At 34.0% G+C, this 57,671-nt stretch carries 49 protein-coding genes (1 of these 49 running past the window's edge); 13 read left to right on the top strand and 36 right to left on the bottom strand.

The window, feature by feature from the left end; all coding sequences use genetic code 11:
- Nucleotides 1–292 precede the first annotated feature (292 nt).
- The 6 genes from B3C18_RS16310 to B3C18_RS16285 all read left to right on the top strand — a co-directional run bounded on the left by B3C18_RS16310 (nt 293) and on the right by B3C18_RS16285 (nt 10,132).
- Nucleotides 293–814, top strand: coding sequence for a DUF5004 domain-containing protein (locus B3C18_RS16310; RefSeq protein ID WP_073488350.1), 522 nt, complete (start codon nt 293–295; stop codon nt 812–814).
- A 7-nt stretch (nt 815–821) separates the two neighbouring features.
- Complete coding sequence (locus B3C18_RS16305; RefSeq protein ID WP_291148827.1) at nt 822–1,904, top strand: hypothetical protein; 1,083 nt, start codon at nt 822–824, stop codon at nt 1,902–1,904.
- A gap of 119 nt (nt 1,905–2,023) precedes the next feature.
- Nucleotides 2,024–5,023 (top strand): SusC/RagA family TonB-linked outer membrane protein, encoded by a 3,000-nt coding sequence (locus B3C18_RS16300; RefSeq protein ID WP_291148823.1) that lies wholly within the window; start codon nt 2,024–2,026, stop codon nt 5,021–5,023.
- Between the two features lie 24 nt (nt 5,024–5,047).
- The gene (locus tag B3C18_RS16295) at nt 5,048–6,562 is read left to right on the top strand and encodes a RagB/SusD family nutrient uptake outer membrane protein (RefSeq protein WP_291148820.1); all 1,515 of its coding nucleotides are present in this window, start codon (nt 5,048–5,050) and stop codon (nt 6,560–6,562) included.
- A 275-nt stretch (nt 6,563–6,837) separates the two neighbouring features.
- On the top strand, nt 6,838–8,082 hold the full coding sequence (locus tag B3C18_RS16290; RefSeq protein ID WP_291148817.1) for a glycoside hydrolase family 71/99-like protein: 1,245 nt from the start codon (nt 6,838–6,840) through the stop codon (nt 8,080–8,082).
- Nucleotides 8,083–8,107: 25 nt separating this feature from the next.
- The gene (locus B3C18_RS16285) at nt 8,108–10,132 is read left to right on the top strand and encodes a glycoside hydrolase family 97 protein (protein ID WP_291148814.1); all 2,025 of its coding nucleotides are present in this window, start codon (nt 8,108–8,110) and stop codon (nt 10,130–10,132) included.
- A 413-nt stretch (nt 10,133–10,545) separates the two neighbouring features.
- Here the strand turns inward: B3C18_RS16285 and B3C18_RS16280 are convergent, their stop codons facing one another.
- A complete protein-coding gene (locus B3C18_RS16280) occupies nt 10,546–11,460 on the bottom strand; it encodes a hypothetical protein (RefSeq protein WP_291148811.1) in 915 nt (304 codons plus the stop codon).
- 234 nt (nt 11,461–11,694) lie between these two features.
- Here B3C18_RS16280 and B3C18_RS16275 point away from each other — a divergent pair, with 234 nt between their 5' ends.
- Nucleotides 11,695–12,903: a hypothetical protein gene (locus B3C18_RS16275; protein WP_291148809.1), complete on the top strand. Its 1,209-nt coding sequence runs from the start codon at nt 11,695–11,697 to the stop codon at nt 12,901–12,903.
- Nucleotides 12,904–13,113: 210 nt separating this feature from the next.
- Here B3C18_RS16275 and B3C18_RS16270 read toward each other — a convergent pair whose 3' ends face one another.
- A complete protein-coding gene (locus B3C18_RS16270) occupies nt 13,114–13,548 on the bottom strand; it encodes a DUF6526 family protein (protein ID WP_291148806.1) in 435 nt (144 codons plus the stop codon).
- Between the two features lie 294 nt (nt 13,549–13,842).
- Nucleotides 13,843–14,325: a DNA-deoxyinosine glycosylase gene (locus B3C18_RS16265; RefSeq protein ID WP_291148803.1), complete on the bottom strand. Its 483-nt coding sequence runs from the start codon at nt 14,323–14,325 to the stop codon at nt 13,843–13,845.
- 183 nt (nt 14,326–14,508) lie between these two features.
- Here B3C18_RS16265 and B3C18_RS16260 point away from each other — a divergent pair, with 183 nt between their 5' ends.
- Nucleotides 14,509–15,519, top strand: a complete 1,011-nt coding sequence (locus B3C18_RS16260) for a helix-turn-helix domain-containing protein (protein ID WP_291148801.1) — start codon at nt 14,509–14,511, stop codon at nt 15,517–15,519.
- A 445-nt stretch (nt 15,520–15,964) separates the two neighbouring features.
- Entirely contained in the window at nt 15,965–16,915 is a 951-nt protein-coding gene (locus tag B3C18_RS16255) for a bifunctional helix-turn-helix transcriptional regulator/GNAT family N-acetyltransferase (protein ID WP_291148797.1), read from the top strand.
- A gap of 82 nt (nt 16,916–16,997) precedes the next feature.
- Here the strand turns inward: B3C18_RS16255 and B3C18_RS16250 are convergent, their stop codons facing one another.
- The 9 genes from B3C18_RS16250 to B3C18_RS16210 all read right to left on the bottom strand — a co-directional run bounded on the left by B3C18_RS16250 (nt 16,998) and on the right by B3C18_RS16210 (nt 28,293).
- On the bottom strand, nt 16,998–18,197 hold the full coding sequence (locus B3C18_RS16250; protein ID WP_291148795.1) for an NAD(P)/FAD-dependent oxidoreductase: 1,200 nt from the start codon (nt 18,195–18,197) through the stop codon (nt 16,998–17,000).
- Nucleotides 18,194–18,685 (bottom strand): low affinity iron permease family protein, encoded by a 492-nt coding sequence (locus B3C18_RS16245; RefSeq protein WP_291148792.1) that lies wholly within the window; start codon nt 18,683–18,685, stop codon nt 18,194–18,196. The genes B3C18_RS16250 and B3C18_RS16245 overlap by 4 nt, the downstream gene beginning before the upstream one ends.
- Nucleotides 18,686–18,696: 11 nt before the next feature.
- Nucleotides 18,697–21,516 (bottom strand): AsmA family protein, encoded by a 2,820-nt coding sequence (locus tag B3C18_RS16240; protein WP_291148789.1) that lies wholly within the window; start codon nt 21,514–21,516, stop codon nt 18,697–18,699.
- 15 nt (nt 21,517–21,531) lie between these two features.
- Nucleotides 21,532–22,395 (bottom strand): MlaD family protein, encoded by an 864-nt coding sequence (locus B3C18_RS16235; protein ID WP_291148786.1) that lies wholly within the window; start codon nt 22,393–22,395, stop codon nt 21,532–21,534.
- Nucleotides 22,396–22,421: 26 nt separating this feature from the next.
- Nucleotides 22,422–23,201: an ABC transporter ATP-binding protein gene (locus tag B3C18_RS16230; protein WP_291148784.1), complete on the bottom strand. Its 780-nt coding sequence runs from the start codon at nt 23,199–23,201 to the stop codon at nt 22,422–22,424.
- Nucleotides 23,198–23,962 carry an MlaE family ABC transporter permease gene (locus B3C18_RS16225; RefSeq protein WP_291148781.1) on the bottom strand — a complete coding sequence of 255 codons (765 nt, stop codon included), beginning with the start codon at nt 23,960–23,962 and terminating at the stop codon, nt 23,198–23,200. Before B3C18_RS16225 ends, B3C18_RS16230 begins: the two co-directional genes overlap by 4 nt.
- Before the next feature lie 194 nt (nt 23,963–24,156).
- A complete protein-coding gene (fabF, locus tag B3C18_RS16220; RefSeq protein ID WP_291148778.1) occupies nt 24,157–25,401 on the bottom strand; it encodes a beta-ketoacyl-ACP synthase II in 1,245 nt (414 codons plus the stop codon).
- Entirely contained in the window at nt 25,401–25,808 is a 408-nt protein-coding gene (locus tag B3C18_RS16215; RefSeq protein WP_291148775.1) for a TetR/AcrR family transcriptional regulator, read from the bottom strand. The genes fabF and B3C18_RS16215 overlap by 1 nt, the downstream gene beginning before the upstream one ends.
- A 214-nt stretch (nt 25,809–26,022) precedes the next feature.
- On the bottom strand, nt 26,023–28,293 hold the full coding sequence (locus B3C18_RS16210) for a glycosyltransferase (protein WP_291148772.1): 2,271 nt from the start codon (nt 28,291–28,293) through the stop codon (nt 26,023–26,025).
- 437 nt (nt 28,294–28,730) lie between these two features.
- Here B3C18_RS16210 and B3C18_RS16205 point away from each other — a divergent pair, with 437 nt between their 5' ends.
- Nucleotides 28,731–28,892: a DUF1328 domain-containing protein gene (locus B3C18_RS16205; RefSeq protein WP_073417710.1), complete on the top strand. Its 162-nt coding sequence runs from the start codon at nt 28,731–28,733 to the stop codon at nt 28,890–28,892.
- 270 nt (nt 28,893–29,162) lie between these two features.
- On the opposite strand, the gene B3C18_RS16200 is transcribed toward B3C18_RS16205, so the two are convergent.
- The 10 genes from B3C18_RS16200 to B3C18_RS16155 all read right to left on the bottom strand — a co-directional run bounded on the left by B3C18_RS16200 (nt 29,163) and on the right by B3C18_RS16155 (nt 39,711).
- Complete coding sequence (locus B3C18_RS16200) at nt 29,163–29,624, bottom strand: DUF1440 domain-containing protein (protein WP_291148767.1); 462 nt, start codon at nt 29,622–29,624, stop codon at nt 29,163–29,165.
- Between the two features lie 4 nt (nt 29,625–29,628).
- Nucleotides 29,629–30,138 (bottom strand): DinB family protein, encoded by a 510-nt coding sequence (locus B3C18_RS16195; protein ID WP_291148764.1) that lies wholly within the window; start codon nt 30,136–30,138, stop codon nt 29,629–29,631.
- 18 nt (nt 30,139–30,156) lie between these two features.
- Nucleotides 30,157–30,531: a VOC family protein gene (locus B3C18_RS16190; RefSeq protein ID WP_291148756.1), complete on the bottom strand. Its 375-nt coding sequence runs from the start codon at nt 30,529–30,531 to the stop codon at nt 30,157–30,159.
- 76 nt (nt 30,532–30,607) lie between these two features.
- Complete coding sequence (locus B3C18_RS16185; protein WP_291148752.1) at nt 30,608–30,817, bottom strand: hypothetical protein; 210 nt, start codon at nt 30,815–30,817, stop codon at nt 30,608–30,610.
- Between the two features lie 12 nt (nt 30,818–30,829).
- On the bottom strand, nt 30,830–31,210 hold the full coding sequence (locus B3C18_RS16180) for a DoxX family protein (RefSeq protein ID WP_291148749.1): 381 nt from the start codon (nt 31,208–31,210) through the stop codon (nt 30,830–30,832).
- A gap of 479 nt (nt 31,211–31,689) precedes the next feature.
- Nucleotides 31,690–33,108 carry a TolC family protein gene (locus B3C18_RS16175; RefSeq protein WP_291148745.1) on the bottom strand — a complete coding sequence of 473 codons (1,419 nt, stop codon included), beginning with the start codon at nt 33,106–33,108 and terminating at the stop codon, nt 31,690–31,692.
- Between the two features lie 122 nt (nt 33,109–33,230).
- Entirely contained in the window at nt 33,231–36,398 is a 3,168-nt protein-coding gene (locus B3C18_RS16170; protein WP_291148741.1) for an efflux RND transporter permease subunit, read from the bottom strand.
- 12 nt (nt 36,399–36,410) lie between these two features.
- Entirely contained in the window at nt 36,411–37,631 is a 1,221-nt protein-coding gene (locus tag B3C18_RS16165; protein WP_291148736.1) for an efflux RND transporter periplasmic adaptor subunit, read from the bottom strand.
- Between the two features lie 247 nt (nt 37,632–37,878).
- A complete protein-coding gene (locus tag B3C18_RS16160) occupies nt 37,879–38,472 on the bottom strand; it encodes a TetR/AcrR family transcriptional regulator (protein WP_053474489.1) in 594 nt (197 codons plus the stop codon).
- Nucleotides 38,473–38,796: 324 nt separating this feature from the next.
- Nucleotides 38,797–39,711 carry an SMP-30/gluconolactonase/LRE family protein gene (locus B3C18_RS16155; RefSeq protein ID WP_291148728.1) on the bottom strand — a complete coding sequence of 305 codons (915 nt, stop codon included), beginning with the start codon at nt 39,709–39,711 and terminating at the stop codon, nt 38,797–38,799.
- Nucleotides 39,712–40,055: 344 nt separating this feature from the next.
- On the opposite strand from B3C18_RS16155, the gene B3C18_RS16150 reads away from it, so the two are divergent.
- Together B3C18_RS16150 and B3C18_RS16145 are read left to right on the top strand one after the other, a co-directional pair.
- The gene (locus B3C18_RS16150; RefSeq protein ID WP_291148725.1) at nt 40,056–41,375 is read left to right on the top strand and encodes a gluconate:H+ symporter; all 1,320 of its coding nucleotides are present in this window, start codon (nt 40,056–40,058) and stop codon (nt 41,373–41,375) included.
- The gene (locus tag B3C18_RS16145; RefSeq protein ID WP_291148721.1) at nt 41,363–42,799 is read left to right on the top strand and encodes a gluconokinase; all 1,437 of its coding nucleotides are present in this window, start codon (nt 41,363–41,365) and stop codon (nt 42,797–42,799) included. Before B3C18_RS16150 ends, B3C18_RS16145 begins: the two co-directional genes overlap by 13 nt.
- 375 nt (nt 42,800–43,174) lie before the next feature.
- Here B3C18_RS16145 and B3C18_RS16140 read toward each other — a convergent pair whose 3' ends face one another.
- The 8 genes from B3C18_RS16140 to B3C18_RS16105 all read right to left on the bottom strand — a co-directional run bounded on the left by B3C18_RS16140 (nt 43,175) and on the right by B3C18_RS16105 (nt 47,813).
- Entirely contained in the window at nt 43,175–43,516 is a 342-nt protein-coding gene (locus B3C18_RS16140; RefSeq protein ID WP_291148718.1) for a hypothetical protein, read from the bottom strand.
- 98 nt (nt 43,517–43,614) lie between these two features.
- Complete coding sequence (locus B3C18_RS16135; protein ID WP_291148713.1) at nt 43,615–44,463, bottom strand: hypothetical protein; 849 nt, start codon at nt 44,461–44,463, stop codon at nt 43,615–43,617.
- A 113-nt stretch (nt 44,464–44,576) separates the two neighbouring features.
- Nucleotides 44,577–44,993 (bottom strand): hypothetical protein, encoded by a 417-nt coding sequence (locus B3C18_RS16130; RefSeq protein WP_291148710.1) that lies wholly within the window; start codon nt 44,991–44,993, stop codon nt 44,577–44,579.
- A 5-nt stretch (nt 44,994–44,998) separates the two neighbouring features.
- Nucleotides 44,999–45,592, bottom strand: a complete 594-nt coding sequence (locus B3C18_RS16125) for a hypothetical protein (protein WP_291148707.1) — start codon at nt 45,590–45,592, stop codon at nt 44,999–45,001.
- Between the two features lie 25 nt (nt 45,593–45,617).
- On the bottom strand, nt 45,618–46,034 hold the full coding sequence (locus B3C18_RS16120; protein WP_291148705.1) for a hypothetical protein: 417 nt from the start codon (nt 46,032–46,034) through the stop codon (nt 45,618–45,620).
- Nucleotides 46,035–46,051: 17 nt separating this feature from the next.
- Entirely contained in the window at nt 46,052–46,648 is a 597-nt protein-coding gene (locus B3C18_RS16115; protein WP_291148702.1) for a hypothetical protein, read from the bottom strand.
- A gap of 32 nt (nt 46,649–46,680) precedes the next feature.
- The gene (locus tag B3C18_RS16110; RefSeq protein ID WP_291148699.1) at nt 46,681–47,310 is read right to left on the bottom strand and encodes a hypothetical protein; all 630 of its coding nucleotides are present in this window, start codon (nt 47,308–47,310) and stop codon (nt 46,681–46,683) included.
- Between the two features lie 5 nt (nt 47,311–47,315).
- Nucleotides 47,316–47,813, bottom strand: coding sequence for a hypothetical protein (locus B3C18_RS16105; protein ID WP_291148697.1), 498 nt, complete (start codon nt 47,811–47,813; stop codon nt 47,316–47,318).
- Between the two features lie 295 nt (nt 47,814–48,108).
- Between B3C18_RS16105 and B3C18_RS16100 the strand changes: the two genes are divergently transcribed.
- The gene (locus tag B3C18_RS16100; RefSeq protein WP_291148694.1) at nt 48,109–48,342 is read left to right on the top strand and encodes a hypothetical protein; all 234 of its coding nucleotides are present in this window, start codon (nt 48,109–48,111) and stop codon (nt 48,340–48,342) included.
- A 91-nt stretch (nt 48,343–48,433) separates the two neighbouring features.
- On the opposite strand, the gene B3C18_RS16095 is transcribed toward B3C18_RS16100, so the two are convergent.
- The 6 genes from B3C18_RS16095 to B3C18_RS16070 form a co-directional block, all read right to left on the bottom strand.
- On the bottom strand, nt 48,434–49,084 hold the full coding sequence (locus tag B3C18_RS16095; RefSeq protein WP_291148692.1) for an HNH endonuclease: 651 nt from the start codon (nt 49,082–49,084) through the stop codon (nt 48,434–48,436).
- A 2-nt stretch (nt 49,085–49,086) separates the two neighbouring features.
- A complete protein-coding gene (locus B3C18_RS16090; protein ID WP_291148690.1) occupies nt 49,087–50,439 on the bottom strand; it encodes an ATP-binding protein in 1,353 nt (450 codons plus the stop codon).
- 254 nt (nt 50,440–50,693) lie between these two features.
- The gene (locus B3C18_RS16085) at nt 50,694–51,956 is read right to left on the bottom strand and encodes a DUF6161 domain-containing protein (RefSeq protein ID WP_291148686.1); all 1,263 of its coding nucleotides are present in this window, start codon (nt 51,954–51,956) and stop codon (nt 50,694–50,696) included.
- Between the two features lie 282 nt (nt 51,957–52,238).
- Entirely contained in the window at nt 52,239–53,324 is a 1,086-nt protein-coding gene (locus B3C18_RS16080) for an efflux RND transporter periplasmic adaptor subunit (protein ID WP_291148683.1), read from the bottom strand.
- Nucleotides 53,324–56,599 carry an efflux RND transporter permease subunit gene (locus B3C18_RS16075; protein WP_291148680.1) on the bottom strand — a complete coding sequence of 1,092 codons (3,276 nt, stop codon included), beginning with the start codon at nt 56,597–56,599 and terminating at the stop codon, nt 53,324–53,326. The genes B3C18_RS16080 and B3C18_RS16075 overlap by 1 nt, the downstream gene beginning before the upstream one ends.
- 12 nt (nt 56,600–56,611) lie before the next feature.
- Nucleotides 56,612–57,671: the 3' portion of a TolC family protein gene (locus B3C18_RS16070; RefSeq protein WP_291148675.1), read on the bottom strand. The gene runs 326 nt beyond the window's last position; only the last 1,060 of its 1,386 coding nucleotides appear in the window; its start codon lies off the right edge, out of view; it ends in the stop codon at nt 56,612–56,614.

Raw genomic sequence — 57,671 nt, 5'->3', positions numbered from 1 at the left:
ATTTGCAATTATACAATAAAAAGCGGTTATATATATGTATAGTGAAAAAATATTCACATAAAATTTCCATATTGTCATATTTACCATTATTCTACAGGCACTTTGTATCTAAACAAGACCTTGATTTTTTTGTTTTTAGTGAAATTTTAAAACATTGATAATCAGATAATTATTTACGAAAACGTTTGAATTATATCTTGATTTTTTACAGATATTTTTTTTTAGATTTATTTAACATCTAGCTTCGTACTGTCCTTTTTAAGGGATGAAAAACTAACAAAAACCAAAATTTATGAGAAGTAAAAGTTATTACTGGTTAGCTCTGTTTATTTGTTTTTTTGCCATTAGCTGCGATAATACAGAAGACGGAAGCTACGTTGATCCAATTACGATTTATGAAAAAGTAAACGGAAATTGGGGATTAACAAATCTAAAAATGGTTGACGAATTTGCTAAGGCAAATAAGATCGAACCAAGCGAGGAAAACTTGAGTACTTTTTTTAACTACGAAGATTTTAAAATCAATTTTAGCGTAGACGAAAAAAACAAACCTACAAGTTATGAAGTGACGGGCAATGTTCCTCCTTTATTTGCTCCAAAAGGCTATTGGGAATTAAGCTCAGATTTTCAACAGACTAATGCAAGCGCAGTAAGAATCTACTTGTACAGCGACGCTGCAAAAACTCAAAAAACAGACGAACTTAGAGTAACATCTGTTCCTGGAAACAATGACGAAATGGAATTTCAGTTAGTGCATTCTTCAGGAGGAACTCCGTTTGTGACTTATGTATTTAAATTAAATGCTATTAATTAAAAGTAATATGAAAAAATTTCTATATACAATTTTACTTGCCCTTTTGATGGCTCCAACATTTACAAAGGCACAAGAAAACGCGGGAGCTGTGGGACCTATGTCATCATTTCCGGTTGTTTACAAATATGACGAGCAAGTTACCTGGTACTTTGATCTTTCTGGAACTACGTTTGCAGAAAATCAGGATTTATACATCTGGATTTGGTCACCATCTGAACCAGATGCGGGAAATTGGGAGAATTCTTCTGATTTCGCAAAACTACACTATGAAGGAAATAAAGTATGGAGTTTTACTTTAACTCCAACAGTATATTTTTCTAAAACCCCGACTGAAATTGCAGCAAGCGCAGGATTCTGGTTTCGTTTAAAAGACAAAACAGGATCTAAACAAAGCGACGTGGCAAATATGCCATACACTGATTTTTCTTCTTTTTACACTGCGAATGAGCTGATCAGAGCTTATCCAACAAAACCAACAATTGATAAAGGTGTAAGTATTTTATTTAATGCCAATTTAGCTCCGGGATTTGCGGGCGCAACTAGCGTTCACATTCACAGCGGATTGAACAACTGGGATATTAAACAAGAATACCAATCATGGTTACCGGACATTGTTGAAAAAACCAAACTAAAAGATTTAGGAAACGGATTCTACAAAATGGATTTAGTTCCAAAAACATACTACAATGCACCTGACGGTTACGTAATGGAAAATTTAGTTTTCCTTATGGTAAAAGACGACTGGGCAGGAACAATTCCGGATCAGGTTTTATATGCAGGAGCTTATGAGCCGCCGCCGGCACCAATATTCGGATTTTTCCCTTTACAAATCAGCCAGAAAGATTTCTTGGGAATCTACAGAAAAAACAACGAGCCGGGAGTAAACAAATTACTTTACACAATTACAGCTGGTGCAAAAACAATTTCTGGTGAGTTTAGCGGAGGAACTGCAGAGATAAAAGGATTTGTCAATTTGGTTACAGAACTTAAGGACTCTCCTGTTTTAAGTGAAATTCATGTTTTAGTTAAAGACAACAAAGACAAAACAATTTCTGACACGACGATTCCGCTTAAAACCTTAGACAAATAATTCACTATCAAATTAAAACATCATTCTAATGAAATGAGCATAACCGTAAATTAGTTGTTGAACAAATAATGGATATGCGAATTACATATGACTGATAGAAAATCAATAAATAACTACATATGAATAGTAAAAATAAAAGAATAGTCCTGCATCAAATGTGGACTACTAAATCGCTGGTATTCATGATTTTCATGCTTTTTCTTTCGGCAGGAATGTTTGCTCAGGGAAAAAAGCTGGTAACGGGTACCGTTTATGACAATACAGGCACTGTGTTGCCGGGAGCTTCGATTATCGAAACCGGAACAAGAAATGCAACAACGACAGATTTTGACGGAAAATTTAGCTTGGAGGTAGCCGTAGGAGGTTCAATCGAAGTTTCTTTCATCGGTTCAACCACTCAAAAAGTACAGATAACTGCTGCTTCTTCAAAATTAGAAGTTCGTTTACAAAACGACGGTTATCAATTGGCAGAAGTTCAGGTTGTTTCTGTTGGATACGGAACACAAAAGAAATCTGATTTAACCGGAGCTATTTCGACCGTTACGGCAGATAATTTAGTTAAAGGAACCATTTCTTCAACAGAACAAGTTTTGCAGGGAAAAGTTGCCGGATTAAATATCATTCGTCCTTCGGGAGATCCAGCTGCAGGTGCAACACTTCGTTTACGTGGAGGAACTTCATTAACAGCAAGCAACAGTCCGCTTATTGTAGTTGACGGAATTGCTGGTGTTGATATCAACGTGGTTCAGCCGGCAGATATTAAATCTATTGACGTTCTTAAAGATGCTTCGGCGACAGCCATTTATGGTTCAAGAGGAGCAAACGGAGTTATCATTATTACAACAAAATCCGGGACAAAAGGAGTTTCTGTAGTATACAGCGGTTTATCAAGTGTAGGTTATGTTGCTGATAATTTAGATCTTTTATCTGCAAACCAATGGAGAGGTTATGTTCGTCAAACCGGAAATATGGATGCTGTTGATTACGGTGGAAATACAAACTGGCAAAAAGCAATCGAACAAACAGCTATTTCACAATCTCATACTTTGAGTATTAATTCTGGAAAAGTGGACAGCGGTTTTAGAGCTTCAATCGCTTACTTAAACAACGAAGGCGTTATTAAAAAATCTGGTTTAGAAAGAATCAGCGGAAACGTTAGTGCATACCAATATCTTGGAGACAATAAAGATGTAAAATTTGATATGGGTTTATTTGCTAATATCGACAAATGGCATCCAATTGATTACAGAATTTTTGAGCGTGCTTACAACTTAAACCCAACAATTCCGGTTTATGATGCAAACGGAAACTTTACATCAGTAGGAGGAAATATCTACGAAAACCCGGTTGAGATTTTAACAAACAGAACAGTTGATAACGAAAGACATAGACTTTTAGGTTATTTTAAAACAGAAGTTAAATTCTTAAACGATTTTCAGGCAGTTGCTAATATTTCGTTAGAACATAATGCAGTAGCGGGTGGAACTTACAAACCAACTTACGCTATTATGGAAGGTAGAACTGAAGCTGGTTACGCGCAAAGAACTTACGCAGAATATACAAACGCACAAGGCGAACTTTATGTAAATTATTCTAAAGTATTTGGAAAACATAGCGTTAGCGCACTGGCAGGTTATTCTTATTTAGAAAATATTTATCAAGGTTTTGGAGCACAAAGAAGCGGATTTGTGAGTGATGCTTTTGGCTACAATAACTTAGGTGCAGGTTACAACTATCGTTTAGGAGATGTTTATTCTTATAAAGGAAAATCAAACCTTGTTTCTTTCTACGCTCGTGCCAATTACAATTATGACGGAAAATATCTGCTTACTGCAACAGTGAGACGTGATGGCTCAAGCCGTTTTGGAGAAAATAATAAATGGGGAACTTTCCCATCGGCATCTGCAGCATGGAAAATTTCTAACGAAGATTTTATGAGCGGTACAAAAGACTGGTTAGGATCTTTAAAATTAAGAGTTGGTTATGGAGTTACAGGTAATCAGGACGGAATTGGTGAATACAAATCACTTTCAATTTTAGGAGTTGGAAACGATAGTTACTACGATCCGGTTACAGGAACATGGAGTTTAGCTTATTCTCCAAAACAAAACCCAAATCCTGATTTGAAATGGGAATCTACAAGACAAATAAACGTGGGTATCGATTTTGGTCTTTTTGACAGAATCACTGGTTCATTTGAATGGTACCAAAAAAACACAGACGATTTATTGTATACTTATGAAGTTCCTCAGCCTCCATATTTAGTGGGAACAATGTTAGCAAACGTGGGTGAAATGTCTAACAAAGGAGTTGAACTTACATTGAATGCTGATATCGTAAGAGGAGATAAATTTACATGGAATGCTAATTTAACACTAGGGCACAACATCCAAAAAATCGAAAAATTATCAAACCCAACGTATAAAACTGATGTTATTTACAGCGGTTCATTACACGGTTTAGCAGGTATGTCTGGTCAATATTCTCAGGTTATTGCAGAAGGATATCCGGTTGGAACATTCTGGGGATTCAGAAATGCTGGTCTTGACGAAAACGGAAAAATTCAGTACTACAATGCTGCAGGAAATGTTGTGGCAGAAAGTGCTTTAGTTGATGCTGATAAAACAGATTTAGGAAATATTCAGCCAGATTTAACTATGGGTATTGGAATGAATTTTACTTATGGAAATTTTGATCTTGGTATTACAGGTTACGGAATGTTTGGACAAAAAGCGCTGAATGCTACAAACATGATGCTGAACGATCCAACAAGATTACCATCTTACAATGTGCCGGATGATTTCTTAGGAAGCGGCATTACTTCTTCTCCTAAATATTCAGATTACTGGATCGAAGATGCATCTTTCTTTAGATTGCAGACACTTTCTGTTGGATACACAATGCCATTAGGCTTTAAAAATTCAAAATTAAGAATGTACATCATGGGAGAAAACCTTGCTGTATTTACAAAATACAAAGGAGTAGATCCGGAGATTGGTTTAAATGCGCAGGATGGTGCTGACCAAACAGGATTAGCAGCGCCTGGTATCGATAAGTACAACAATTATCCAAGACCAACTACAATCTCTGTAGGATTAAATTTCACGCTGAATAACTAAGCGATTAACTCAAAAATATAAAAAATGAAAATCAAAATAACAGCAGCAATATTAGTAAGCATGCTTTTTACGATATCATCATGTACCGATCTGGATGAACAATTATATGATAGAGTAGAAGATGGAAATTTTGGAAATACTCCAAAAGAAATTGATGCATTAGTGGGCGGGGCGTATTCTTCGTTAAGAGGTTTTGCAGATGGAATTTCAAACAATTACCCAACCTGCGAATACGTATTCTTTTTGAACGAAACGGTTTCTGATGAAGCTACAATTCCTACCAGAGGAACAAACTGGTACGATGGCGGACAATATCAGGATGCGCAAAAACATACCTGGAAAGCAGACAACCGTATGATTCTTTCAGCTTGGCGTTACAACTATACCGGAATTGCAAAAATCAACTCCATCATTTATCAAATCGATAAATCGTCGTTGACAGATAATGCAAAAGCACCAATTTATGCTGAATTAAAAGCGTTGAGAGCGTATTACTATTACAATCTTTTAGATTTATTCGGAAATGTGCCAATCGTTGTAGATTTTGCAGATACAGCACTTCCAACAAATTCTACAAGAAAACAAGTTTACGATTTTGTTGAAAAAGAATTAACAGACGCAATTCCGCATTTAACTGGAAATGTAGTGTATTCAAAAATGACAAAAAATGTTGCCTATTCTCTTTTAGCAAGATTATATCTTAACTCAAAAGCTTTTATAGGAACAGAACGCTGGCAGGATTGTATCAACATGTGTCAAAAAGTTTCAGGTTATACATTAGCCCCGGATTTCTTTGCCAATTTTGCTACAGACAATCAAAAATCGCCAGAAATTATTTTTGCAATCCCTTACGATTCAAAAGCAGGAACAGTTGGAAATTATATGAGTTCAATGTCTTGTCATTACCTTCATAAATTGACAATTTCTCCAGTTGGAGATTATCCTTGGAGTGCCAACGGAATGTGCGCGCAGCCGGGAGTTTATTCTGAATTTGCTGATACAGACAAAAGAAAAAAATGTATGGTTGCCGGAGATCAGATCAACTTAGCAACCGGAACTGTAATTACAATGGATAACGGAGAACCGTTAACCTATACAGAAACAGTTACAAGTGTTGCTGATGCTAAAGAAAATGAAGGTGTTCGTTTAGGAAAATACGAAATGAAAGCCGGAGAAACTTGGGAACGTGATCATGATTTAGTAGTAATTCGTTATTCTGAAATTTTAATGATGCAAGCAGAATGTTACGTTCGTTTAGGGTCTGCAGATTTAGCAAAACCTTTTGTACAACAAGTTACAGCGCGTGCAGGAGAAGAAATGCCAGCAACAATCGATCTTAACTTTATAGATAAAGAATTGCTTAAAGAATTTACTTTTGAAGGAAGAAGAAGAACAGATAACATTCGTTTTGGAACTTTCTTCCTGCCATGGTGGGAAAAAGGAACAACAGAAGCTTACAAAGCAATTTTCCCTATTCCAAGTACCGTATTAACTACAAATAAAAACCTGAAACAAAATCCTGGGTATCCTTTGAATTAGGTTCAAAAATGTCAGTCTTCCATGTTGGTTAGTCGTGGAAGGCTGACATATTTATAAAATAATTTTTGCCACAGATTAAAAGGATTAAAAAGATTTAAAAAATGTTTCACGCAGATTTTGCAGATTAAAGCAGATCTAATTTTAATGTATAATAAATCTGCACAATCTGCTTAAATCTATTTAAATCTGCGTGAAATAATTTAATCACAGATAATGGGAATAAAAATCCTTTTTAATCCTTTTAATCTGTGACAAAAAATAAAAATTAAATCAATATGAAAAGATATATCACATTATTGTTTTTTGGGATACTGAACATTGTAGTCGTTTCCGGATGCAGCAGCGATGACAAAAGTCCCGAAGAACCAGTAAAACCAGAAGTACTTAAACCCGTTGCAGTTGAAAAAACAAACAGCACCAAAATTTATGTGCATTATATGCCCTGGTTTGAAACCAATGAAAGCAGTGCCGATAAAAAATGGGGATACCACTGGACAATGGCAAACAAAAATCCGAATACTATAGGCGCAAACAACCGCAGGGAAATTGCTTCTTACTATTATCCTCTTATTGGTCCATATCATTCGGGAGATAAAAATGTGATTGAAAATCATTTATTATTGATGAAATATTCAGGAATTGATGGTGTTTTGATCGACTGGTACGGAACCTACGATGTCAACGATTACAGAATGGTAAAAGAAAATACAGAACAGCTTATTGCCATGCTCGATAAAGTGGGTCTGGAATATGCCATTGTTTATGAAGACAGAGTTACAACAAATGTTGTTAATGCCGGAAAAGCAATTTCTGTAACCAGCGCAGCAAAAACAGATTTAGCTTATATGGAGAAAAATTATTTTGATGATGTAAATTATATCAAAGTAAACGGAAAACCATTGTTATTAAATTTTGGGCCAATTGTATTGCAAACGCCTGCCGAATGGACAAACGTTTTCAATAGCATAACGACAAAAACAACTTTTTTAACGCTTTGGGATCAATCTGTAGAAGCTGGAGCAAATGCATCTGGAGAATATGCGTGGGTTTATAAAAACAGTACCTATCTAACAAATTTTTATACCAATACAAAACCAAAACTTTCTGTAGCAATTGGAAGTGCTTATCCTGGTTTTAAAGATTTTTATGCCGAAGGCGGAGGCGGAGCAGCAATTGGATGGACAATTGAACACAACAATGGCGCAACGCTTGATGAAACACTTTCTATGGCTAAAAATGCCAATTTAAATTACCTGCAGTTAATTACCTGGAACGACTTTGGAGAAGGAACCATGTTTGAACCAACAGTTGAATTTGGTTATTCGTACATCGAAAAAGTAAAAGCATTTGCCGGAGTTAAAAATACCGAATCTGTATTTCCGGATATAAGCAAAATGTACAACCTGCGAGTAGAAAAGAAAGGCAATGCCGATGCTCAGAATAAACTGGATCAGGCTTTTAATTATTTTGTTTCTATGCAGCCCGCAAAAGCAAAACAGTTAATAAACGAAATAAAATAAGAGTTGTAATTAATACAATTAAATAATGAAAAACATAAGATATAGATACTGTATAATTGCTTTAGCGTCAATATTAATTTACGCCTGCAGTGCTGGTACTAAAAAAACATATAAAATTAATTCGCCGGGAAAAGTAACCGAATTAGTTTTTGAATTAACAGTTTCAGGTCAGCCTCAATACAGTTTTACTTCAAACGGAAAATCGGTTATAGAACCTTCGTTAATGGGATTTGAATTTCAGGGAATTCAAAAAATGACTGAAGGTTTTGAAGTGGTTTCGACTGAAGAAAAATCTGCCGATGCAACTTGGGAACAGCCGTGGGGAGAATTCAAAAAAGTTCGCGATCACCACAACGAATTGATTGTTCACTTAAAAGAATCAAAAGGAGAAGAGCGTTTAGTTGATATTATTTTCAGGGTTTTTGATGACGGTGTAGGATTTAGATATGAATTTCCAAAACAGCCTCATTTAGGAAAAGTGAAAATTTCAAACGAAATCACGCAGTTTACTTTTAAATCAAATAATGATGTTTGGTGGATTCCGGTGCACCGCGAAAACAGTTATTACGAAAGTGAATACCGTAAAACGCCAATCAGTAAAACAGATACCATAAATACTCCGGCAACTTTTGAAACAAAAGAGAATTTATATGTGGCGATTCACGAAGCCAACTTAACTGATTTTGCTTCGATGACGCTTTTAAAAACAAGTGATAAACAATACAAAAGTGATTTAGTGCCGTGGGCTGATGGTGTAAAAGTATATGCCGAAACACCTTTTAAGACACCTTGGAGAACAGTTGTTGTGGGTAAAACTCCTGGAGATGTTGCAACTTCAACGATTATGCTGAATTTGAACGAACCTTCAAAAATTGAGGATCTTTCGTGGATTACGCCTTCTAAATACATTGGAATTTGGTGGGGAATGCACTTAGAGAAATTCACTTGGGGACAAGGTCCAAAACACGGTGCTACAACAAAAAATACAAAAGAATACATTGATTTTGCTGCGAAAAACAATTTTGACGGCGTTCTGGTAGAAGGCTGGAACGAGGGCTGGGACGGCGACTGGACTGCCGATGGAAAGGCATTTAGTTTTGTAAAAGCATATCCTGATTTTAATTTGGAAGAAATTACAAAATATGCTGCCATAAAAAATGTTCGATTAATAGGGCATCATGAAACGGCTGGTGCTTCTAAACATTATGAAGGCCAGCTTGAAGATGCCTTTAAATTGTATCAAAAAATGGGTGTAAACTCAGTTAAAACAGGTTATGTAAACAAATATTTGGATAAAAAAGAATGGCACGACAGCCAGTACGCGTCTCGTCATTACAGAAAAGTAATCGAAACGGCAGCCAAATATCACATCATGATCGACAATCACGAACCGATAAAAGGAACAGGAATTCAGCGTACATATCCAAACTTTATGTCACAAGAAGGCGGAAGAGGTCAGGAATACAATGCGTGGTCTGTAGATGGCGGAAATACGCCTCAGCATTTAACAACGTTGCCGTTTACAAGAATGCTTTCGGGTCCGTTTGATTACACACCGGGAAATTTCAATTTTGATTATAAAACGCCTTCTGGAGCAAGAGTACAAACAACTTTGGCAAATCAGCTGGCATTGTATGTAATTATTTTCAGTCCGCTGCAAATGGCTTCAGATTTACCGGAGAATTATGTTGACAAACCAGAATTTCAGTTTATAAAAGATGTTCCGTGTACGTGGTCAGATACTAAGGTTTTAGATTCTAAAATTGGAGAATACACGACAATCGTTCGTAAAGATTGGGACGAGAAAAACTGGTATTTAGGTTCTATTACAAACAAAGATGCCAGAGATCTTAAAGTAACCTTATCTTTCTTAGACAAAGGAAAAGAATACGAAGCCGAAATTTATGCTGATGGAGCAGGAGCAAACTATAAAACAAATCCTTATCCGGTTACAATTTCAAAACAAAAGGTAAATAACCAATCCGTTTTAAATATCAAATTGGCAGCTGGTGGAGGAACAGCTATAAAATTTACTCCAATCGAGAAATAAGAAGTTTAGATTATTTTGAGTTAAGTTTGAGTGGATGAACCCGATATCTTGAAAAAGGTGTCGGGTTTGTTTTTTTTTCTTAAACCATATAAGTTCATTTAAATACGATTCGTTGATTTTTTACCGCAAAGACGCTAAGATTTTAGCGCAAAGTTCGCAAAGCTTTGTGTTGAGTGAATTATGTGTTTTAACGCAAAGGACGCTAAGTTTTTTTTGAAATATATTGCATTTAGAATGCACAATGTTCGCAAAGCTGTATCAACATAAAGCTTTGCGAACTTTGGTTTTATAAAACCTAGCTTATCAAAAAAAACTTAGCGTCCTTTGCGTAAAAACCTTTGCGAACTTTGCGGTTAAATTTTTAGATTCCTATAGGAACCTGAAACTTTAAACCTGAAACCTGAAACAAAAACTCAATGTTTATAAAACTTCACATGATTTCCAAAGCTGTAAGTTGCGGCTAAAGTTGGCCCATTATAACCCCATTTAAAGAAACCGTCAATTCTTGGTTTAGTAACGTCGAGCCTAAAATTTAAACCAGTATAACCTGCTGTAAGACTGAAATTTTTATAAACGTTATATAAAACCGATAAATTGTAGCTGATAATTCGGCCGTCGATATCGTTTATTTTAAGAGCAAAATAATTCACATTCGCATATAAACCAACCTTTTTTCCAAGCACAAATTCACCCCAAATTCCAACATCGGGTAAAGGAGCAGTAAAGTTAACACCGTCGTGATATTCTAGCTCCTGTGTATTAGCTTCGAGTCTTAAACCAACATCAGCAAGCATTACGTGTGCACCAATCAATAAACCCAATTCATATTTTGGTTTAGAAATAATGGCATATCCATAAGCAAATCGAACCATTTGATTGTCCATAAAAGCAGAAACTCGTGCATTGACTGGATAAGTATGATCCTGAAACTCTATTTCTTTTTGAAGCGTTTTTGAAGCATTTCTTTTCAAATAAAAATATTCCAGATTAAAACGAGATCTTCGGGAAGCGCGCCATTCAAAAGCCCCGAAAAAGGAAACTGTATTCGTTTCAAAACCTAAATCTTTTTCAAAATCAATATCAGTTCCAATTCTTCCGCCCGTTCCGTTAACTTCAACTTCGGTATTGTTTACGGGAAAGAATACACCAGCCGTTGCTTTAAATCGCCTTCCGTGCCACGGAAGATCATCTGCTGCGGAATTCTGAAATTCATCTGAACTATTTTTTACAGGAGTTAAAGTATTTTCATTTGTTATTTCGGCGGTTGTCTGTGCGTTTGCCGAAAAAAAGAAGAGAGGAATTATCAAAAAATAAACTAATTTTTTCATGGTATTGAGGTTTTAGGTTTATTAATGAGATTACAATCATTAAAGTTAACAAAAAAAATCATGCAAATTATTTTTATTCGGTTTTATTGTTTTGATTTTCAGATGTATATGAAAATAGCTATCAGATAATACTTATTTATAAATAGGGTTGAAACACCTTAAATAAGCCAAAAATTAAGATTGAGTTTTGTCATTGCCATTGCGATTGCTTATATTTGAGTATAAACCCTTGATATGAACAAAACCTTAAAGCAATACTTCGTTAAGTCTTTTATCATTTTAGCAGTCATTCATTTAGCCTATTTTTTATACGGTTATTTTACTTTTGAAGGAATTAAGAAAATTGATCTTTACTCAGAGTTTTACCGGTTTAAGTTTGTTGACGATGTATCGATTTCACACTTTTTTATAAGCGGTTTATTTTTACTTTTCTTTCTGATTTTTTTATTGAAGAATCATGCGAGACAACGCTATTCATTTGAAAAAGTCTTGCAGATTGGTTTTTTCTTATTGCTGATTTCCTTTGCGAGTTTAACCTTTTTTATCAGTTTTAGTTTTGGACAAAATGCAAAGCTGAAAGGAGAATTATCGGAGAAAAGTTATAACAAAGACAAAGAATTACTGAATGTTTTGAATCCGTTTTTATATAATTCAAGTTCCTATTATTCAGAGAAACTGTTTAATTACGAGAATATCTTATATCCAAAACCTTATCCCGTAATTAAAGAAGAAAAACAAGAACTGATTTATCACGATCAATTTGGTACAGTAACGACATATTACAGCATTGATACACTAAAAGTTTTAACTGAAACCTATAATAAAGTTTCTAAAAAAGCAGATTCAATTTTCGATTTTGTCGGATTAGATGTAAATATTGTAAAAGACAGGATTATCAAACAAACAGTTGTTGGAGACAGCACACAAATCGTATTTAAAGGAACTGAAGTAAGCCCGGAATATGATAAAGACATTTGTATTTTTCTTGAAAACAAATCGCTTTATAAGCCTGTCAAGGAAAAGTCGATTGACAATAAGCCTGTTAAAAGATATTTAATTGATAATAAACAACAATATGCAGCGGCTGTAAAAAGGTATAATTTATTATATAAATATAAGCAAGATTCATTGCAATATCAGTTTCAGAAGCTGGATACTTTATTTAAAAAATACAATATCGAGACACATATTGTTCCTCAAAAATTAACGTCTCAAGTTTTTTATTACACTAAAAATCAGGAAAGACGTTTAGAAGGAATAGAAAATTACTTTGATAGAAAAGCCTTGAATGAAAAATTTTTAACGCTCGATCGCTATTTCTACGAACCTAATTATCTACACCCGAATATTATGCCCATATTTTTTATTGTAGTGGCAATAGTTTGGTTAGGTCTGTTTTTGTTTTATATTCCTTTTAATTATATGAAAGGTAAGAAGTTATGAATTATGAGTTTTGAGTTATAAGGTTTTTAAAATAATTTAATTCATTGACGTTCCTGCAAGGTTTTCAAAACCTTGTAGGTATAAATATTCCAAGTAAATTGATATGATATAGAAACCTACAAGGTTTTGAAAACCTTGCAGGAAACGAAAAATCGTAATCAAGAGAATCTAAAATCTGCAGTCTAAAATCTAAAATCTAAAATCAGCAATCTAAACTCTGTTATAATCTGCGCGCCAGTGAATGATGGCTTTTTTTATGGCGTTGCCGCTGAGGTTATTTTTTAATGCATCTTCTAGTAACGGAAGGATTTCATCATCTGGAGCAAATCGTAACGCGAAGATTTGATCATCGGTTAATTTGTGTTCAAACTCTTCCAGTCTTTTTTCGGTAAGAGTAAAGTAACGATAGCGGAGTTCTAAACGTACAATCCGGTTTTGTAAAATAAGCGCATAATGCTGACGAAGCATATAAGCGAGAAAAAACAAAAACACAAAAACAACGCTTATAAAAGACCAAATAAGACAATCGTTTGTAGTAAAAGCAAAGTAAATGCTAAACACAAGAAATACCGTTAAAACAGGATAATACACAAAGTGGTGCGGAGTGTAAAACCGAATATGATTGTAGTAAGTTTGAATTTTCATAATTGGAATTTTATGTTAAATGTAGAAAAAAAGAAAGCTACCCTAATAATTTAGAATAGCTTTTTTCTCAAAAATAAACTAACATAACCAATGTTCTCTTTATAATCTAAACTTGTAAAAAGTTTGTCTTAGTAGTATCTATAATTTTAAAAAGCCTCTTCTTCATCATTCTTTCTAAACTGTGGCTTTGATTTCTTAATTGTAAAATTATAGTATACTGAGAAATTTCGTGTTATATTTTAAATTTCAAAAGTTATATTATTTCAATATTTAGATTTTTTTTAGCCACGAATTTTATAAAGAACCGATAATTTTCCATTCGTCTAATTTGGATTGAAACGATTTGCCGGCGTTTGCGGGACTTGTGGATGGAAGTGTAATAAGCGTATAGGTTTCTTTTAAATGAACATACTTTTTAAAGAATGCTGCCGCTTTTTGTCCGTTAAATAATATCGTATTTATTTTGGGATGCTGCTTCAGGAATGTTTCAAAATCATTTGCGATTTCATTTTTTATAGCGCTGTCTAAACTTCCTACGCGATCGCAATATTGTAAAACATCCCAAAGTGCAATTTTGTTTTTCAGCAAAAATGCTTTTTTAGTTTCGTAATCATTCGAAAAATCCTCATTAAAAATGGTAAACAAAAACTTCCAGAAATTATTCTGATTGTGTCCGTAATATTGATTGAGTTCTAATGATTTTGTTCCGGGCATTGTGCCTAAAATCAGAATTTTAGAATCATTTGAACTTATAGGAGAGAAGGAATAGCTTTTCATTGATTGAATTAAGAAATATTTTATTTGAGTTAAACTTATATAGATAAGTAATTATAAAACAATTGTAGAAAATTATATAACATTTTTGGTTTGTGATTGAGCGAACTTTGAATATCTGCTTTTTAAACGAAATGCTATTGGTTTAAGAATCATTTAAAATTACAGAATTTAAATCGAAACAAAATGAAAATAGTTACTATACATACAGAGAAAATTCAAAACATATTTGAAGAATTGAATAAAAACTTCGGCGGAAAAGTAACTTTTGACGTTGATGAATATACACTTGAAGTAAACAATAATTTTGCAAAAGGCTCTATTAGCGGTGCTTCTTTTAATGATAATATTTCATACGTTCAGTTTGATATGACTTTTTCAGTTGATTTAAAAATGAATGTCAATAACGGAATTTCATCACCTTTATATTTTGCGTATTGCTCTAAAGGAAATCTTTCGCATAGCTTTGGAATTCATGGCGAAGAACATAAACTAAAAACTTTCCAGACTGCGATTGTAACTTCAAAATTAAACCAGGATAATGTTTTGCTTTTTGAAAAAGATAAAAAAACAAAATTCACTTTAATAATTGTGGGAACACAATCAACTCAAACAAATTCTTTAAACCAAATGGTTAGAGAAACATTTTTTGAAGAAAACCTAAACGAAGAATTCTTTTATGCCGGTTCATACAATTTAAAAATTGGTGAAAAAATAGAACAGTTAAACGCCGTAACGCAAACCGGAGTAGTTAGAAATTTATTGAAAGAAGGTATTTTAAGAATCATTCTGGCAATGGAAATCCAACAGCATACAGACGATTTAAATTCATTTTCGAAAGAAGCAAACTGCTTAACTTTAAGAGAAATGGAAGAAATAAAAGAACTTTCAGAAACCATCAAAGCAAATCCCGAAGAACCTTTTACCATTAAATCATTAAGTAAAAAGTCAGGCTTATCGCCAAATAAACTTCAGGAAGGTTTTAAAATGATCCACAACAGAACCGTAAACGATTATATCACCCACATGCGCGTTCTAAAAGCCGAAATCCTGATTAGAACATCAGACTTAAATATTTCTGAAATCGTGTACTGCATTGGTTTTACAAGCAGAAGTTATTTCTCTAAAATCTTCAAACAAAAATTTAACTGCAGTCCAAAAGAATATAAGTTTAATTTGAATCCGTTGGCAGTTTAGCCAAAGAGACAAAGGTTCAAAGAGACAAAGTAACAAAGGTTTTAAAACTTTGTCACTTTGCAACTTTGTCACTCTGAACCTCTAAAAAAATTAATGTCGTTAGCTTTAAGCAACATATATATACAAAAACGCTAAGATTCTGAGTCGCTGAGGTTTTAAGTTTAACTTAAAGGCTCCAAACTTAGAATCTTAGTTTTTTTTGAGATGCTGAGATGCTGAGATTCTAAGTTTCTAAGATGCTAATATTTTTAGTTGTTAAGTCTTTCAATTGTTACTCAGCCTTCAGTTATTAAATTCAAATATATAAATACTATTAAGTCCCCAAATGCTAAGAAAAAAAACTTAGAATCTTAGCATCTCAGAACCTTAGCAACTAAAAAAAATATTTTGCCAAAAAAGATTTTTTTTATACATTTGCATAACTAGTTATATAATTAATTATGATATGGAATTTTTTAACAAAGTAGGTAAAGCGGCTTTAGGAAGTCGTTTACGTTTAATGACAGCGGTTATAACAGATGACGCATCTAAAATTTATGAATTATACGGTGCAGATTTTGTTCCGAAGTGGTTTCCTGTGTTTTATACGCTAGCAGAAGAAAGAGAATTGACGATTACCGAAATCGCAAATGAGATTGGACATTCGCAGCCTTCAGTAAGCAAAATTATTAGGGAAATGACTGTTGCCGGATTGGTTCAGGAAAATTTAAAAACGGATGATAAACGTAAAAACAATGTTGTTTTGTCTGCGAAAGGACTTTTGCTTGCGAAAAATATCCAACAGCAATTAAAAGATATTGATGTTGCAATAGACGGTTTAATCGCCGAATCTAAACATAATCTTTGGGCGGCGCTTGAAGAATGGGAATTTCTATTGGAACAAAAATCAATGTTTAAAAGAGTAAGCGATCAGAAAAAAATCCGCGAAAGCAAAGATGTCAAAATCGTTGAATACAAACATGAATATCAAGAAGCTTTTAGAGCCTTAAACGTAGAATGGATTTCAACGTATTTTGAAATGGAAGCAGCAGATTATAAAGCACTCGACAATCCCGAAGAATATATCTTAAACAAAGGTGGAAAAATTCTAGTGGCTTTGTATGAAAACGAACCCGTAGGTGTCTGTGCCCTTATCAAAATGAACAATCCCGAATATGATTTTGAAATGGCAAAAATGGCCGTTTCACCAAAAGCACAAGGTAAAAATATCGGTTGGTTATTAGGACAGGCAATCGTTGAAAAATCTAAAGAACTTGGAGCAAAAAAGATTTATCTGGAAAGCAACACGATCTTAAAACCCGCTATAAACTTGTATTATAAATTAGGTTTCGAGAAGGTTTTTGGTTTAGAAACACCTTATAAAAGATGTAATATTCAAATGGAGTTAAAAGTTTAAGAAAGTTGCTAAGGTTCTAAGTTGCTAAGATTCTAAGAAAAAAACTCAGCAACTTAGAATCTTAGCATCTTAGAACCTTTTCTCACCTTCCAAACCTATAAAAATCTAAATCCGGATTTTTTTTATTTTTTATAGAATCGACAATAGAGTTCATTCCGATTACGCTGAAAGTAATTCCGTTGCCTCCGAAGCCAAGGACGTAATGAATATTTTTTTTCGGGTCTGGTTTTCCAAAATAAGGAAGACCGTCTTTGGTTTCGCCAAAAGTTCCCGCCCAGGAATAATCTAATTTGAATTCTACATTAGGGAATCGTCTTTTAAACTGACGCATTAAAGAAGCTTCTTTTTTAGGAAGCAGTTTGTCACGTTTTCTGGCATCTCTAAATTCTTCGTCGCCGCCGCCCATAATAATTCGGTTATCTGGAGTCGCGCGGTAATAATAATATGGAGAAGAAGTATCCCAAGCAACAGCGTTTTTTAATATTGTCGGTAATTCAGGAACAATTTCAGAAGCTAGTGCATACGTACTTTTTAAATCAACGATTTTTTCTTCAATAGTTTCAGTGCTTTCATAACCGCTGCAGTACACAACGTGATCTGCCGTTATGGTAAATTTATTTTCGGTGTGAGCAATGCATTTCCCTTTTATAGTTTGTACAGAAGTAATATTCGTTCTGTCATAAATCTGCATTCCATTTTGATGGCAGTAATACAATAAATCGTTCGCCAGTTTAAATGGATCCATAACGGCAGCAGTTTTAGATTCGATGGCTGCAATGGCGTTTAAACCCATTTTTTCGAGTTCGTATTTATTGAGCCAGGTTACATCAAAATCGCGCTGTTTTCTAGCTTTAAATTCGTTCTTTAAAAACGGAATATCTTTTTTATATGAGGTAAAATAAATACTTTTTTTGAATTCAAATCCGCAGTCACTTTCTACGGTATCAATTATATTTCGCAAATCAAAAATAGCTTTCTTACCGTTTCTGTAACTGTCGACAGCACATTTTTCGCCCCGAAGTTTAATCAGTTCGTGCAGCGGAACATCGATTTCATATTGAAGCAAAGCGGTACTTGCGGCGGTGCTTCCGTTTGCCACGTCGCGACGGTCAACTAATACTATTTTTTTTCCTGCGGTAATTAATTTATAAGCCATTAAAGCCCCTGTTATTCCTCCTCCAACAATCAAAATCTCAGTTTTAATATCAGAATCAATGGAAGGATAACTGGTATTCATGGCACTTATAAGAGGCCAAAAAGTTTCTGTAGAGCGTAATTTCATTTTTTAGTTTTATTTCGTGCGACACGATGTTCAGTTCTGTTTTTATCTTTGTACTCATGCTGCGAATGTGCTTCGGTCAGCGAATGAGAAGTTCGGATGCTTTCGTCTTTCTTTGCAAGTTCAGCTAAGTGGCGGTAAAACTTCTGGACAATAATCATTTCTTCTTCTGTCATATTTTCAATATCAACCAGACTATTGCTGGAATGTTCATTTGAAGCGACCAGTTCGTTTAGTTTTAACTGAATTGCCAGTGAATCTTTGTTTTGAGCTTTTTGAATTAAGAAAACCATCAAAAAGGTAATAATCGTCGTTCCGGTATTAATTACTAATTGCCAGGTTTCAGAATAATCGAAAATAGGTCCTGAAACTGCCCATGCCAGTACAATAACAAAAGCACCAATAAAAGCAGTTGTGCTTCCGGCAGCTTTTGAGGTTTTTGAAGCAAATCTTTCAAATGCACTTCCGCCATTTTGTTTTTTCTTTTTCATTGCCTTATAAATTAGGTTTTCTTCTTGCTGACTTTTTCTTTTTTAACGACTTTATTATTTTTTTCATCGTAAACAGCTCCAATAATTTTTTGACCTGTTTTACTGAAAATTTTAATTTTAGGATCTTCATGCGTTCCCGTTATTACGATTGGAAAACCAATAATACCGCCCGGCGGAAGTCCTAAACGCATTCGTAAATCCAGAAGTCCGTCAAAACTGGTAGTTCCTTTAATAGTGGGTTTAAAACTAGCTACACTAAAAGTAAAAGGCTCAATAGAAATCAGATTATTATCAATGTTTGATTTGATTTCGATTCCTTCCATTTTTGGATCATCCAGACCTTTTTGTCCGGTTTGAGAACTCACACCTTCAAATAATTTTAAACCTTTAATTTTTACATCACGAAGATTAATAGTTCCGCCGCCTTCAAGCGATTCATAAATAGGCCCCATATTTCCGTTTAAATCACCTTTTATTTTATAGTCAACAGAAATAATTCCCTGCGCTTTTTCTGCCGCCGTAACCATATCATGGAACATTGGAATTTCTTTGTAAGCACGCTGAACGCTAAAATCTTTGGCATTGAAATGTGCATCAAAATGAGCCGTTGTTGGCGTTTCATCTTTGTATCCGGCATTGATACCTACAATACAATCGATAATATTAAAAGTGGTATTTTCTAAATATAAAGCCCCTTTTGTAATGCCTACTTTTCCGGTAAGTTTATTTAAATTCAATCCGTTATATTCAACTTTATCAGCATTTGCGGTAAGCGAAACATTTAAGTTTTTAGGAACTAAAACCACACCGCTCATTTTTGGGTGATCTTCTTTGGCATATTCGACTTCCAGTTTTCGGTCTTTATTTTCACCTTTTTCAAGCGCCATAAATTCATCAACATTAATCAGTTTTGATTTCAGGTTGAAGTCTCCGCTTAAAGTTCCGTGCGATTCCAGAAAATAATTAATTGTATTTAGAAGATATCCGTTAATATCAAAATCAGATTTTCCGTAAGAAGCATAGAATTTTTCAAACCACATTTTTTCATTCTGAAAACGGAAATTTCCCTGCTTGATAAAAAACGGTTTTGGAAATAATTCTGATGTTGCTTTGATGTTTTTCAGCACAATTGTTCCGCGATTATCCAGTTTACTATATTGTTCCGTTGTGGCGTAACTTTGTTTTCCTTTAAGGGATAAATCAGCTTTTGCGTAACCGGTTACATCAAGGCCTTTTTGAGAAAATACCTGATAGATTCGGCCAACGTTTAATTCGCCTTTAATTTTTGCATTGTAAGCCAAATCGCTGAAATCAGATAAAGTGGCGTTTACATACATTGGGTTTCCTTCAAAAACAAATGATGCAGGTGCAACGGCCACGATCAAATCTTCATAAGTTCCGGCTTTGTTCAAGACGTTTGCAACAAAAGTAATATCGGTAATTGGGTTAGGATAGGAGTCTGTTTTCAGCCAGCCGTTTCTAAGCGAAATACCGCCAATTGTTTTAGGAAATAATTTTTTTGAAGTACTAAATAAGCCTCTCGCCTGAATATTAGTTTTTAAAAGCCCTTTTAATTCTACTGTATTTAAACCTATTGCGGCATCGACAACGGCAAGATCAAGCGCACCTTTTACGCTTGCGTTTATATTCATTTCGCTTAAACCTTTGCTATGCAAATAGGCATTGAAATAATCTTTTTCGCCCACTTTAAATCGTAAAGTTCTAAGATTTACCAGTAATTGTTCTGTATCAAGAGAAGGCAGAATGGCGTTTAAATCCATTTGAAAATCAGTTAACGGAACGGGCGCGTTTTGATAATTAATCGCTCCGTCTTTCACTTTTAGATTGAAAGCTAAATTTGGTTTCTGTTTTTTTGAAACATTATAATCTCCTTTAAAAGAAAGGACTAAATCACTTTTTCCAGAAATTTCGGTTTCATCCAGCCAGGTTAAATATTCTGGAGGCATTACAGAAAGTAAATCTTTTACAGTTGTGTTTTCTGAAGCCGCTTTGATATTGATTTTATATCCATCTTTTAAAATAGTAAATAAACCGGTAAAGGTTAAAGGCAGTTTATTGATCTGCAATTCATTTTTTTGAAGAATAAACGAAAGGGCATGTGTATTAATTCTGGTAATTAAATCAGCACGAACGGCTTTTTTTCTAAGATAAGCAGTTCGGTTATAATAGAAATCCAGGGTGTCAATTTTAGCATCGGTATTTAAGTCGAAAATATCTTCGCTTAAATTTCCTTTTCCAATATAATTAAAGCCTTTTGCATCGACCAAAATTTTAGCCGAGCGATCGTTGTATTTTACGTGACAGTTTTCTAAATCAATTCGTTCCAGTTTTATTGCTGTTCCTTCTTCGGGAGCATTTGGATCTTTTTTTTCGTCTTTTCGATCTTCGGGTGCGATATAAATGTTGTAATTGGCTTGTCCTTTTTCGTTGACCATAACATTTATTAAAGCATTCGAAACATATAATTTGTTGATTTTAACTTCGCTGTCAAAAATCAATCTTTTCAAATTTATCCCAAACGCAACCTGATCTGCTTTTAGTAAAGTATCATTGCTAAAAGGTTTTGAACCTGTCATCGATATATCATCAAGCGAAACGGTCAGTGATGGAAAATGTGTAAAAAACGAAAGCTTAGATTTCGAAAATTCAAGTTTTGTGTCTAAACGTTCGTTGGCAATTTTTTTAACTTCTGAGGCTACTTTTCCGGGAAATAGTAATGGAACCAAAAAAAGTAACAGCAGGATTCCTGCTATTACTATTCCCGTCCATTTGAGTATTTTAAGGCTTATATTTTTAAATGAAGTTTTCATGGCGTAGAGTTTTTATTATTTCTTTTCAGCGTCTTTCTTCTCAGCGTCTTTTTTTGCTTCTTCAGCTTTTTGCTTGTCTTGCTTTTCTTTCTCTTCTTTAGCTTTTTCCTGTTTTTCTTTCTCTTCCTTGGCTTTTGCTTCTTTCTCTTTTGCTTCTTTTTCCTGCTGTTCTTCTTTTTTCTCTTTTATTTCTTCTTTTTGTTTTTCTTTTGCTTTCTCTTTTTTCTTGAAGTAACCTCTAAAAAGGAAATTGCTTTTTGCGGCTTCCATATTTTCGCTAAAACCTTTTGTTCCGGTTTCTAAATTTGAAAGCGTATTTGAAACACTGTTTGCCATTTTATCATCGCGGACTAATCGTGCCAAAGCGCCGTTTCCATTATTCATACTGTGGCTGAAAATGGCAAGTTCATCAGATATCACGCCTACATTATCCACGCTCTTTTTAACGCTTTTCATAAGATCGGCCATTTCTATTCCGTTTACAGATGCTATTGCTCCGCCATTTTCAACTATTTTCTGGGATTTTACTCCCGGAGAAATGGTTAATACTTTATCGCCCATTAATCCGTCTGAACCAATGCTGGCGCGCGCATCTGTTTTTATAAATTCGCGGACTTCATCTTTGATAACCATTGAAACGACTACCGAAGAATCATTAATTAATCGGATTTCTTCGACTGTACCAATGTTAATTCCTGAAAAACGGACATTGTTTCCGACTTCTAAGCCAGAGACCGTTTTAAATTTTGAGGTTAGGTTGAATGTTGAGCCAAACAGATTTTTTTGTTTTCCGATAAAATAAATGGCTATTATAAAAAGCAGCAGCCCAACTGTTACAAACATTCCTAATTTCCAAGTATATCCAGATTGCTTCTCCATGATTTCTAGTTATTTATTTTTGCTGTTTATTCAAAAAATGAGCGTACCCATTCGTCTTCGTCTTTTTCTAATTCTTCGTATGTTCCTTCGGCATGAATTACGCCGTCTTTTAGAACCATAATTCTGTCTGCAGTTAATTTGGCGCAGGCCATATCGTGCGTAATAATGATCGATGCCGTTTTTTGTTTGTTTTTGATATCCAGAATTAATTCGCTTATTTCTCTTGAAGTAATGGTATCTAAACCTGTTGTAGGTTCATCGTACAAAATGATTTCCGGTTTTAAAATCAGCGTTCTGGCTAAACCAATTCTCTTTCTCATTCCGCCTGATAATTCTGCAGGCATTTTTTCGATTGCATCGGCAAGGCCCACACTTTCAAGCGCTTCAATAACTTCATTTTCTACTTCTTCTTCGGATAATTCTCTTTTGTGAGCACGCAGCGTAAAAGCAAGATTTTCTCTAACCGACATGGAATCGTATAAGGCACCACTTTGAAATAGAAATCCAATTTTGACTCTCATTTTGTTTAATTCATCTTTTGAAAGAGCAAGTAAATCTTCGTCAAAAACTTTTATTTCGCCTTTGTCAGGTTCAATTAAGCCCACAATACATTTTATAGTTACTGACTTTCCTGAACCGGAACGACCCAGAATCACTAAATCTTCACCTTTATTTACGGTTAGGTTTACGCCTTTTAAAACCGTATTGTCTTTACCAAAAGTTTTGTGCAGATCTTTAATTTCAATAATTGGAGTCTGTTTTTTAGCTTTTGATTTTGGTTCGATATTTTTTTCTTCTTTAATCATTTCAGATAAATTAAATCAGTTAATTGTACGGCAACCATATCAATAATAAATATGCTTAAAGAAGCTGTCACTACGGCTGAGTTTGCGGCGCGACCTACGCTTTCGGTTCCGTTTGCGGCATTAAATCCTTTATAACAGCCAATCATCCCAATGAAAAAGCCAAAGAAGAATGTTTTTACCGTTGCCGGAATTAAATCTGAGAATTCTAAAGACTGAATAATCTGCGTTAGAAAGCGATAGAAATTAACATCACCATGAATATTAATACCAACGTAACCGCCAACAATTCCAACTGCATCGGCAAAAAATACCAATATTGGAACCATTAACGTACAGGCTAAAATTCTGGTTACGACCAAATAATTATATGGATTAATGGCCGAAACTTCCATAGCATCGATTTGCTCTGTTACTTTCATAGAACCTAATTCGGCACCAATTCCTGACGAAATTTTTCCGGCGCAGATTAAGGCCGTAATAACGGGCGCAATTTCTCTGATTAAGGAGAGTGCCACCATTCCCGGAAGCCAGCTTTCGGCACCAAATTTTACCAAAGTTGGTCTGGATTGAAGCGTGAGCACTAATCCCATAATAAAACCTGTGATTGCCACCAAGGGCAATGACTTGTAACCGATGATGTAACATTGTTTCAAAAATTCTTTTGCCTCATAAGGAGGGATAAAAACCTCCTTAAAAAACCTCTTGGCAAACAATGTTGCGTCTCCAATTTGTGCGAATGTATTTTTTAGGCTGAGAATCAAAATGTTTAGTTTTTAAGTTAGGTGTAATTTGAAAATCAATTATTTAACAGTTTTTGATACTTTTTAAATTATATATGAAAGTTACTTCTATACTTGTTAAAATACTTTACACAACTTTTTTTGAGGCTTATATAATTTTCATAAAATCACAATATTTTTAATATAATTCGGTTTTTGGGCTTCTAAATAGGCTTTTATTTTTCGAATTTTTTAAAGATAGAACTGGCAACGTGTCCGCCAAAACCAAAAGTATTACTCATCGCATAATTCACTTCTCTGGATTGTGCTTTACCAAGTGTCAAATTAAATTTATCTGCGAATTCTGGTTCTACATCTTGTGTGTTTATCGTTGGCGGAACGATATTTTCCTGAACAGCTTTGATGCACGCAATCGCTTCAATTGCTCCGGCACCGCCAAGTAAATGTCCGGTCATTGATTTTGTGGCACTAATATTCGCATTAGGATTTATTCCAAAAACTTTTTCTACAGCTTTAAGTTCGCTTAAATCCCCGGTTGGAGTAGAAGTTGCGTGTGCATTAATGTAATCAATTTGGTCTGGGGAAATTCCTGCTTCTTCAAGCGCAAGCTCCATTCCTAAAACGGCACCTTCACCTTCGGGATGTGTTCCGGTTAAATGGTAAGCATCTGCGGCTAAACCTCCGCCTACAATTTCGGCCAGAATTACAGCGTTTCTTTTTATGGCATGTTCGTAGCTTTCTAATATGACAACGCCGGCTCCTTCGCCCAAAACAAAACCGTCTCTTGTCGCATCAAAAGGGCGTGAAGCTTTACTGTAATCATCATTTAAGGTAGACAATGCTTTTGAAGCATTAAAACCGCCAATGGAAGATTCTGTAACTGAAGCTTCAGAACCACCAGTGATCATCATATCTGCTTTTCCCCAACGTATATAATTGAAAGCATCTATAATTGCGGTATTACTGGCAGAGCAGGCTGCAGCCGTTGTATAGTTTATTCCGCGAAGTCCGTATTTAATAGAAATAACTCCTGAAGCTATATTCACAATTCTTTTCGGAATGAAAAACGGACTGAATCTTGGTGTGCCGTTTCCTAATTTATATTCTCCAATTTGTTCTTCAAAAGTTGAAATTCCGCCGTCGCCGCAACCCCAAATAACTCCAATTCGGTTTTTGTTTAAAGAATCAAAATCGATATTGGCATTTTTTACGGCTTCGTCTGCGGCATATAATGCATATTGCGTGAAAAGATCGTATTTTCTAATTTCGTTTTTTTCAAAAATAGACGAAGCATCAAAGTTTTTAACTTCGCATGCAAATTTAGTTTTGAATTGTGTGGTGTCAAATCTTGTTATTGGAGCCGCACCACTGACTCCGTTAATTAATGAATTCCAAAATTCCTGAACATTATTTCCAATGGGAGTTACTGCTCCTAATCCTGTTACTACAACTCTTTTCATTATTTTTTAGGTCTTAATTCTGTTAATATTGTTTCTCTTACCAAGTCAAAATCATTATCGTTTGTAAGTCTCGAAAGCTGTACAATGGCAACCATATTGGTTATAATCATTATGGCTTTTGTTCTTGGCGCCATTTCAAAATCAAATATTTTGAGTTCTTTTCCTTCGATTAAAACTTCCGTCAGCCAGGTAATTACGATTTGGGCAAATCCCTGCAATTCTGTTTTTATGGATTCGTCTAGTGTATTTAAATCGGTTGCTAATGAACCTACAATGCAGGCTTTATTTTCTTTTTTAATTTGTGTTTGCACATCTAAAAAAGCTTCCAGTTTTATTAAAGGAGATTCATTGGCTACTCTTTTTTTTAAAGCCTCAGTTCTGGCAATGTGTTCTTTAATAGTTGCCACGCCAAGATCTGATTTAGTAGGGAAGTGGTAATGAATAGAAGCGGTTTTAATGCCAACAAAAAATCCCTCTCATTAAGAGAGGGATTTTCCGGGTTTAATAGAATTTTGGTCAGTCTATTACGGTATAAAATTACAAATTTTAAATTCCAAATTACAAAATTGAATGTTTAAATTTCTAAAATTGGAATTTGGAATTTAAATATTGGAATTTTTTCTAAGAGTTGATCGCTACTCCGGTTCTTGATTTAATTAAGGGAATAACTTTAGATTCGTCTTGAGCAAATTTTTCCATTATTAATCTTGCGGTTAAGTAACACACTGTTGACTCTGCTCCTTGATTTAAGTTGACATTGTTTTTTTCAAGACCGTCGTAACCGCCGCCGCTTACGGGATTATACATAATTTGATTTAAATGATTTTTTCCTAAAAACCAGTTAAATGCAATTTTCATTTTCTTTCTATATTCCGGAGTTTCAAAAGTGTTATAAAAAGCATTTAAAGTCTGGATTGTATACGTAACATCAATTGGCTGTTCTCCGTATTGCTGCGGTTCTGCACCTTTGTGATACCAGCTTTGATTGGAGATTGCTTTAAAGTTTCCGTCTGTAAATGTTTTTGACAGTAGGAAATCTAATGAATCTAAGGCTACTTTTTTATAGACAGGTTTGTTTGTTATTAAATAAGCGTACAACATAGATTCTGGCAGAATTCCGTTTCCGTACGTTAAATAATTTTCAAACCATTGCCAGTCTTCAGAAGCTGTATCTTCATAATTAGCCAGTAATTTGGCATTTAGTTTGTTGATAATGGCCGCCACATATAAATTTGGAACTGCATTATGATACAAATACAAACCTTTTGTTGCAAAACCAATTGAACGCGGCGATTGAATATTTTCTGCCCATTTTAAGGAATTAAGGAAACATTTTGCTGCTTTCTTAGAAATATTCTCAGGCAGAATATCTGAATTTGAAACTACAGTTCCTAAAGCCCAGATTGCTCTTGCATTTGAATCTTCTAAATTAACTTCGGCATTTTGTTCAATATGTTCGCGGTTTTCCTGATCGACATAATTGATAAAATTTCCTTTTGGTTTCTGGCATCTTTCGATAAAATCCAAATAAATTAAAATGTACGGAAGATCGTCTTTGTCTCTGGTTAATTTGTAATGCGCACAAAATGCGATTAAAGCACGGGCATTATCATCTAGAGTATAACCTGATTCCAAATCCGGAACTGAGATTTTGCTAAACTGAATAATTCCCAAATCTGTCGTTAATCTTTTAATATGTCTTAACTGAATATCCGGATAACTGTATTTGACATCTGATGGATTTTCGATTAATTTTTTATAAGTATCCATGTGTGTTAAGGCACCATTTTCCCAAGATGATGCTCTCATTTTGGTAAAGGCATTGATTCCCATTTCACGTCTTAAATTTTCATTAGAAATTAGTTTTAATGTTTCTTCTGCAAATTGATCAACGTTTCCAATATCAACCAAAACACCGCAGTCTGAAGTTAAAACTTCTCTTGTATGCGGAATTTTTGAAGCAACCATAGGACAGGCGCAGCTCATCGCATAAGCAAAAGTGCCGCTTACAGCCTGGTTTGGATCTTTTGAAGTAAACAAATAAATATCGGTTGCTTTTAAATATTCTAAAAGTTCATCGGTATCTAAATATTTATTGATGAAGCGAACATTGTTGTGTAAATTTAATTCGTCAACAAGTGCTTCGAGTTTATCACGATAGGTATCAACTCCGTCTTTAATTAAATTTGGATGTGTTTTGCCAATAATTAAATATAATACGTTGGGTTCTTTTTCGACGATTTTTGCCAAAGCCTGTAAACCGGTTTCGATATTTTTTCCTTCGCCTAGAAGTCCAAAAGTTGAAAGTACAATTCTGTCCTGAATATCAAATTTTACTTTTGCCTGTGCCGGTTCTTCATAAATTACAATATGAGTTCCGTGTTGTACAGTTGTAATGATATCTTCATCAATATCGTAGTCTTTTATCAAAATTTCTTTTGACTGGTTGGTCATTACAAAAACTGAATTGCTGTAGCTTAAAAGTAATTTTACAAAGGTTTTCAATTCGTTATTCGGGTTTGGAATAACGCTGTGAAAAGTATAGGTTAAAGGTTTTTTTACTGCATTTAAAAAATCCAGTAAATGATCGCCATAGTTACCGCCAAATAAACCAAATTCATGCTGAATGTGAACTAGTTTCACATTCTTATCTTTATTAATTTCTTCGGCAACTTTTGTGTATTCGGCTCTTTCTTTTGTATTTAATGTAAAGGCTTGTGTTGGATTTGTCTGCGGTTTATCGACCAGTTCACAAATTTCACAAGTTATGGATTTACCAAAAACATCGGTAATTCCTTTAATGGTATCCTGAGTATAAGTTGCTATTCCACATTGTGTTGGAGGAAATGTTGAAAGAAAAACAATTTTCGATTTATTTGATATCTTCTTCATGGGGATTCTGTTTTAGTTCTGTTAATAAGTCGTCAAGGTTCAGAGAGTCCGCCGCAATTTTGTCATCGGCGACACCGTAATAAATTAGTCATTAAAAAGGACTGTTCCTGTTAAGGAAAACTACCTAATTTACATAACTGTATTTTTTGAAAAGAACCAGCTGTACAGCCAGTTTTTAATTTTGAATAAAATTACCTTGGGAACGCAGCGGTAATTAACTCAATCGATCAAAAAATTAACTCTAAAGCTTCTGGATGGGAATTGTATAACGTTGAGACTAAAATTCTAAAAGTGGCTGATAAATTTATGATTTGTAACGGATTGCGATAAAAAATATACCATTTGAGTTAATGGTTTTTGTAAGTAAAAAGGAACTTTGAGAGACAAACAAATCAGACTTGTAAAAAGTCACATTTTTTAACTTAAATTTTAATATTATGTTACGTTGGACAGTCACATTTATAATTCTAGCTATAGTAGCCGGAATTTTTGGTTTTGGAGGAATTGCTGCCGGAGCCGCTAGTATCGCAAAAATTTTATTCTTTATATTCTTAGTTTTATTTATTATCTCATTAATAAGCGGAAGAACAAGAGTTTAAAATCTTAGTTTATTGTTTAATAAAGCGGAATTAACTGTTGATGTTGATTTCGCTTTTTTGTTTTAATCTATACTTATAATTTTAACGCAAAGCACGCTAAGATAGTTTTAACGCAAAGGACGCTAAGATTTTTAATAAGTTAGTTTTTTACTAAAACTCAAAGTTCGCAAAGCTATGTCAACACAAAGCTTTGCGAACTTCAGCATTGAAAATGCAACCTTTCAAAATATCTTAGTGTACTTTGCGTTAAAATTTCAATGATAAGCTAATTCATAACTCATAACCTTTCTTAGTTACAAAAGCAATTGGTAAACCAATGCAGAAGATTAAAATCAAAACAGAAATGATTAACGGAAGGTCAAATTCTTTTGATGGAAGATTTGGAAATACTATTGGAAGTACAATAAGGTTCATTACAATCCAGACAAAGATTCCGTAGACAATTCCGGAAACATAAATGTTTTTTTTCAAAATAGGAACGTGAGGATATATCTTATAATAAAAATAAGCAAAAGCCAGTGCGATAAAATAGTGTAGCAATAAACCATAAAAAACCATTTGTGCGCCGCCTGTATATGCATGCTGTTTAAAAATACCGCTTGCAATAGACTGCAGAATTTTTTCGGCAGTTGTTTGATGTAATATAACAGAGTAAACGAAAATTGCAGCCAGAATATCTAAAGTTCCGGCCAATAAACCTGAGTATAAAATAGTTTTAGATTTTGATATCATTCATTTAGAGTTTAGTTATGTATTGAAAAATACTATTTAATTGATGTGTATGTCTTTGGGTATGAACTAATGCAAAATCAATCCATTCGTACATGGTGAATTTGTCAAAACCGGGAACCTGAAAATCCAGGCAGGTCAGGGTTAAATCGTATTTTTCGGCACAATCTAATAACTCAGATTCGAGCCTGAGTAATTCTATATTTAATGCGTTTTTATTGTATTCTTTTTTCTCCGGTTTAAGAAATACCGGAGCATCCATTTTTATGTTGAAGTTTAAAAAGAGACCTTCAATATCTTTAATTTTTTCGTCGGGTTTTCGGGTTGTTTTTTCCGTATTTCCGGCAAATAATTCGGGAAATCCGGAGCAGGCTAAAATGATATGCTGTACAACTTGTCCGGGAGTCCAGCTTCCTTGAAACGGAACCTGATTTAATTCGTTTTCAGAAAATTTTGATAGAATATCATTTAATTTTTTGAATGTTTCAACAATATCTTTTTGAATGTCTGTCTTCATATTATTGATTTTTAAGGTTTAATTTACGGAGGTAATCCACCAGACATTTCCAAAAGGATCTGTTACGCCGCAGGTTCTGCCGTAATCCTGATCGCTTAATCCCATTAAAGAAACAGCACCGTTTTCTAATGCTTTTAGATATGTTTTATCGGCATTAAGAACGTAAACAAATAAGTTGGCCGTTTGTTTTGACCAGTCTTGAGTTTCATCGGTAACCATAATTGTGCTTCCGTTTAAGGTAATTTCGGCATGCATTATGGTTCCGTCTTCGCGGAGTGCCTTCGAATGTGTTTCTGAAGCTCCGAAAACATTTTTTGTAAAATCTATAAATTGCGATGCGCCTTTGAGGATAAGGTAAGGCATTACGGTTTGATGTTCTGCAGGTAAATTCATTTTTTGTGGTTTAGATGTTAGTATCTCAAAAATACGATTTTTATTGCAATATTTTGTAAATCAATAAATTGTGAATTTACGGAAGTGCTTCGCAATGAAAACCATGCGAATTTAGAAGTTCGATTATTTTATGATTTGACATAGAAGCGGCGTGAACCCGAAGAATTTTATCGCAGTCTTCAAGATCAAAATTGACGATGCTGTTTGGGAAATGTTCAAGAAGTTTCCCCACAATCATTACTGACTGCTCGACTTCCTGAACATTTGTTTTAAAAACTTCTATCATCGCAAGAAAATTTTACAAAGCGATATTTTTGTATCGCTCGATTTTATGATAATAGATATAAGAGATTGCCAAAATCACCAAAACGATTAACGGAAAGAAACTTTGAAAGTTAATGCCGTCAACCGCAAAATGACTTATAGAAGCAAATATAAAGTCGAAACCAAATCCGGCGTAAGCCCATTCTTTTACATTTTTAGGAACCGACGGAATCACTAATACCAAAACTCCAAGAATTTTGAAAATTACCAGTGCATTTCCAAAATACTCCGGATAACCTAAATGTCTGATTCCTTCTTTAGCCAATTCGGTCTGTGAAGTCAAAGCCGGCATAACGCCTTCGAATAAAAAAATAATAATTGTTGTAACCCAAAAAATAATTTTTGCTTTTTTCATGTGGTTTATTTTTAAATAGTTATTAGTTAATGTATTACAAATATACTATTCTTGTTTTTTCATGAAATAGTTATTTACGACTATTTTAGGGGCATTTGGGACAAGTTTTTTGATTTTAGATTATTTGCCACAAAGGCGCGAAGGCACTAAGTTTTTTTTAAGTTTTCTTTTAAGTTTTCTTTTTTGACTTGTATAAGATACAAAGTATGTCTTTGCGAGGAACGAAGCAATCTCACTTGCATGAGCGACAAAGTTTGATTTAGCTAGTGAGATTGCTTCGTTCCTCGCAAAGACTTTGAGTATATGCTTTGAGAGGGCTTCGACTTCGCTCAGCCTGACAAAATCTGTAAGAGACTTAAAAAAAACTTAGTGCCTTAGCGCCTTTGTGGCAAAAAAAAACTAAAAAACGCCATGAAACCTAAGTCTCACAGCGTTTTCCTCTCAAAAAATAAATAATTAACGGGTAATGTAACAGGGTATTATTTCCAGCCTCCGCCTAGAGCGCGGTACAAATCAGTATTGGCTGTAAGTTGTTGTCTTTTAACATCAGCAAGTTCCAGTTCGCTTTGCAATAAATTTGCTTGGGCTGTTAAAACTTCAAGATATTCTGCCATACCATTTTTGAATAAAAGGTTAGCATTTTTAATCGCTTGCTGTAAAGTTTTTACTTTTTCTTTCAAGAAAGTTTCCTGTTGTTGTAATTTCTCTACTTTAACTAAAGCATCAGAAACTTCGCTTACAGCAACCAAAACAGATTGTCTAAAACTTAAAACCGCTTTTTCTCTTTCTGCGACAGCAATATTATATTGAGTTCTCACTCTTTTGTTGTTCAAAAGCGGTTGTGTTAAACCTCCTGCAACAGTTCCGAATAATGAAGCCGGAATGTTGAACCAATTGCTGGTTTCAAAAGAATTTACTCCGCCTTGAGCAGTGATTCTTAAAGTTGGATATAGATCCGCTTTTGTGATTCCAACATTTGCGTTTGCTGCTTTAAGAGCTAATTCAGCACTTTTTACATCAGGTCTTCTGCTTACTAATGAAGATGGAATTCCGATAGCAGTATTGTTTTTAACTTCAATTGCACTTAACTTAATTGTTCTTTCTTTAGAATTCGGAAATGAACCCGTTAAAACACTTAAAGCATTTTCCTGAATGGCAATGTTTTGTTCCAATAAAGGAATCAATTGCGCTGAGTTTAATTTCTGTGCTTCCGATTGTTGAATCGCTAATGTAGTTACCTGACCAGCATCGTATTTTAATTTGATAATATTAGTTGTACTATCGTTTAATTTTAGATTTTGTCTGGCAATTTCTAATTGTGCATCCAGCATTAAAAGGTTGTAATATCCTCTTGAAACATTGGCAACAATATTAGTCTGCAATGCTTTTTTAACTTCTGCAGATTGTAAATATCCTGCATAAGCACCTTTTTTCTGATTTCTGATTTTCCCCCAGATATCAGCTTCCCATGAAAGTGAAGCTCCGGCAGAATAATCGTCAATATGTTTGGCACCAATTGCCTGATTTAGGTTCAATCCTGTAAAACTATTGTCAGATGGATTGCTTGTACTTGCATTTACAAATAAATTAACCTGAGGTACATTTCCCCATTTTGATTGTGTAAATCTGTATTGTGCAATTTCAATGTTTTTTTCGGCAATCTGCAAATCGTTGTTTCTCGCAACGGCGCTGTCGATCAATTTGATAATATCTTTTTCTGTAAAGAAGTTTTTCCACTCCACATCAGCAATACTTGTTGTATCACTCGAAGTTGATGCATTCCTGAAATTCTCAGGAAATGCATCTTTTGGAGTTTCAATATCCTTCGAAACTTTACAGGATATTAATGTCGTGATCAGAATGGCGAAGGTCACGATTTTGGTTATATGATTTTTCATTCTTTCTTTTATTAAATTTCTGTACAAGTCTCTTTAGTTTCAAGATCTTTTGAGATTCTGTACGATATATAAGCGATGCCAATTATTATGGCTACTAAAGCTGTGGTTATATAGTTTTCCATTTATTCTTTTTCTTCGTTATGAATTACGGCAACTGGTTTTCCAGAAACCTTTTCTTGTAAATGCTGGAAGATGATGAATAATACCGGAATGATAAACAAACCTAGAATTACTCCTGAAATCATACCTCCGGCAGCACCAATACTAATAGAGTGGTTACCTTGAGCTGATGGTCCTGTTGCGCTCATCATTGGTATTAAACCTACGATAAAGGCAAGAGACGTCATGATAATTGGTCGTAAACGTAATTTTGCAGCATCGATTGAAGCTCTTATTAACGCTTGTCCCGATTTTCTTTTCTGCACGGCAAATTCGACAATCAGAATGGCATTTTTGGCGAGAAGTCCAATCAGCATGACAAGGGCAACTTGTACATAAATGTTGTTCTCAATTCCAGTTAAACCAATAGCTACGAATACTCCAAAAATACCTGCAGGGATTGATAAGATTACTGCCAAAGGCAAAATGTAACTTTCGTACTGTGCAGCAAGTAGGAAATAAACGAATATCAAACACAGTAAGAATATTGTTGCGGATTGTCCTCCGGATGATATCTCCTCACGAGTTTGGCCCGAGAATTCAAACCCGTAACCTGCAGGTAATTGTTGTGCTGCTACTTCTTCAATTGCTTTAATGGCATCTCCTGAACTAAATCCTGGTTTTGGAATGGCATTAATAGAAATTGAGTTAAATAAATTGTATCGTGATGCGGTTTCTGAACCATAAATACGAGTTAGTTTTACTAAAGTATTTATTGGAACCATTTCGCCTGTTCTGTTTTTAACAAATACACGGTCAATTGCTGATGGATCAGCTCTGTCGGCAATATCAGCCTGAACTACAACACGGTAATATTTACCAAATCTGTTGAAATCTGATGCCTGTGCGCTACCAAAATAAGCCTGCATCGTTTGCAGAATGTCTTTTACATTTACGCCTAATTGATTTGCTTTCTCATCATTAACTTCCAATTGTAATTGAGGATAATCTGCTTTGAAAGAGGTAAAGGCAACTGCAATCTCAGGACGTTTCATTAATTCACCGATAAAGTTTTGAGAAATTCCACTGAATTTATCCAGTTTTCCTCCTGTTTTATCTTGTAAAACTAAATCTAAAGCCTCAACGTTACTAAATCCAGGAACAGTTGGGAAACTGAATACGAAGAAACTTCCGCCAGAAATAGCGCCCAGTTTACCACGAACCTGATTCATGATTTCGTCAATGTTTTTTACTTCGCCGCGTTCTTCGTTTGGTTTAAGTAATACGAATACAACAGCAGAAGATGGACTTGTAGAGTTAGTCAATAAGTTGAAACCTGAAATCGCGGTTACGAATCGAGAAGCGTCTAATGCTTTTAAGGTATTTTCAGCTTCGGTCATTACTTTTTGAGTTCCGTCTAATGATGTTCCAGATGGCGTATTTACTGCAATCGCAATAAATCCTTGATCTTCTGTTGGAATAAATCCTGCAGGAGTTGTTTTTACCATTACAATCGTAGCCACAACAATTAAAGCTAATCCGCCTAAACTCAACCATTTTCTTCTGATTAAGAATTTAAGTCCGCCTACGTAACGATTCGTTAAAGATTCAAAACTGCTGTTGAAAGCGGTAAAGAATTTTTCTTTAAATCCTTTTTTTACATAAGCTGCATCGTGATCGTGTGCTCCGTGATTATCTTTTAAGAATAATGCCGCAAGCGCCGGACTCAATGTTAAGGCATTTACTGCCGAAATTACAATTGCAATTGCCATTGTAAAGGCAAACTGACGATAGAAAACTCCTGTTGAGCCTTCCATAAAACCAACCGGCAGGAATACAGCAGCCATTACCAGCGTAATCGAGATAATAGCACCCGTTATTTCGTGCATTGCTTCATGGGTTGCTACTTTTGGAGACAAGCGTTTATGCTCCATTTTCGCATGCACCGCTTCGACTACCACAATGGCATCATCGACCACAATACCAATCGCCAGAATTAATGCGAAAAGTGTTAAAAGGTTGATCGAAAATCCGAATAACTGCATGAAGAAGAACGTTCCTAAAATTGCTACAGGTACAGCAATAGCCGGGATTAATGTTGATCTAAAATCTTGCAAGAAGATAAATACCACAATAAATACAAGTATAAAAGCTTCTAATAATGTATGCTCAACTTGTTCGATTGATTGGTCAAGAGATACTTTTGTACTATAGAAAATATTGTGTTTTATGCCTTTAGGAAAATCTTTAGAAGCCTTTTCCATCATTTTGTTAATGGCAATCTGAATATCATTTGAGTTTGATCCAGCTAACTGAATAACCCCAATTACAATTCCTTTTTTACCATTTAAACGAGTTAAACTGTTATAAGAATATGCTCCAAGTTCAACTCTCGCAACATCTTTTAAGCGAAGTACTGAACCATCTGGATTAGAACGAATTGCAATGTTTTGATAGTCTTCAGGTTTAGTTAATTTCCCTTTATATTTAATAACGTATTCAAAAACTTCTTTGCTTCGTTCTCCAAATTTCCCCGGAGCCGCTTCCAAACTTTTGTCCTGAATAGCGCCCATAACTTCACTTGGAGTCACTTTATAAGTTGACATTTGTGTTGGGTTTAACCAAACACGCATAGAGTAATCTTTTACACCACCAAAAATACTGGCAGAACCTACACCCGGAATACGTTTTAACTCCGGAATAATATTGATTTGTGCATAGTTGGCAACAAAAGTCTGATCGTATTTTGCTTCATCATCTGTGTACATACCAATTGCCATGATGAAACTGTTTTGTTGTTTCGCCGTAACAATACCTTGCTGTACAACCTCTGCAGGAAGCTGGCTCGTTGCCTGTGCCACTCTGTTTTGAACGTTTACAGCAGCCTGGTCAGCATCTGTACCCAATTTAAAGAAAACAGTAATTGCCAAGGTACCGTCGTTACTCGCTGTAGAACTCATGTAAGTCATGTTTTCTACACCATTTATAGATTCTTCGATTGAAGGTGCCACAGAACGTAAAACCGTTTCTGCGTTGGCTCCCGGATATACCGCCGTTACCAAAACCGATGGTGGCGCAATATCAGGAAACTGTTGTAAAGGCAGTTTAGTTAAACCAAGTACCCCAAGAATCACCAATAAAATGGAGATTACGGTTGCCAGTACAGGTCTTTGTATAAATATTTTGAACATTGTTTTTTAGAATTATTTTTTATTAGTTACTTCGGCAACTTTAGTTGATTTTTCTGGCTGAATCGCTTGTCCATCCTGAAGTTTGTCAATACCGCTTAACACGATTTGGTCACCAGTTTTTACACCTTCTTTAATTAAATAATTAGTACCGCTTTTACCCACAACTGTAATAGGCATTTTAGTTACTTTGTTGTCTTTACCTACTGTGAAAACAAATACTTTATCCTGCATTTCAACTGTAGCCGACTGTGGAACTAAAATTGCATCGTTGTGGTTTAATCCTAAACGAATTCTTCCTGTGTTTCCAGAACGTAATGTTCCGTTTGCATTTGGGAAAGTTGCTCTAATTGTGATTGCTCCGGTAGTTTTATCAAACTGACCGTCAACCATATCAATTTTTCCGGTTTGAGGATAAGCGTTGTTATCAGCTAAAATCAAAGTAACCGGAGGTAATTTTTTGATTTTATCACCAAGTGAACTTCCAGCATATTGTGCTTTAAAGTTGATGAAATCAGTTTCGCCTAAAGAGAAATAAGCAAACACTTCATGAACATCTGATAAAGTTGTAAGAGCTTCAACATCAGAAGCAGAAACTAAACTTCCTTGTTTTTTAGGTAATCTTCCAATATATCCGCTAACTGGAGCTGTAACATTTGTATATCCTAAATTAATTTTAGCAGAACCTACCATTGCTTTTGCTTGTTCGATATTTGCAGCAGCAATTTTTTGAGAAGCTTTAGCTGTTTTCAATTGGTAATCAGAAACTACTTTATTTTGTACTAAAGGAGTTAATTTATCTACTTCTAAATTAGCGTTAATTAAAGCTGCTTCTGCAGCGTGTAAACTTGCTAAAGCATTGTTTAACTGCTCACGGTATGGACGTTCGTTTATTTTAAATAAAGTTTGTCCTTTGCTTACGTAAGCACCTTCGTCAACAAAAATTCTGTCAAGGTTTCCACTTACTTGCGGACGAATTTCAACATCTACAGTTCCTTGTATAGCAGCTGGATATTCAGCATCAGTAGTTGTATTTGCACTTGTTATAGCCAACACAGGTAAAACCGGCGGTGGTGGAGCAGTAGGCGCCTGATTTTTGTCGCCACAGCTGCTTAATACTAAAGCCAGAACAAAACTGGTTATAATTATTACATTTTTCATTTTCATATTGGTTTTAATTGGTTGAACATTTTCTCGGATTAAATTCTTAGGTATTCTGACATTCTCGGGATTCATATCTAATTAAATTAAATTATCTAACGTTGTTAAGTAAATGTGCGCAAACTTTCATACTTTAAGCTTTTTCAAATCTATTTTAAATCATTATTAAAATATTTAACGGCGTTAAGTAAAAGTCTAAAAAAAGAGCTTTTATTATTCTATTAAATTTTCTAACAGTGTTAAGTTAAGGTTATAAAAAAAAGGATTTTATATTATCCAATTAAATTATTTTACACTGTTAAGTAAAAATTGAAAAAAAAATCTATTGTATTGATTTGATGATACCGCCAATGGCATCTTTCAAAATTTGAGCATTTATTGTTTCTAAAATATCACTTTTGTTAATGATGTTGATGGCGATTAAACCATGAATAACAGAAAAGAAAGTAAAATATTTTTGTTTAATGATATCTTCGCTCGGATTGCTGTCTTTCATTACATCAGCAATAACTCCGGTGAATAATTTGTAAGGTCCCTCTTGAGCCGAACATCGCTGTGCGCAGCAGGTCATTTGAACACCAAACATTAGTTGGTACATTTCAGTATTTGTAAAAGCGAAGTCCCAGTAAGTCATCCACATGGCTTCTAATTGATCTTCCGGTTTTTCAAACTTATCTATTGCAACTTGTAGTTCTTTAGTCAGTTTAATAAAACCTTTACCTGTCAATTCTTCAAGTATTGCTTCTTTATTCGAAAAGTATTCATAAATAATAGGAGCAGTATATTCGATTCTGTCGGCAATTTTACGCATACTCAAACCATTCCAGCCTTCATCTTTTACGATATCATAAGCAGCCCCAAGGATATTATTCCTTGTCTCTTCTTTTTGTCTTAAAATTCGATCTTTGCTAGCCATTATATTCGAGTATTAAATTGTTTAACACTGTTAGGCAAATGTATGGCGGATTTTCTAATAATGAAATATTTTTATCATAATATTTTCTTATTCAATCATAGAGAGAATTAAAATAGCAGTAAAATAAGATGTTCCGAAAGGTTTTGTATTTTTGTAAAATTTCATTTTAAGCAAAATTCAAACTAAATTCGAATCAAATTAAGATGGTTTTGAAGTTTTTTGATTCAAAAAAAAGTCTGATTTCTCATTTGCGAATAAAATTTCAATCAAAATTTTAGAAAGTGCTAAAAATAAACAAAAGAAATAGGAACGATGATTTATCGATTATTTCATTCCCCGAACGTTCATTTCTATCGTATAAACACTTTTACCGGCAGTAATAAATAATGTTTTAAATTTTTTTCCTCCAAAACAAACATTAGCGGTCCATGGTTCAGGAACATCAATATGGGTTATTTTTTCTCCTTGCGGATTGAATATGGTAACTCCTTTTCCGCATAAGTAAATATTTCCGGATTCGTCTATTGTCATTCCATCTGAACCTGATTCGGTAAACAGCGTTTTTTTGCCTAAAGAACCGTTACTTTCGATTGCATAAGAGTACGTTTTATTTGCTCCTATATCCGCTACGTATAAGGTTTTTCCATTCGAAGTTCCAATAATGCCATTAGGTTTTACAAGGTCATCCCCAACGTTTATAATTTTGGATTTATCTGGAGATATATAGTAAACACATTCTTTCTCAATTTCTTTGGAGGTATGTTTCCAGTAATCCCTTTGGTAAAAAGGATCTGTAAAATAGATACCGCCTTTTGGATCAACCCAAAGATCATTGGGACCGTTCAGCCTTTTTCCTTCGAAGTTGTTTAGTAATACAGTATAATTTTTGTTCTTGTCTATTTTCCAAAGCTCATTTTTTTCATCGGCGCAAGCCAAAAGATTACCTTCGTGATCAAAATATAAACCGTTAGCCCTTCCAGAATTTTCCATAAAAACAGAAAGTTCGCCATTAACCGACCATTTCATGATTCTATTATTAGGCTGATCCGTAAAATAAATATTTCCTTTCTTATCCACTGCAGGGCCTTCCGTAAAACTGAATTGATCTGATAGTTTTGTGAGAACTGCGCCTTTTGCTATTAAATTATAGCTTTTTTCTTTTGTCTGAGCGTATATAAAATTTGTAATAGTTAAAGTAATAACAAATATAAGTTGTGATTTTATTTTAAGTTGGAGCATTATAAAAAGGTTTAAAAGTTGCTTTTGAAGCGTTTTTAAAAGTAGTTTTTATTTCTGATATTCTGCAAAGTTGGGTTAAGATTCTTTTGAGGAGCAGAAATTCCGTTTTCAAAAGAACTTTTTGTCCCGCTCTCCACTATATTCCCGATAAACAAAAACTACGGCTAAAAAGCCTTGTTTTTCTAAATCGGGAGATGCCGTTTCGATCGGGGCTAGGCCAGAAGGTATCTTTTTCATGATTTCCCTAAGTAAGTTTAACATATTAAATTTGAAATGGCGCCTTTTTACGTGTAGAAAGTAATATTTTTACGAGACAAATTCAAAAAACACTTAATCAATAAATTATGTCGCTACTGATTCTTATTGCAGGGATTCTCTTATTATTGATTCTAATTTCCGTTGTCAAACTCAATGCCTTTATTTCCTTAATTGTTGCCGCTTTCTTTGTCGGCATTTTTAAGCAAATGCCTTTTCCGGATTTAATCAATTCGATACAGCAGGGAATAGGAAGTACGTTAGGTTCTTTAATTTTAATTATTGCTTTTGGCGTTATTTTAGGAAATTTACTTTCTGATAGTGGCGCTGCACAGCGAATCAGTTCTGTCATGATTCAGTCTTTTGGTATTCAGTATATTAAATGGGCAATGGTCATAACCGGATTCTCTGTTGGAATTTCGATGTTCTACAATGCAGGGTTTATAATTTTGATTCCAATGGTTTTTGCCGTAGCCAAAAGCACTAAACAACCTATCATTTATTTGGGAATTGCTATGGCATCGGCACTTTCTATTACGCATGGTTTTTTGCCTCCACATCCGGGGCCAACAGCAATTGCGGTTATTTTTAAAGCCAATATTGGCAAAACACTTCTTTACGGACTTATAGTTGCGCTTCCGGCACTTTTCATGGCCGGAATCATCTTTCCTGAATTTATAAAAAAAATAAATGCCTTTCCCCCAAAAGGATTATTTGACAGCAAAACTTTCACAGAATCAGAAATGCCTTCGTTTGCAATTAGCATTGTAACGGCATTAGTTCCAGTTTTTTTAATGGCGACAGCTACGTTCAGTGAATTAGTATTGCCCAAAGAAAGTGCGTTATGTACTGTTTTGCTTTTTATTGGAAATCCGCTGACTTCAATGTTGATTGCAATACTTTTTGCTGTATTTACTTTAGGCATTTTACGCGGAAGAAAAATGCAGGACATTATGGATAAATCGGGTAGTGCTTTAAGTTCGGCTACGATGATCATTTTAATAATTGCTGCCGGCGGTGCTTTTAAACAAGTATTAATTGACAGCGGAATTGGAACAGATTTAAGTACTTTTTTCGAAAAATCTTCTCTTTCACCTTTATTTTTAGGCTGGCTGATTGCGACTATTATTCGCATTGCTTTAGGATCTGCGACAGTCGCCGGATTAACCGCAGCCGGAATTGTACAACCCTTAGTGATTGCATCTGGTGTGAGTCCGGAATTAATGGTTTTGTCTATTGGCGCTGGAAGTTTAATGTGCTCGCATGTAAACGATACCGGGTTTTGGATGTTTAAGGAATATTTTGGTATCAGCGTGTCAGACACTTTTAAAACCTGGACGGTTATGGAAACAATTATAGGAGTAATGGGATTAATTGGGGTATTACTTTTAAATTTATGGATCAAATAAAAAACATGGAAGCATTGTATATTGGTATTGATATTGGAACAACAGCCACAAAAGCCGTTTGTTTTGATAAACAGGGAAATGTGCTTCGACAAATTGTTAAGTCGTACAGAATGTATCATCCCAAGCCGGAATGGAGTGTTCAAAAACCGCACGAAATTTTGCAAACCGTAAAGGGATGTATTAACGAGATTACAAACGGAATTCAGCCTCAGTTTATCAGTTTTAGCTCAGCGATGCAAAGTGTCATTGCAATTGACGAAAATGGAAAACCACTGACAGATGCTATTTTATGGGCAGATAACAGAGCTGTGGTAATTGCCGAAAAGCTTAAAAATTCAGATCAGGGAAAACACTTTTATCAAAAAACCGGAATACCAATTCATCCTTTTTCTCCCTTCACAAAAATTGCCTGGTTCAAAGAATTTGACTCTGAACTATTTTCTAAAACTTATAAATTCATCAGTATAAAAGAATATGTCTGGCATCATTTGACCAATGAATATTATACAGACACCTCAATGGCATCCGGAACCGGATTGTTAAACATTCATACTTTAGATTGGGATGAGGAAGTTTTGGATTTCTTAAACATAAAGCCTCATCAACTATCTAAAGTTTGCAAAGTCACACACCAATGCAAAGGAATTTCAGATGATTTTCTTTATATAATTGGCGGTGGCGACGGTGCGTTGGCCAATCTGGGAACAGGCGCCATGAACAAAAATTGTATTGCTTTAACTATCGGCACGAGCGGAGCAGTTCGACTGCCTATTGACAAACCGTATCTTGACGACCAAATGCGCACGCAGTGTTATCATTTGATGGACAATCAATATCTTACTTTAGGTGCTGTCAATAATGGTGCAATAATTTTACAATGGCTGAAAGAAACTTTGCTAAAGACAGCACAATCTTTAGAAGTTCTTATTGAAGAAGCCGCAAAAATTCCTGCGGGTTCTGATGGACTGCTTTTTGTACCTTATTTATTGGGAGAACGTGCTCCAATTTGGGATGCCTCGGCTCAAGGAACTCTTTTAGGTATGCAGATTACGCACACACAAGCGCACTTAGTACGAGCCACTTTAGAAGGAATTTTATTTGGATTATTCCAAATTACAGAAATTTTAATTCCGGATCCCGAACATAGAAAAGAAACAAAAGTTATGGCCAGCGGCGGATTTGGTAAAAGCGAACTTTGGCTCCAAATGGTTGCTGATATTTTTCAGATGCAGGTTGAAACCTCGCAAACTATCGAAGGATCTTCCTGGGGAGCTGTTCTTATAGGTTTAAAATCACTGGGCGAGGAGATTACAAATGATAACAAAACGGGACAAAACTATTTTCCTAATACGAAACATAAAAATGTATATGAAGCTGCGTTCAATAAGTTTAAAAAAGTATATCCTTTACTGAAGGATTTTTAAGAGCCAATGTAAATTTGCATCAGAAACGTTAAAAACATAAAAATTGATTATTGCTGTTATTAAACTGGACTGAAGTCCAGCTCTACAAAATAGACCGAGCCTCTGGCTCTTTTTTTGGACGGAATAAAATTCCGAAGGAATGATCCATATTGTAGAGCTGGACTTCAGTCCAGTTTAAAAATGCATAAATTTCACAATCTAAATCGCCAATCTTTGTCGATTTACGAGTGGGATTTCTCGTTCCTCGAAATGACAAGCAATGCGTTAAAAAAAAGTCGCAATCTTGTCAGGCTGAGCGAAGTCGAAGCCCCGCAATCATAATCGACAATTTTTAGAGCTGGTAACAAATCTCCTACGTTCTTCTTGTAAATAGGATCAACTTATCGAAACATGTTTACTGAAATACGCAACCGCCATTTCTACAATTTCGTCTTGGGTTGTAAAACTATATTGTATTCCGTTTTCTAAAGTATATTGATCACCAACGCTTGGAAAATATTCTTTCCCATTTGCGTGAAATGAATGTACAACGGTAAGCCACCGATGACGCTCGTGATCTTTAAAGGAATAGATTAGATTATCTGAAGTAATAAAGTTAGTTCCGTTATTAACATCAAGTATAGAAGTATATTTACTTTTTAAGAAACTACCATGAATACAGATGTTTGAATTGAATTTTTGAGATAATAATTTGGTTATTTTTTGGGTATTTTGCATATAAAAATCTTTTAGAGTTTGGTGTAGTATTGTAAATATAAGACAGCAATTTTCGCTTACTATACCTTTAAAAGTTTTTATTATATCAAAATAAGGTTTTATTGAATATTAATCGTATAGGTTAAAAACTCCCCATTTGGCTGTAGAAATTTGATAATGTGACTTCCAGTTGTCGCTGCGGTAAAATTATAAGTTGTTTCAACAGTTCCAATGTTTTGAGTGCAGTAACATCCTTCGTATTTGGCTTTTACAGTTATTGTTTTTGTGTTTCCCGAATTTGTTTCGGTAATAGAGCCAAAACCACCACAGCCATTTCTAATTACAAAACTGACCTTAATTGGAATTACTTGATTTACATTTCCGGTATCAGGAACATTTGCCGAAATTATATTGGCGTTTTCAAATGATAAACAAACCTGATCAAAAGTTTCTGTCCATTTTACAAATGGATACGTCATCATTTGGGTTTTCCAGTAAGTTTGAGTTCCTTCCGGAATACTTAAATAAATATCTTTAGTTTCGCTTAATCGGTCTGAAAGATTTAAAGTAGAAATTAAATTAATCAGATCAGTTTGATTGGCAGCATTCATACCAAAAAAACTATTTAAAATGAGCGTTTTCTTTTCGGCCTGATCGTAAAAAACAGTATAAGGTGTAGCGCCCCAAGCGCCGGTTTTTATATATGGTTTTTTATTTAATAGATTCATTAAATTGTTAACGCCGCTTTCTGAAGTATTTGAATTGTAAAAAAAGCCATTCATCTGCCGAATGTCAAACTGCAATTCATTTAGAGTTTTAAATACAAGAATTAAATCCGCATCTTTTTTGATTCCGATAGCTAGGTTTATTTTTGACGAATTTTCTGGAACGGTCTCAACTCCAGAATTCTCTGCAGAACAGCTAAAAAATAATACTGCAATAATACTTAACGTTAAAATTTTTCTCATTTCGCATCGGTTTTATTAAATAGATGCGTTTAATGTTAAAAGGTTGCGTTAGTTTTTGATAATTAAGTGATTATATGTTTAATTTACTTTAAATTCGGTATTGTTTTCAAGATTTAGAAATAAGTAAATTGATCCCATTGTAACTGAAAAGATTCGGCTTTAATTTTCCATATAATAAAATCTGTATCATCATTTTCAATATAAGGCTGATCATTTTTCCATGTAATTATTTCCAATTCAATAGAATTTTCAGATTCAGAAATGCTTTTGAATCCTGAAATAAAATAATCATTTTCAAGATTAGTAATATTGGTTTCTTTTTGATTTCTATTAAAATAAAACGATTCTGAAAATAAATTTGTGATTATTAATACAGACTTTAGTGAACGGATTCTATTTTGAAAACCTTCTTCGATAAAATTAGTTAACTCTGATACAGCAAAATGAATTGATAAATTCGTACCAACCCTTTCGAAAGTATTAATTGCATATTTGTCTAACCGATTTAAATTCTTGTTTATATAATCCATTAATTTTAAAGATTGTATTTTTTAGATCTTACTAATTTTACTAACCGACTTTTTGCTAAATAATATATCCCAACAAAAAGCAAAAACACCATAATTTTCATCAACAATGCAAGAAAAAAGTTAGAAGGATAAATATCTAAATCACGATACATTGTCCACGAGCTTGGTAAATAATCGCGATGTAAAGTAATAATAAAAATCATAAATCGTTCAATTGAAACAATAAGTAAAAAGCTAAATAGTATTCTCAATAAAGTATTTTTACTAACTTTTTTAAGTCTCAATAATTGTGTAATAGTGAACCATAAAATAGGCTGCGACCAAAATCCAATCCAATATTTCCCAAACATTCTGTTTAGCATATCGCTTTTTTCTTCTGGATTATTTTCTGCATAAAAAACAAAAATTCCAATTATCCAGACTGTAAAATAAATTACGCCAGCCAAAGAAATAAATTTAACGGCTTCTTCATCTATTTTGTACAGAATTGGTTTCTTTATAAAAATAGAAACAATTAGAAATAGAATTGAATATAAACCAAAGGCTGTAAAAAAATCTACCGTTATTATTTGAAGAAGTAATAGAATGTTTTCTCTCATTAATTATTTTTTAGGAGTGGTTTTATTAATCGAAAAAATATTCAATTACTATTTTGTCTTCTGTAACAATATGATCTGTAATATGAAATACTTCATCAATCCACGGATGTTCTAATGCTTCTTTTCTATCTAAAATAGAACCGAGTAAATCTTGTTTCCAAGGAGATTCTTCTCTGTCCATTAAGCCAACTTGATAATCGGTTTCATCAGTCCAAATTCTAAATGGAAAAGCAAATCTATTTTTAGGTTCATCATCCGTTTCCCAATCGCCAATACTAATTATTCCGGTAACAAGTTTGTCTTCATGTCCTTTTGTGAATTTTAAATAATAAAGAGCAAATGCATCTTCGTCTTTATGAACAAAACGAGTAAGCTTAACAATTTCATTATTACAGCATTTACAGATTTCGATGCTAGGTTCTTCAAATTCTATTCGTATCATTTGCTTTTAGATTTCAATTATTTTTTCGTTCTGTCTTTTGCCAAATGATTTTTGCTTTTCGAATAACCAGCTTCTTCTACATTAAAAGAATCTAGAATTCTATTCATTCTTTCGGCATATTGTTTTTCTTTACTGGCTTCTGTCCATGACATGATTTGATAGTATCGGTCTTTTCCCTGTACAATTGCAAATCGATAAAAAACGTTAAAACCGTCGCTGATTCCAGATACTGAAAAAACAATAGCATTTGAGGAATTAATTTTCTTTTTCTTTACATCGTAGAGCTTAAAATCTTTTAAACCGGATTTTTTAAAATTATTCAAAGTAGCATTGTAATATCCATCGAGATCTGGTGTTGTGTTTAATAAATTATTTTCAATAGCATTTACAAAATCAGTTTTTAATTCATCTATTACAATAACATAAAATTCGTCAAACTGATTCTGTAATTGTAAAGAAGCTTGATCATTTAATTCTGTCGTAACGCCAAGACTTTCCGGTACAGATAAAGAATATTTATTTTCGACTGTTTTCTTTTCAAATTTTTCATTCGAATGATTCTGATCGCATGAAGAAAGAACTACAAGAAATAGTAAAGAAATAATTTTTTTCATAAGTTATTTTCTGGTTTTTAGCTGATGTAATATTAATCCAAAATCGAATATTTATTACATATATAATGAAGAACAAATAAAAGTATTATAACTGCAATTCCAATTATAATTTCTGGATTGACTTTATCAAAAAGTTTGGGTTTTTTAGATAGAGAATGCACTATTGCTGTTATAATAGATATAGAAAATAGGAGTAAAAACCCGAATTTTCCATCATCATTATCTTCTTCATTTCTACATTCAAGGCTTAGATATTCTTTGTTATTTTTTATTAACGAATGAATTTCACAGGAAGTTTCTGTGTCAAAATCGTCTATTTCATCTTTTAAAATCGCAATTGAGATTGTATCTCCGGCTTTTATTTCATTTAGTACTTCATCATCATTAACACATCTATAATCATAACTGGAAATCTCGAAAGTACTTTGATTATTTATGCAGTTAATTTCTATCCATTTTTTACTTTGTTTCCCTTTTCTTTCTTTGAATTGAGGAGCGGTTGAAGTGATTAGATTTTCATAAACCTGAAGTTCTGATTGTTTTATTATATAGCTTCCACTGATGACTTTTATAAAAAAGTAAGTCCCAATGATGAAACAAATTACAGATACGATTAAATAAGTTTGTTGCTTTCTTTCCCAATCACTAATACTCTCAATCATAAATTTTATTGGCTGTTTGTTTTTCGATTTATATGTATTATTACAGGATTTTGACCATCTGCATTTCTTTTACTTCTGCCTTCCAGACCAATTTGAACATCATTTGGTTTTTCAGAATTTAGTTCGTTAGGACTTACATACGTATACATTCCGTAGCCATGTCCCGAAACAACCCAGCCTTCGGTTTCCTTTAAATGAGTAACGCTAAAGTCTCCGGCGGATCCTCCGGCATGTACAGGCCCAAATTCTTTCATTAATTTTATTGCCTCACTTTCTAAATCTGGAATAGTGTCTGCATTGTCAAAAATTATATAAGTTCCGTTTTCGAATAAAACCCAATCTTGAAATTTTGGATTTATAGCAAGTCTGACATGATTAAGTAAATCAGCTTCTGTCATTTCGTTAGATTCTTGATTGACAATTTTCTTTTTTTCAGGGTTTTTGCAACCCAACGAAAGGAAAGTTAAAAGAGGCAGAATAATTTTAAATGGCTTTATCTTCATATAGAATTTGGTTTCAAAAGGCTTTTTTCAAATGTATTAATTTTTGATTATGATTTAATGCTTTTGAGGTAATTTGATTTTCTTATTTGTTGTCTAAATAAGAAATATCAATTGTAAGAAAAAGAATATAAATATTAAAAAACTTTTACTATATTTGTCATTCCTAAAAATTACAGACGACAGTATTATACAATGTGAAACCTACAATTTTTAATATGTGGGATTCGACAACTGTGAGCATTATTAGCATTTTAAACAACTAATTATAAGCGTCAAACCATTGAATTTTAGGATTATGAATACAAACACACTTTCCAAAGAAGCTGAAACAAGACTTCTAAATTTCTTCACTACTAAAATTGATCCGCAAGACATGGCCAAAGCAATAAGGCAGGTAAATTATATCCTTGCTTTAGGCGTTATGCGAGAACATGAAACCCTTCAAACCGGAATTGATAACTTAGAAAACAGCTTTTTTTGGCTGAATGAATTGGCTGAAGTTTTGAATCCTTATTTGGAGAAGGAATAGAATTTTATAAAAAACCTCGATTTGAAAAAATCGAGGTTTTTTAACTTCTTATTTTATGTTCACAGCACATACTACGACTCAGTACAAAATCTTATGAAGACTTAATAAAGTATGCTCGAAGTTTATTTAATAGTATGTTTTGTTTAGTGAAATTACTTTCGTTCATAATTGCATTAAATAAATCAAATAAAGCAGATTGGCTTAATAAAACGGGTTCTATTCCAAATTTGTGCACTTTTCTATTTAATTTGCAAACATACATTGTATAGGAACCTTTAGGTGTTAAATCAATATAAATGTCCTCACATTTAAAAATATGATCATCATAATTATCGAAATGAGGATGAAAAATTAAGAAAGATTCGGAAGATCTGGGATATTCGCTATACGCTGTATTTCTTTTTAGAACTTTATCTTCAACTTCTTTGTTTTTCTTAATTTCATTACAATCACTACAAAGTACACAAAGGTTTTTAGGTTCGAAGATAAATTTTAATGGGTCAGTACTCTTGGGAATAATATGCTCAACATGACAATTATTAGCTGATTGCAAAGAAACGTCTTTTCTACAGTAAACACATTTCTTAGTTAGATCTCTATAATAGTTCCTAATATATCTTCGTAAATCTAGCAAGTCTTCATTAGACCAATCTTGGTATTTAAAATTAGGATCGGATAATTTTTGGTTAATTATTTTTTTTAAGTCTTTAGAAAAACTAATTGGTGTTTCAATATCTGCCATCTTTACTTTTTTAGATCCTTTATTAAATTATAAAGATGAACTATAGGATCATTTTCCTGTAGAAATTTAATTTGAGATTTTATGAGTTGATAATTTTTTAAATCATCTTCATCAAACTTTTTGTTTTTCCCTACTTTTGAAATAATTGAAAATGCTATTCGACTTAAATATTCATTTTTAAAACCTGGAGAATTGAAAACATTAGCTAATTGAAAGTCTATAGAATTATTTGCATAGTATTTAGCGTTCTTTAATTCTTTAGTATCCATCTGAAGTATATAGCAATTTTCTATTGATAATTTTGAAATAAGTTGAGGAGAGTGAGTTGCTATTATAAAATGACAGTTTTTGAAGTTTTGAAATGTTTCAATTAATAATGTGATATATCTTTCTTGCCATTCAGGATGTAAAGAAATTTCAGGTTCATCAATTAATATTAGCGAGTTATCGGCAATATTACAACTAATACCAATCAATGTTGTGAAAATACATTGCTCGCCAGAACTTGCCTCACTTATTTTATAGATATTATCAGTATTTAATTTACGTAATCCTACATCACGAAGCTTTACTATTCCAGCTTCAATCAAAAAGAGTATATCATCTATTTTAAGCTCAGAATCAATTATCGTTGAGTTTAAAATTAAGTTGTAAACAGTTTTTCTTTTTTCTTTAATTTGATCTAATATACTTAATAGCCTATTAAGTCTTTCAATATTCAAACTATCGTCTTCATTTTTGAAAAAACTCGAATAAGGACGGTGTAGATTATTAGTTCTTAAAAAAATATTTAAAAAATCTTTTTCTGGATCATCACTATTAAGTAAAAGCTGTATCTGACTTCTTAAAATTCGAAAATCAATTGCAATATGTAATTCTTCTGAATAACCCAAATAATTCAATACTTCTATAATTTTGCTAAAATGATATGAATCAATGCTTCTTATATATAGTAATTGTCCAATAATTTTGGACATAAAGCCCATAGAAAAATTAGTTGTTCTTAAATCTCTAATTCCTATATAAGAATAATATTCATTTTCAAGATTTATAGGCCCGAATATTGGAGGAAGTGGAAATTTGTCATAAGGGCTTGTTGATACTGCAATTATTTTATCAGGAGTTTTAGAAAACTCTAAATCGATTTTAGGATTTAATTTTTCTTTATATGATACAACAATGTCCACATGCCTTCCTTCTCTAACAGGGACAAAATTACTTATTATATCATTTAAAAGTCTGCTTTTACCAGTTCCATTTTTTCCCACAATAACAGTAAAAATATTTTGATTTTTATGATAATTATTATCATAGAGATTATAACTTTTGTTTCCTTTCTTAAATGTATTAATCATATGTTTTTTGAAATAATTGCGATAAGGCTTATTAGGATTGGTGAATATATTCGACTTAGATATTTTTCTTTAAAGTGATAAATATATATCTTATTTAATTATTTATTTTACGGAAAACCACAAAGAAGAATTATTTTTTATAATAAATAAAAAATGCCCCTGCTGGCGCGAGCGTCCAGCTCGTGAACGTATTACCATTTTAATTCAAAAGGAATATTACACGAGCGGGACGCTCGCGTCAGCTGGAGGCTAATTTATCCTTTAATTTTATCAAATATTCCTGGCATAGTTGGATTTCCATCATCTTTCAACATTCCAGTATCTGCACGACTAAAAAGTGATTGCAATATAAGACTTCTATCTTCTTGTGTAATTGTACTATCTTTAATTAAGGATAAATAGAAAACAGTAAGTTTTTCCCTTTCTTCCGCATCTCTGGCTAAATGAAAACTTGAAAACATTGCTTTTTTAACTGCTTGAATTCCAAAAAAGAGAAAAGAAATAAATGTTATGAAAATAATAGACCATCTAATAGCCCGAACTGGTTCCTTTGAGAAAATGCTCTCTAGCATATCTTCAGGAGTTAGCCATAATAAAAGAAAAAGCATAGATGCTCCTATAATAACAAGAATAATTAGCCATCTCATAAATTTATGGCCTTCATTATTTAATTCTGTAGCTCTTTGTTTCCAATATTCGGCAGGAACCTGAAATTTCATTTGTTCACGATAAGTTTGTTCCAGTTCTATTTTCGATTGCAAAGATTTTTTTAGAAGTTTTATAGCTGCCACTTGACTTTTAGTCATTTCATTTTCAACTTTCTCAGTCCACTCATTATAAATTTTTGAGAAAGTATCTTTCCATTCGTTTTGTATTTTCTTTAAATTTTCAATTTCGTCTATAGAGTCTTTCTCTGAATTTTTAAGCAATTCTGTAAATCTTTGACTGTCTTCATTAGTATCATGTTGAAACTTGTTTCGCATATTGGAAAAAGACATTTCTTGACTTTCTTTCGGTGAAAGAACATCGAAATCTTCCATTTCAAAATTCAGAGATAATATTAATCCTTTTAAATAATTTTTGTTAGAGATATTAACCGGTTGTACACTTTCAATAAGTGCATCAAAAGCACCTGTAAAAAGTTCAGGATATTTATTATTAAGATTTAATAGAAAAATTGTTTTTGGTGAATTATAAAGAAGGATTGTATTTTTTATATTGCTTAAAATTCTATTAATATTTTTATTTGTTTCTAAAGGATTTGCTAGAGGATTTGTTACTCCATTTTCTATACTTAATAAAAGCCTTGAGAAAAAATTAATAGACTCATTGAAATGATTCTTATTGCTTATAGCATTCCAACCTTCGTTTTGCTCTTCAACAAATTTATGAAGTCCAAGAAGATCATAGGTAGCTTCAAAGTTTTCTTTAGGAATTTTTATTGTGTATGCTTGATCACGAATAATATTGTCATTAGCTAAATTATTATAGCTTTTTATAAAATCTAAATGTTTCATATTAAAATAGCTAACTTTTTGAGTTACTGAAAACTTAATAGTCTTGATAAATTGTTATTCAGGAAAGAATTAATTCATTTTATCAAAAATATCAATTTACCATTCTAAACAACTACGTATTTTTACCTGTTTATTAAACAAAAAAAGGACGGCACTATATCAAGTACCGTCCTTCAAGGCAAATTTTAGATTTGCATTTTAAAATCAGTAACAATTTTAAAATGCCGCATTCAAGAATGCGTACAGTTTTTGGTAATCACTAAATTGAAGACTAAACGCAGGTTATTCGTTTATGATATCGCCTTCCTTAGTTTCTTCGCTGGCAATTTTTACCAGTTTATCTTTCAGGCTTAAATCTCCGAAAATTTCGATTTTATCGTCGATTTCTCTTCCCTTTTTAATGTCAACTCTGTTTGCTTTATGGTTTACAACTCTAATTACAAACAAACCTTCAGCAGAATTCACCACTGCCGATTTCGGAACTACAAATGTGCTGTCTTTCGCGTTAAGCGGTAATAAAACTTCGGCAACCATTCCAGGTAATAAATCTTTTTTTGTATTTACAACATCCATTTCAACACGCTCAGAACGCAATTTTAAATCTAAAGCACCAGACATTCTGGTAATTTTAGCTTTAAAAGTTTCAGGTAATGATTTTACATTAAAACTCATTTCGTCGCCTTCGTGTAAATATCCTGTATATAATTCCGGAATAGAAACCGCCAAACGTAATTTATCCTGCTGTTGAATCGTCAATAAAGGCAAATCTGAGCCTTTTCCTGCCGGACCAACAAATGTTCCTAAATTCACGTTTCTTGCCGCCACAACGCCATCAAACGGAGCGCGAATTTCAAGATAACCTCTTATAATCGAAACTTCTTTGTGAGCTGCAATTGCGGCTTGGTATTGTGCGTAATCAGAATTCTTTTTTCCGCTTGCCATTTCTAAATCATTTTTAGAAATCGTTCCTTCAACCTTGCTTGTTTCATACAAACGGTTGTAAGTGCTTTTGCTGGTAGCATAAATCGCTTCCATCGATTTTAATCTCGATTCGGCTGCAGCAAGCTGCGAACTAATTTCCGGAGCTTCTAAAACAATTAAAAGCTGTCCTTTTTTTACTTTAGAACCAATGTCAACTTTCAATAATTTTACGAAACTGCTCACTTTTGCGTATAAATCTACTTGTTGAAAACCAGTTAATTCGGCTGGTAAACGCAATTCTGTACTTAGTTTTTCTTTTTCTAAAAGAAACGTTTCAGTTTTAGGTTCGATTTCTGCCACAACAGGTTCTTCTTTCTTTGAATTACAGCTGTTAAGGAAAAATAATGCTGCAAAAAACAGCGCGCTATATTGTATTTTATTATTCATTATTTTGATTTTAATGATGAGATATAATGGATGCTTTCTTCGTCTTCAGGATCTAAAGAAACAGATTGTGTCGATGTTTTTTCTTGTGCCCAGGCAAAAATCTGAGGAAGAATTAATAATACGGCAAAAGTAGAAAATAATAATCCTCCAATAACCGCTCTTCCTAACGGAGAAACCTGATCGCCGCCTTCACCGTGTCCAATTGCCATTGGTAACATTCCCGCAATCATCGCCACAGATGTCATGATAATCGGACGAAGACGCAGCGCCGCAGCTTCTCGTGCAGATTCTAATGCATTTCCGTTTCGTTTACGCAATTGTTCGGCATTTGTGACCAGTAAAACGGCATTGGCAATCGAAACCCCAACCGACATAATGATTCCCATATACGATTGTAAATTTAACGTTGAACCTGTAAGCGTAAGCATTAATAAAGCTCCTAAAACTACCGCAGGAATCGTTGTTAAAATTACCAATGAAACCTTGAACGACTGGAAATTAGCGGCTAACATTAAGAAGATTACAAAAACGGCAACCAATAATCCTGTTTGTAAACTACTTAATGTTTCGCTCAATACAGTACTTAACCCAATTGGCGAAATGAACAAACCACGAGGTAATTCGCCTAAAGAACTAATTGTTTTGCCCACATCTTTTGAAGCCGTACCTAAATCGGTTTGGTTGATGTTTGCCGTAACGGTAATGTAAGGCATAGCCCCTAAATTGTCATTTTCACCACTTACAAATGTGGGTGTAATTTTTGCAACGTCACTCAAAACCGGACGAATCGAGTTTCTTAATACCGGAATTTCTCCAATATCGGTTTTACTTTTCATCTTATTTAAAGGAACCTGAACCTGAACGTTATAGGATAATCCTGCTCTTTCATCAACCCAGGTATTTTTTTCGGTATATCTTGATGATGAAGTCGAAGCCACAAGCGAACGAGAAATATCATTCATATCAACGCCTAATTCTGCAGCACGCGTTCTGTCAATATCAATATTCATTGCAGGATAGTGAATTGGCTGACCAATTTGCACATCTCTGAAATAAGAAATCGCTTTTAGTTTATCAACAATTTGATTGGCGTATAATTCATTTCGTTTTTTGTCTTTTCCTGCAATTCGAATTTCGATTGGAGTAGGAGAACCCTGGCTCAAAACTTTATCTGTCAATTCGATTGGTTCAAAAGAAACTTTAGTATTTGGCAGCACTTTTTTAAGTCTTGCTCTAAAGTCATCTTTAAATTCATCCATATCAACATGATATTCTTTTAAACTCACCTGAAAAACAGCTTCATGTGAACCTGCCATGAACAAATAAATAGGGTTAATAGAGAATAGGGAAGGGTGCTGACCCACATAAACAGAAGTGATTCCGATATGTTCTTTTCCAACCATTTTCTCTAATTCTTTTAAAACAATTCTGGCTTGTTCTTCAGTTCTTTCTAAACGAGTTCCGTCAACAGCACGCATTCTCAATTGAAACTGACTTGAATTTGTTTTTGGGAATACGTCTTTCCCGATAAACCCAATAAATACAACGGCTAAAGCTGTAGCCGAAACCAGATATATAATACTTGTCGCTTTTTTGTATGGAAACAATCGATCTAAAGTTCTCATGAAACGGATTTTGAATCTTTCAAAAAGACTTATTTTTCCGTTATTATCTGTATCTAATTTTTCAACATAACCTTTTTTCTGCGTAATAAGATCTCTTTCAGATTCCGGAGTTAAACCACAGTCTCTAAATTCGGCTTCATCATCTGTAATTTCCGGGCCATGTTCGTGTTTTTCATGACCTTTCATTATCCAGTTTGCCATTACAGGCACAAAAGTCTGAGATAATAAAAACGAAATAACCATCGAAAATCCAATCGCTAAAGCCAAAGGCAAGAACAAAGCTCCCGGAATACCAACCATTGTAAACGCTGGCGCAAACACGGCAAGAATACAAAGTAAGATCAATAATTTAGGTAATGCAATTTCCTGACACGCATCCCAAATCGCGAGTGCCTTGGGTTTGCCCATATCAAGATGCTGGTGAATATTTTCGATCGTTACCGTACTTTCATCCACCAAAATACCAATAGCAAGAGCCAATCCTGATAAAGACATTAAGTTGATCGTCTGCCCGAATAATTTCAGGAATAAAACTCCCGAAATAATCGAAATAGGAATCGTTAAGATTACGATTAATGCCGCACGTTTATCTCCAAGGAATAATAAAACCATTAATCCCGTTAAAACCGCACCAATAATTCCCTCAGTAATTAAACTTTTAACCGAGTTGATTACATAAACCGACTGGTCAAATTCATAAGATAATTTTACGTCTTCAGGAAGTGTACTTTGAATTTTAGGCAATTCTGATTTCAATTTTTGAACCACATCCCAAGTCGAAGCGTCACCCGCTTTTGCAATACTAATATAAACCGAACGTTTTCCGTTTACCAAAGCATAACCTGCCGTAATATCGGCACCATCTTTTACAGAAGCAACATCGCCTAATTTTAGATTTTGAACACCGCCTTTAAATAATGGAATCTGCTCGAAATCCTTAACTTCTTTAATGGTATTATTAGTTGGCGTAATATAGTTTTTGTCGCCCATACGAACATTTCCAGAAGGAGCCGTTTGATTGTTTAAACGAATCGCCTCAACAATTTGATCCGGTGTCATATTATGCGAACGCAATAAATCTGGATCAACATTTACCTCGATTGTTCTTGGGCTTCCGCCAAAGGGAGCCGGCGATAATAAACCGGGAATTGCAGTAAACGAAGCACGAACGTAAACGTTGGCTAAATCCTGTAATTCGTTATTTGATCTAATTTTACTACTCAAGACCAATTGACCAATTGGCAAAGAAGAAGCATCAAAACGAATGATAAACGGAGGCTGTGTTCCCGGAGGAAAAGCCGCCTGAATTCTGTTTGAAAGCGCACTTAACTCGGCAGCAGCCTGAGCCATGTTTGTACCTTCATAATAGGTTAATTTCATGATCATTAACCCCTGAATATTTTTGGTTTCTACCGATTTGATACCATTCGAAAAAGGTAAAACATTCACGTAGTTTTTAGCAAAATAAGCTTCCATCTGGTCTGGCGTATAACCTCCAAACGGATGCGCAATATAAATAACCGGCAAATTCATTTTTGGCAGAATATCTACCTTAATGTCCTTGATGGCACCAATTCCGAAGAAAAATAGACCCGCAACCAATACTAATATGGAAATGGGTTTGCGGAGTGCAAAACGTATTAAATTCATTAGACGTTATAATTAAAATTCATTTATAAATAAGTCAAAATTGCCCGTTGCAGCAACTTTCAGTAAAAACGACTGCCATACATTATTGTTCACAATATCACGATCGATTTCGGCACGATTTAAAGTGTAAATCGTTTGTGTCAAATCAGTTAGATCCGTTAAACCATTTTTGTATAAAGTCGATTTTTGAATGTAAGCTCTTTTTGCCGCATCAACCTGAATAGGCGCTTCGGCATAATTATCAAGTGTAATTTTGATCTTATCTTCGGCAAAAGTCAGCTGTGATTTTAATTCTCTGTCTGCCTGATTGTATTCTTCCTGTAAAGCCTGAGAAACAAATTTCTGAGCGCTTACTTGTTTGCTTGATCTAAAAGGTGTCGTTAAATTCCAAGTAATTCCAACTCCAACCAAATAATTGGTACGATCCGGATTTACACCATCCCAGTAATTTCTGCTAAAAGCATGCTGGTCTGTAGCATAACTGTTTTCAAATCCCGAAGCTCTGGTTTGTAAAACTCCAAAAGCACTCATTGTAGGGTAATAAAAACGTTTGTATAATTTAACCTGCTGATTGCTGTAATCGATTTTCGTTTTATAGAATTGTAATAAAGGATGCAGACTATCTGTAGCTGCATTTGTTTTAATCAATTCTTTTGGAATCTGCGTTACAAAAAGCGTATCTGTAACAAAATCCTGTGGCGCAACGCCCATTAAATCTACCAATCTGTTGTTTTGTTCTTTAACGAAATTCTTCGCCAGATTTAAAGCAATTTTAGCTTTTGAAACTTCGGCTGTAGCCAATGTAGAATCTACTCCGGCCAATAATCCGTTTTTAACTCTCGCAACCGCAGTCTTTTTGAAAACTTCGGCACGATCCAGATTTTTTTGCTGTGAAATCAACAATCTCTGGCTTGCCAATAGATTTAAATAAGCAGCAGAAATTTTGATTTCCTGCTGGAATTTTTCCTGCTGTAAATCTTTTTCTTTGGCCTGAACATCAATTTTAGACAAATTGATTTTTTCCTGCGTTTTTCCAAAAGTGAAAAAATCCCAGTTCATGTTGACCAGATAA

This window comes from Flavobacterium sp. UBA7680, from assembly GCF_002482975.1.
Taxonomy (GTDB): domain Bacteria; phylum Bacteroidota; class Bacteroidia; order Flavobacteriales; family Flavobacteriaceae; genus Flavobacterium.
Note: the sequence above shows the minus strand (reverse complement) of the source record. Positions and strands in the feature narration are given on the sequence as shown.

Coding starts and splice junctions, on each gene's coding strand:
- B3C18_RS16310 (WP_073488350.1), top strand. CDS start 293: ATGAGAAGTAAAAGTTATTACTGGTTAGCTCTGTTTATTTGTTTTTTT.
- B3C18_RS16305 (WP_291148827.1), top strand. CDS start 822: ATGAAAAAATTTCTATATACAATTTTACTTGCCCTTTTGATGGCTCCA.
- B3C18_RS16300 (WP_291148823.1), top strand. CDS start 2,024: ATGAATAGTAAAAATAAAAGAATAGTCCTGCATCAAATGTGGACTACT.
- B3C18_RS16295 (WP_291148820.1), top strand. CDS start 5,048: ATGAAAATCAAAATAACAGCAGCAATATTAGTAAGCATGCTTTTTACG.
- B3C18_RS16290 (WP_291148817.1), top strand. CDS start 6,838: ATGAAAAGATATATCACATTATTGTTTTTTGGGATACTGAACATTGTA.
- B3C18_RS16285 (WP_291148814.1), top strand. CDS start 8,108: ATGAAAAACATAAGATATAGATACTGTATAATTGCTTTAGCGTCAATA.
- B3C18_RS16280 (WP_291148811.1), bottom strand. CDS start 11,460: ATGAAAAAATTAGTTTATTTTTTGATAATTCCTCTCTTCTTTTTTTCG.
- B3C18_RS16275 (WP_291148809.1), top strand. CDS start 11,695: ATGAACAAAACCTTAAAGCAATACTTCGTTAAGTCTTTTATCATTTTA.
- B3C18_RS16270 (WP_291148806.1), bottom strand. CDS start 13,548: ATGAAAATTCAAACTTACTACAATCATATTCGGTTTTACACTCCGCAC.
- B3C18_RS16265 (WP_291148803.1), bottom strand. CDS start 14,325: ATGAAAAGCTATTCCTTCTCTCCTATAAGTTCAAATGATTCTAAAATT.
- B3C18_RS16260 (WP_291148801.1), top strand. CDS start 14,509: ATGAAAATAGTTACTATACATACAGAGAAAATTCAAAACATATTTGAA.
- B3C18_RS16255 (WP_291148797.1), top strand. CDS start 15,965: ATGGAATTTTTTAACAAAGTAGGTAAAGCGGCTTTAGGAAGTCGTTTA.
- B3C18_RS16250 (WP_291148795.1), bottom strand. CDS start 18,197: ATGAAATTACGCTCTACAGAAACTTTTTGGCCTCTTATAAGTGCCATG.
- B3C18_RS16245 (WP_291148792.1), bottom strand. CDS start 18,685: ATGAAAAAGAAAAAACAAAATGGCGGAAGTGCATTTGAAAGATTTGCT.
- B3C18_RS16240 (WP_291148789.1), bottom strand. CDS start 21,516: ATGAAAACTTCATTTAAAAATATAAGCCTTAAAATACTCAAATGGACG.
- B3C18_RS16235 (WP_291148786.1), bottom strand. CDS start 22,395: ATGGAGAAGCAATCTGGATATACTTGGAAATTAGGAATGTTTGTAACA.
- B3C18_RS16230 (WP_291148784.1), bottom strand. CDS start 23,201: ATGATTAAAGAAGAAAAAAATATCGAACCAAAATCAAAAGCTAAAAAA.
- fabF (WP_291148778.1), bottom strand. CDS start 25,401: ATGAAAAGAGTTGTAGTAACAGGATTAGGAGCAGTAACTCCCATTGGA.
- B3C18_RS16210 (WP_291148772.1), bottom strand. CDS start 28,293: ATGAAGAAGATATCAAATAAATCGAAAATTGTTTTTCTTTCAACATTT.
- B3C18_RS16205 (WP_073417710.1), top strand. CDS start 28,731: ATGTTACGTTGGACAGTCACATTTATAATTCTAGCTATAGTAGCCGGA.
- B3C18_RS16200 (WP_291148767.1), bottom strand. CDS start 29,624: ATGATATCAAAATCTAAAACTATTTTATACTCAGGTTTATTGGCCGGA.
- B3C18_RS16195 (WP_291148764.1), bottom strand. CDS start 30,138: ATGAAGACAGACATTCAAAAAGATATTGTTGAAACATTCAAAAAATTA.
- B3C18_RS16190 (WP_291148756.1), bottom strand. CDS start 30,531: ATGAATTTACCTGCAGAACATCAAACCGTAATGCCTTACCTTATCCTC.
- B3C18_RS16185 (WP_291148752.1), bottom strand. CDS start 30,817: ATGATAGAAGTTTTTAAAACAAATGTTCAGGAAGTCGAGCAGTCAGTA.
- B3C18_RS16180 (WP_291148749.1), bottom strand. CDS start 31,210: ATGAAAAAAGCAAAAATTATTTTTTGGGTTACAACAATTATTATTTTT.
- B3C18_RS16175 (WP_291148745.1), bottom strand. CDS start 33,108: ATGAAAAATCATATAACCAAAATCGTGACCTTCGCCATTCTGATCACG.
- B3C18_RS16170 (WP_291148741.1), bottom strand. CDS start 36,398: ATGTTCAAAATATTTATACAAAGACCTGTACTGGCAACCGTAATCTCC.
- B3C18_RS16165 (WP_291148736.1), bottom strand. CDS start 37,631: ATGAATCCCGAGAATGTCAGAATACCTAAGAATTTAATCCGAGAAAAT.
- B3C18_RS16160 (WP_053474489.1), bottom strand. CDS start 38,472: ATGGCTAGCAAAGATCGAATTTTAAGACAAAAAGAAGAGACAAGGAAT.
- B3C18_RS16155 (WP_291148728.1), bottom strand. CDS start 39,711: ATGCTCCAACTTAAAATAAAATCACAACTTATATTTGTTATTACTTTA.
- B3C18_RS16150 (WP_291148725.1), top strand. CDS start 40,056: ATGTCGCTACTGATTCTTATTGCAGGGATTCTCTTATTATTGATTCTA.
- B3C18_RS16145 (WP_291148721.1), top strand. CDS start 41,363: ATGGATCAAATAAAAAACATGGAAGCATTGTATATTGGTATTGATATT.
- B3C18_RS16140 (WP_291148718.1), bottom strand. CDS start 43,516: ATGCAAAATACCCAAAAAATAACCAAATTATTATCTCAAAAATTCAAT.
- B3C18_RS16135 (WP_291148713.1), bottom strand. CDS start 44,463: ATGAGAAAAATTTTAACGTTAAGTATTATTGCAGTATTATTTTTTAGC.
- B3C18_RS16130 (WP_291148710.1), bottom strand. CDS start 44,993: ATGGATTATATAAACAAGAATTTAAATCGGTTAGACAAATATGCAATT.
- B3C18_RS16125 (WP_291148707.1), bottom strand. CDS start 45,592: ATGAGAGAAAACATTCTATTACTTCTTCAAATAATAACGGTAGATTTT.
- B3C18_RS16120 (WP_291148705.1), bottom strand. CDS start 46,034: ATGATACGAATAGAATTTGAAGAACCTAGCATCGAAATCTGTAAATGC.
- B3C18_RS16115 (WP_291148702.1), bottom strand. CDS start 46,648: ATGAAAAAAATTATTTCTTTACTATTTCTTGTAGTTCTTTCTTCATGC.
- B3C18_RS16110 (WP_291148699.1), bottom strand. CDS start 47,310: ATGATTGAGAGTATTAGTGATTGGGAAAGAAAGCAACAAACTTATTTA.
- B3C18_RS16105 (WP_291148697.1), bottom strand. CDS start 47,813: ATGAAGATAAAGCCATTTAAAATTATTCTGCCTCTTTTAACTTTCCTT.
- B3C18_RS16100 (WP_291148694.1), top strand. CDS start 48,109: ATGAATACAAACACACTTTCCAAAGAAGCTGAAACAAGACTTCTAAAT.
- B3C18_RS16095 (WP_291148692.1), bottom strand. CDS start 49,084: ATGGCAGATATTGAAACACCAATTAGTTTTTCTAAAGACTTAAAAAAA.
- B3C18_RS16090 (WP_291148690.1), bottom strand. CDS start 50,439: ATGATTAATACATTTAAGAAAGGAAACAAAAGTTATAATCTCTATGAT.
- B3C18_RS16085 (WP_291148686.1), bottom strand. CDS start 51,956: ATGAAACATTTAGATTTTATAAAAAGCTATAATAATTTAGCTAATGAC.
- B3C18_RS16080 (WP_291148683.1), bottom strand. CDS start 53,324: ATGAATAATAAAATACAATATAGCGCGCTGTTTTTTGCAGCATTATTT.
- B3C18_RS16075 (WP_291148680.1), bottom strand. CDS start 56,599: ATGAATTTAATACGTTTTGCACTCCGCAAACCCATTTCCATATTAGTA.